Consider the following 55703-nt stretch of genomic DNA (forward strand, 5'->3'; position numbering starts at 1 on the left):
GCGGGCGGGCGGGGGGGGGGGGGGGGGGGGGGGGGGGGGGGGGGGGGGGGGGGGGGGGGGGGGCCGCCCGGGCCCGGCCGGGGGGGGGGCCCCCCCCCCCGCGGCCGGATCAAGCCCTCCCGACCGATCGCGGCGGCACGCGAGGGCACGGGGCCCGCCGGTTCCCCCCGAGGGGCCCGGCGGAGCCCCGCACGCGCCGCGACCCGCCTCACGGCGTGTTACGACGTCTTACGACCTCTTACGACGTCCCGCGAGGGCCGCGCGGGCTCAGCGCCGCGCCACACCCTCCGCCCGCGCCGCGGCGGCCACCGCGGCCGTCACCGCCGGGGCCACCCGCTCGTCGAACGGGGACGGGATCACATAGTCCGCCGACAGTTCGTCACCGACCACATCGGCCAGCGCGTTGGCCGCCGCGATCTTCATGCCCTCGGTGATGCGTGAGGCCCGCACCTGGAGCGCGCCCGCGAAGATCCCCGGGAACGCCAGCACGTTGTTGATCTGGTTCGGGTAGTCGCTGCGCCCCGTCGCCACCACCGACGCGTACTGGTGCGCGATGTCCGGGTGGACCTCCGGGTTCGGGTTGGCCATGGCGAAGACGAACGCCTGCGGCGCCATCGACGCGATCGCCGGCTCCGGGACCGTACCGCCGGACACGCCGATGAAGACGTCCGCGCCCGCGAGCGCCGCCTCCAGCGAGCCGGAGAGTCCCGCGCGGTTGGTGATCTCGGCCAGTTCGCGCTTGACGTCCGTCAGATCGTCGCGGTCGGGGCTGACGATGCCCTTGCGGTCGGCGACCGACACATCGCCGATCCCCGCCGCCAGCAGGAACTTCGCGATGGCGACCCCCGCCGCGCCCGCCCCGGAGATGACGGCGCGCAGGTCGCCGAGCGTGCGCCCGGTGAGCTGGGCGGCGTTGCGCAGGGCGGCGAGCGTCACGACGGCCGTGCCGTGCTGGTCGTCGTGGAAGACGGGGATGTCGAGCCGCTCCTGGAGCCTGCGCTCGATCTCGAAGCACCGGGGCGCCGAGATGTCCTCCAGGTTGATCCCGCCGAAGGACGGCGCGAGCCGCACGACGGTGTCGATGATCTCGTCGGTGTCGGTCGTGGCGAGCGCCAGCGGCACCGCGTCGACGCCGCCGAACTGCTTGAACAGGATCGCCTTGCCCTCCATGACGGGGAGCGAGGCCTCCGGTCCGATGTCGCCGAGTCCGAGGACCGCGGTCCCGTCCGTCACGACGGCGACGACCTGCGACTTCCAGGTGTAGTCGTGGACCAGTTCCGGGTTCTCGGCGATCGCCGTGCACACCTTGGCGACGCCGGGTGTGTAGGCGAGTGACAGGTCGTCCTTGTCCCGGACGGGCACGGTGGCCTGGATGGCCATCTTCCCGCCGCGATGCAGCGCGAACGCCGGATCGAAGGGCTCGTCGGTGTCGCTCTCGATGTCGCTCTCGCTGCGAGGATTCACGATCTCCGCTGCCATGTTCTTGACCCCTTAAGTCTCTTCATCGGTTGAGGGTGTCCACTCCTGGGTTACGGAGGGGTGGGCGGGCACCGCGTACATGTCCTGTTATCGGCGGTTGGAGCGCCGAACAGGAGGGGGTACGTACGCGCCGGGCGCGCCGCACACGCGCCCTGAGCCCCGGATGAGGGGTGTAGCTGTCCTTCATACCGGACGGGCCTCGTCGGCGGGACGTCCACGACTCCTTCTACAAGCGGTGACATGACTCATAGCGGAGTTTCAGGACACTTCCGCGGCACGACATGAAACCACTCACAAGGGCGGGACAGGCCGAAGATCGTCCGGCGGAATGAAGGTTCACCAGCAGATGGTCCGGTTGTGGTGGACCGGTCGGCCGGGACTCGGGGGTCACCCGTTATCCGATTTTGACATGACGAGCCCACTGAACGGTCCCGTCCGAATGGCAAGATGCCCTAATCAATCGCACACGGTCGCGACACTCGATGGCGCGTGCCCACCGCGTGGTAATTCCCTCGTCCGCCGGAGGATCCAAATCATGACCGCCAGCTCCACCAGTCGTACCACCGCCGGGAAGTCCCGGATCGCCGCGGTCGGCGCGATCGCGGTCGCCGGCGCGCTGCTGCTGACCGCCTGCGGCGACCAGACCGACAGCGGGAAGAAGGACTCCCCCGCGAGCACGAAGAGCGCCCCGCTGGCCGATCAGCTGCCGAAGGCGATCGCGGACAAGGGCGTCATCAAGGTGGGCTCCGACATCGCGTACCCGCCGGTCGAGTTCAAGGACGGGTCGGGCAAGACCGTCGGTATCGACCCCGACATCGCCGCCGCGCTCGGCAAGCAGCTCGGGGTGACGTTCGAGTTCGAGAACGGCACCTTCGACACGCTGCTCACGGGTCTGCGCTCCAAGCGCTACGACATAGCCATGTCGGCCATGACCGACACCAAGGACCGCCAGGAGGGTGTGGACTCCGAGACGGGCAAGAAGGTCGGCGAGGGCGTCGACTTCGTCGACTACTTCACCGCCGGTGTCTCGATCTACACCAAGAAGGGCGACGACAAGGGCATCGCCGCCTGGTCGGACCTGTGCGGCAAGAAGATGGTCGTCCAGCGCGGCACCGTCTCGCACGACCTGGCCAAGGCCGAGTCGACGAAGTGTACGGACGGCGGCAAGAAGGCCATCGCGATCGAGCCGTTCGACAACGACCAGCAGGCCCAGACGCGGCTGCGCGCCGGTGGCGCGGACGCCGGTTCGTCGGACTTCCCGGTCGCGGCGTACGCGGTCAAGACCTCGGGCGGCGGCAACGACTTCCAGCTCGTCGGCGAGCAGATCGAGGCCGCCCCGTACGGCATCGCGGTCGCCAAGGGCAACGACGAGCTGAGCAAGGCGCTCCAGGCCGCGCTCGACGCGATCATCAAGAACGGCGAGTACGACAAGATCATCGCGAAGTGGGGCGTCGACGCCGGCGCGGTCAAGGAAGCCACGATCAACGCCGGCACCTGATCCGCGCCCGGCTCCGAAAGGCAGCACCCGTGTCTGTTGACATAACGAAGTCGGACGGCCCCTCCGACGCACCACCACCGGGCCGCGCGGGGTGGACCGGATCTGCCGGACCGGAGGCAATCAAGGCCATCCCGGTCCGGCACTACGGGCGGTACGTGAGCGCGGTGGTCGCCCTCGCGCTGCTCGCGACGATCATCTACGCGTTCTCCCAGGGCAAGATCAACTGGGGCGCCGTACCGGACTACTTCTTCGACGACCGCATCCTCAAGGGCGTCGGCCAGACGATGATCCTGACCGTCCTGTCGATGGCCATCGGCGTGGTCGGCGGCATCGTCCTGGCGGTCATGCGGCTGTCGAAGAACCCGGTGATGTCGTCCATCGCCTGGTCGTACATCTGGTTCTTCCGCGGTACGCCGGTCCTCGTCCAGCTCATGGTCTGGTTCAACCTGGGCCTGGTCTTCGAGTACATCAACCTCGGTCCGATCTACAAGGACTACTGGGCCAGCTTCATGACGCCGTTCCTGACGGCGCTGCTCGGCCTCGGCCTCAACGAGGCCGCGTACATGGCGGAGATCTGCCGTGCCGGTCTGCTGTCGGTGGACGAGGGGCAGACGGAGGCGTCGCACGCGCTGGGCATGAGCCACGCCAAGACGCTGCGCCGCGTCGTGATCCCGCAGGCGATGCGGGTGATCGTGCCGCCGACCGGCAACGAAGTCATCAACATGTTGAAGACGACGTCGCTGGTGGCGACGGTGCAGTTCTACGAGTTGCTGAGATACGCGCAGGACATCGGGCAGACGTCCGGCGCCCCCGTCGAGATGCTGTTCCTCGCCGCCGCCTGGTATCTGCTCATGACGTCGGTGCTGAGCGTCGGCCAGTACTACCTGGAGCGGCACTACGCGCGTGGCTCGCTGCGCAGCCTGCCGCAGACCCCGATGCAGCGCGTCAAGGCCAATCTGTTCTCACTGGGCCGCCCGAAGGGAGGCGCCGCATGACCGCCATCGCGAAGACGACGCACGGCAGTGGCGCGATGGTGAAGGCCGAGGCCGTACACAAGTCGTTCGGCGCCGCGCACGTGCTCAAGGGCATCGACCTGGAGGTCGCGCCCCGTGAGGTCTTCTGTCTGATCGGGCCCTCCGGGTCCGGCAAGTCGACCTTCCTGCGCTGCATCAACCATCTGGAGCAGGTCACCGCCGGGCGGCTGTACGTCGACGGCGAGCTGGTCGGCTATCGCCAGAAGGGCGACAAGCTGTACGAGCTGCGCGACTCCGAAGTCGCCCTGAAGCGCCGGGACATCGGCATGGTCTTCCAGCGCTTCAATCTCTTCCCGCACATGACGGCCATCGAGAACATCATGGAGGCACCGATGCAGGTGCGCCGTGAGACGAAGGCCGTCGCCAGGGAACGGGCCGAGCGGCTGCTGGACCGGGTGGGGCTGGCGGACAAGGCCGACGGCTATCCGTCCCAGCTCTCCGGCGGCCAGCAGCAGCGGGTGGCCATCGCCCGCGCGCTGGCGATGGAGCCGAAGCTGATGCTCTTCGACGAGCCGACGTCGGCGCTCGACCCGGAGCTGGTGGGCGACGTCCTGGACGTGATGCGCGATCTCGCCGAGTCCGGCATGACGATGATCGTCGTGACGCACGAGATGGGCTTCGCCCGCGAGGTCGGCGACGCGCTGGTGTTCATGGACGACGGGGTGGTCGTGGAGTCGGGCCATCCGCGCGAGGTGCTGACGAATCCGCAGCACGAACGGACGAAGTCGTTCCTGTCGAAGGTGCTGTAGAAGCGGTGCGGGAGGGCGTGACGGACCTGACGGACCGTCACGCCCTCCCGTCTTCCGCCTACTTCAGGGCGAGCACGAGCGAGTCCGACGGTGATGACCAGACCGCGCGCGCCTCGCCGAAGCCCGCGCCGACCAGCGTCTTCGCGTGCCACTCGGCGGAGGGGGTGTCACCGTCCGCGTGCTCCCCGTAGATCGCGAACCGCTCGGCGGTGGGTCCCGCGAGCACCGGGTCCTTGGCGGCCAGGTCCCACCAGTCGGCCCAGTCCAGGGCGCCCTCGGCCTTGGCGCGGTCCATCTCCCGGTGCCGGTGGGCGCGTTCGGCCTCGTTGATACGGGGCGTGCCCGGGTCCTTCATGTGGTCGGCGTTCATGAAGACGCCGCCGGGCCTGACCAGGGTGGCGATCTGCCCGTACAGCGCGGCCAGCGGTTCGCTGTGCAGCCAGTGCAGGGCGGTGGCGGTGAGGACGGCGTCGTACGAGTCGTACGGCAGCTTCGCCGTCCAGTCGGGGTCCTTGAGGTCGGCCCGCACCAGCGTCAGCCGGGTGTCGCCGGCGAAGTAGCCGCCGGCGATGGCGAGCAGCGCCGGGTCGAGGTCGACGCCGGTGCTGGTGGCCGCCGGGAAGCGCTGGAACAGCCGGTCGGTGATGCTGCCCGTGCCGCACGCGAGGTCGAGCACCCGGGGCTCACGTCCCACCAGGGCCTCGACCATGTCGAGCATCACCCGGAAGCGCTCCTCGCGGTCGGGCATGTACCACTCCTGCTGGCGGTCCCAGCTGTCCTGCCAGGCCCGCCAGTCGGCCCGCCCGGACGCGGCCACCCCGCCCGCGTCCACGGCAGCCCCTGTCCCCGTGCCCGTGTCCACCATCGGAAACCTCCGCTCCGTAATACCCTGTAGGCAAGACCAGCCATTACGCCGACCATAGACCGCTGCCGTAAGGACTACAAGTGGAACTGGCCTCTTACTCGGACTACGCCGTACGCCTGGTCAACACCGAGGAACCGGCCCGCGGTACGGACACCCTGACCTCGGTCGAAGCCGTCCGGGCGCTCTTCGGTGAGTCCACGCAGGCGTCACGCCGCGCCACCGACGCGGACGTCACCCGCTTCCGCTCCGTACGCGGCCGGCTGCGCGCGATCTTCGCGGCGGCCGACGGGGACGAGGCGACGCACGCCGTCGACCTGCTGAACTCGCTGCTGCTGGAATTCCCGGTCAGCCCGCAGATCTCGGGCCACGACTTCCTCGACGACGAGGGCCACCCGCGCTGGCACATGCACCTGGCCGAGCACTCGTCGAACGCGACGGCCGGCTTCGCCGCCATCGCCGCGATGGGCCTGGCGTTCCATCTGACGGAGTACGGCGTGGACCGGCTCGGCCTGTGCCAGGCCGCGCCGTGCCGCAACGCCTACCTCGACACCTCGACCAACCGCTCCCGCCGCTACTGCTCCGACCGCTGCGCGACCCGCGCCAACGTGGCCGCCTACCGGGCCCGCAAACGCCTGGAGACGGAACGGTCCGACAGCACGGGCCGCAGCGCGGACAAGGCCCACGCGACCGTCCCGCCCACGGACCGCTGATCCTCGGGGCGCGGCCGGTAGCGGGCCCGGACCCGGCCGAGCACCAGCTCGCCGGGGACGGCGCCGAACACCCGGCTGTCCCCCTCGGCGCCGGGATTGTCCCCGAGCACCCACCAGCCGCCGTCCCGTCGCTCGACCAGCCGCTTCACGATGAGCAGATCCTGCTGGAGCGGATGTTTCAGTACGGCGATGTCACCGGCCTTCACCGGCGCGTGATAGTGCACCAGCAGCTGATCGCCCTGCTTGAGGGTGGGATACATGGACGGTCCCGACACCTCCGCGATCCCCAACAGCGCTCTCGGCTCGCGCCCGTGCTCGGCCATCCGGCACCTCCCGGTCCCACGGTACGTTCCGCCGCCAGTCCCATTCCGACCCCGGACTTTTGTCCTAAGCCCTAGGGGGCACTCGCGAAATCCGGCTTCTCACGGAGTAATGTCCCACCTGAGAAGACGATCACGAGGAAGGACAGCTCAATGCTCTCCCGCCTGTTTGCCGCCAAGGTGAAGGTCAGCGCCCACTGCGACCTCCCCTGCGGTGTGTACGACCCCGCCCAGGCCCGCATCGAAGCCGAGTCGGTCAAGGCCGTCCAGGAGAAGATGGCGGGCAACGACGACGCTCACTTCCAGGCCCGCGCCACGGTCATCAAGGAACAGCGTGCCGAGCTCGCCAAGCACCACGTCTCGGTGCTGTGGAGCGACTACTTCAAGCCCCCGCACTTCGAGAAGTACCCGGAGCTGCACCAGCTGGTCAACGACACCCTGAAGGCCCTGTCGGCCGCGAAGGGCTCGACGGACCCGGCGACGGGCCAGAAGGCCCTGGACCTCATCGCGGAGATCGACAGGATCTTCTGGGAGACCAAGAAGGCCTGACCTTCGCCCGGGCCGTCTGACCCGCGCTCCGTCGCGGGCCACATCGCCCACCCGACCGCACCCGGTCCGCGGGCCGCCGAGAGAGGCGGCCCTGGCGGACCGGGTGCGGTCTTTCGCGCTGCCGCTTGTGTCCCGACGTGCCGGACGGTTTCTCGTCGAAGTGACATGCTGGAAGTTCCACCGGCGAGAGGGAGTTGGGCTCATGCAGTGGACCGTCCATGGCGAGCGACAGATCTACGACAACCCATGGGTGAACCTCTGGCTCGTGGACGTACAGCAGCCGGACGGCCGCCGCTGGGAGCACCACGTCGTACGGATGCGGCACCTGGCCGTGGCTGCGGTGGTGGACGACCGGAGGCGGGTGCTGATGATGTGGCGCCACCGCTTCATCACCGACACCTGGGGCTGGGAGCTTCCGATGGGCCTCATCGAGGCCGACGAGACCCCCGAGCAGGCCGCCGCCCGCGAGGTCGAGGAAGAGACCGGCTGGCGGGTGGAGAGCGTCAAGCCGCTGGTCTACGCGCAGCCCGCGAACGGCATCACGGACTCCGAACACTTCGTGTTCCGGGCGAACGCCGCCTCGTACGCGGGCCCGCCGACCGAGATGAACGAGTCCGACCGGATCGAGTGGATTCCGATCTCCGAGATCCGGGGCATGATCGACCGCCGCGAAGTTGTCAGCAGCGGCAGCCTGGTCGGTCTGCTGTACCTGCTGCTGGACGAGGCGACCGGCGGCTCCTCGTAAGAGGTCAGCCGAGGACTTCACGCAGGCGTTGCTCAAAGGCGAGGACGGGGGCCTCGCGTGCGTAGGGCAGCATTCGGCGGTGAAGCTCCTGGACATGCCCACTCACTCGTGGCGAGTCGATGGCCGCGGCGAGGTCGAGGGCAAGGCCCGCGCTGTTACATGCCTCGTCCAGTCTGCCGAGCCGGAGCTGGGCGCTGGCCAGCCAGTAGGCGTGGAAGGCACGGCCTCGCCGTTGGTCGGCACTCTCTCGGCGTAGTCCCTCAGCGATGAGAGGTTCGGCGCGGGCTGGATCACCGAGGCGCGCGTAGGCGATGCCGGTGTCGACAAGGAGTTTCGTCTCGTCGAAGTACCGGACCCAGTCAGGCGCCTCGGCTTCGTGTCCACGCGAGCGTTCGTACCGGTCACGGGAGCGGTCCACGGCCTGGTGGCAAGCCTGGACGTCTCGAAGGGCGGCATGGGCGAACGCTTCACGCAAGTGCAGCATCGACATGACGAGGGACTGATCGCCCGCGGCACGGGCCGCGTCCTGGGCGCGACACGCAAGAGCCACGGCATCGTTCGGGTTGCCGTCGTAGGTGGCCAACAGGCTCATGCAGGACAGCACATTGGCCATGAAGAGGCTGTCGCCTTGCGTGTGGGAGAGCTTGAGCGCCTGGGTGAAGTAGGAGCGTGCGGTGCTGTACTGACGGGCGTCGAAGTGGGCCCAACCGGAAAGCCGTGCCAACTCGGCCGCGACTCCTTGAAGGTCGTGCCGTAAGCCAGTCTCCGCAGAATCGAGGAGACGACCGACATAGCGCAGATGCCCCACGACGGCCGGCCGCAGGGTCGCGCCGCCATGCGCGTTGTCCCGCCGCCAGTAGTCCTGGACCGATGAGCGCAGGGCCGTCAGGGTGGAGCGGGTGGCACGGCCGTCGACCAGGGCGAGAAGGTCGTCCAATTCCTCTGCCGGTTCGGTGCGCTGCGGTTCGCGCGGTACAGCGGAAAGAGGCTCGGGCGGCCTCTCCTCGGTGCGGGACGGGGCGGGAATCTCCCAGAGACGGTGGGCCAGGCCGAGCATCGCGCCGGGGATGCGCAGGCCGTCGGCGACGCGTTCGATCACGTCGATGTGTGCCAAGCCGCGCCGCCCCGCCATGATCTCGCCGACTCTGCTCGGCGTCATGCCGCACAGCGTGGCGATTCGTGACGGATGGATCCCGGCCTTGACTTTGACCAGTTGGAAGATGCGGGCGAAATCCCGAGCGCGACAAGCTTCCTGCCATGCCGCGCTGGCCAGCAGGTCGGCCGGCAGCGCAAGGTGAGCCCGCGAGTGTGCCATTCGTCCACCTCACTCACCCGTCCGGACGGGCTGACCGGAACCAACTGCTGTCGACGGTACCCACGTTGGGTAATCACTGTGACCTGATTCTGTGACCTCCGCAGCGGTGAACTTGTGTCCCACAGGCCGCCCGCACGAGGGGACGCGATGCACGCGATGACGACGCACGACCGACAGACCACCCCATTGCGGTGGCAGAGACAGTTCAGCCCGGTACACAAGTGCGTACCCCTGGCCCGCAGCCTTGTCTCAAAGACTCTCGCGAGCCGGGGATACGGCGAGGTCTCCGATGCCAGCCGCACCCCTACCCGCCCCACCAAGGCCGGGGAGAAGGACGAAGGCGGCCGGGGCCTGCTTCTCGTCGATTCGCTCTCTGGGGAGTCCGTATGCACGAGCTGATCGCCGCTCCCTACCTCGACCACCACCTCCTCGTACGGCCGGGCAGTCCGAAGGCAGCACGCCTTCCCGTCCACCGTTACGAAGAGCTGAACGCCACGCCGGACACCTCAGCAGCGCCCACCTGGCTGGCCGATCTCGCCCGCCGGGCTTGGGAGATCGAGCTGAGCGGCCGGCGCCTCGGTGGGACCGTGCTGGTCCGCACCCGCTCTCCCTATGGATACGGGCGCGCCTCGTACGAGCTGAACCTCGGATGCAACTACGACTGCGAGCACTGCTATCTCGGCCTGAAGCAATTCGCCGGCCTGGACTGGCCCCAGCGTGAGCGCCTGCTGCACACCGTCCGGGACTCCGGGGTGCTCTGGCTCCAGCTCACGGGCGGCGAGCCGATGATCGACAAACTGTTCCCCGAGACGTACCAACTGGCTCACGAGCTGGGCATGATGGTCGAGATCCTCACCAATGGCTCGCGCCTTGCCACACCGAGGAATCTCGCCCTGCTGACACGGCTGAGGCCGAACCGGATCACACTCAGCCTCTACGGGGCCACCGCAGAGTCCTACGACGGGCTGACCCGGCGCCGAGGCGCGTACCGCATGTTCGTCAAAGGGCTGGACGCAGCCCACGAAGTCGGGCTGCCCCTCGATCTTGCCTTGATCATCACCCGGCACAACGCCCATGAGGCTGACCTGATGCGCGCCTTCGCCGATCGCTACGAGCTGCCGTACCGCGAGTACACACACATGTCGCCGACCATCTACGGCGGCGCGGAAACCCTCGCCACCCAGGCCCCGGACCACCTCGCGGATCGCGATCCCTTCAACGGCTGCAACGCCGGCCACACCTTCTTCCACGTCGACCCGCACGGCATGGCTTCCATCTGCAAGGTCGGCCGCGACGAAGCGATCCCCCTCATGACCACGGGAGTCGAGGGCCTGAGCCGCCTCGGCGGCATCGCCGACTCCCTGATGCTTCGCACCGGTGGCTGCACCGGCTGTCAGCTCTCCGGCACATGCCGGGTCTGCCGACCGCTGGCCAAGGTCTACCAGGAGGCGAAGGCACCACTGGACAGGTACTGCCAACACGCGACAACAAGGAGCTGAACCATGACCGCCGTAGCAGTCGAGATCGCCCCCATCCGCCCGCCGTCCGAGCCTGATGTGGAGATCATCCTCATCGAAGACGTGGACGCCTTCGCCGCGGCCACCACTCCCGGCTGCGGGGACGACAACCCGTACAACTGACCACATCGGTAAGGGGCTTCCGGCGGCACCTCGCGCCGGAAGCCCCTGTCGGCGCGTAGATCTGGAAACCTGACGACCATGCCCGCCCCCTCCATCGCCTTCGACGGACTCCCGCCCGGCGCTCGCTCCGCCGTCGAGGCCGAAACCGGCCCGATCCTCAGGATCGAAAATGTCGATACCGGCCTCAACAGCTCCCTCTCCGCACGCGCACACACCACCGACGGAGTCGTCTTCCTCAAGGGCCTGCGCGCCGACCACCGCTGGGTCTGGACGCAGCAACGCGAGGCGGACATCAACCCGTACGTGACCCCGCTCGCCCCGCGTCTGCTCTTCCACGTCGTCGCCGACGGCTGGGACGTCCTCGGCTTCGAGACCGTCGACGGCCACCATGCGGACTACTCACCAGGCTCCGCCGACTTGCCCAAAGTCACCGAAGCCCTCCGCGAACTCGCCGCCCTCCCCTGCCCTCACATCGAACTCCGGCATGCCGAACAACGGTTGTCCAGCTACGTCGCCGACCCGGGGGACGCGGAAGCTTTCACAGGGGACGCGCTGCTCCACACCGACTGGAACAACCACAACGTCCTCATCACCCAGGACCGTGCTCACCTGGTCGACTGGGGCTGGGCCACCCGCGGGGCCGCCTGGTTGGATCCTGCCCACTGGGTCATCTGGCTCATCTCGGCCGGCCACACGCCGGAGGGCGCCGAGGAGCTGGCTGGGCGTCTGCCCGCCTGGGCGTCAGCACCACCACGCGCCGTGGACGCCTTCGCCCACGCCGGCGCGAAGCTCTGGGAAGAGATCGCGGGCTCAGCCCCGGACAACTGGACACAGACGTTGCGTGACGCCGCACGGGTCTGGCACCAGCACCGAGAGGTTCGCCGCTCCTGACAGCGCCTGACCGCGGCGCCGCCATTTATGCCAGATGTTCGATTACGACGGGGTACGGCGCCCGTCCGCCGTTCGGACAAGCACAGTGTTCGGACCAGATCGAGGGGCGCCGGTTGCCCAGGTCGTGGGGGCCGCGCAGGCTGGGGGTATGGGGTTTGGTGATTCGCTGGAGAGCGTGCGCGGCTGGGCCGTGGGGCGGCCGGGGGATGTCGGGGGCGGGTCGCTCGTTCGGGTGCGGCGGCGGGCTGGGGTGCCGGGGGGTGGGGAGCTGTTGGTGGAGGTGGAGGCGTGCGGCGTGTGCCGGACTGATCTGCATCTGGCCGAGGGTGATCTGCCGCCCCGGCGGGAGTCCACCATCCCCGGTCATGAGATCGTCGGCCGCGTCGTCGCCGTCGGCGACGGGGTGACCTCGTTCCGTGTCGGCGACCGCGCCGGCGGTGCCTGGCTGCGCGGTACCTGCGGCGAGTGCCGCTACTGCCTGGCCGGGCAGGAGAATCTCTGCCCCCGGTCCACCTACACGGGATGGGACGCGGACGGTGGCTTCGCCGAACTGGCGCTGATCCCGGCCGCCTTCGCCTATCCGCTGCCGGACGATCGCGACGCCGCCTCGCTCGCGCCCCTGCTGTGCGCCGGGATCATCGGCTACCGCGCGCTGCGCCGCAGCGCGCTGCCCGAGGGCGGGCGGCTCGGGATCTACGGCTTCGGTGCCTCGGCGCATCTGGCGGCGCAGGTCGCCATGGCCGAGGGTGCCACCGTGCATGTCCTGACCAGGTCGGCGCGGGCGCGTGAACTGGCGCTGAGCCTGGGTGCCGCGTCGGCCGGTGACGCGTACGACCGGCCGCCCGAACTCCTGGACTCGGCCGTCCTGTTCGCCCCGGTGGGCGAGCTGGTACCGGTGGCCCTGGAGGCGCTCGACCGCTCCGGCACGCTCGCGATCGCGGGCATCCACCTCTCCGACATCCCGTCGCTGAACTACCAGCGCCATCTCTTCCAGGAGCGGGACCTGCGCAGCGTCACCTCCAACACCCGGCAGGACGGCCGGGAGTTCCTGGCTCTCGCCGACCGGATCGGCGTCCGGGTCACGGTGAGTCCGTACCCCCTGAGCCGCGCGGACCAGGCGCTCGCCGATCTCGCGGGGGACCGGGTCGACGGGGCCGCCGTCCTCGTACCCGGCTGACGGCTCAGCGGTCCGCTCGGCGTGCGCGTCAACACCGTCTCGCCGGGGCCGGTGCGGACGGACATGTGGGAGAGCCCCGAGGGTTACGGTGCCGCGCCGGCCCGGTCGATGGGGGTGGAGCACGAGCAGCTCGTGGCCAGCACCACCGGGACGGACCGTCAGTGCGGTCCGACGTCAGAACAGCGCGGCCGGTGTCACAGGTCGCGGCGCGGCGCCGCGAACACCGCCACCGCCGCCGCCCCGAGCGCCCACAGCGCGAACACCGTCCATGCCCCGCCCACCGTCCACGGATACGGGACACCCATGACCGGGCCGTCGCGCGTGTCGATCAGACGCAGCCACGCGGAGCTGGGCAGGGCATGGTCCACCACGGCCGTCCAGTGCCGGTCGTCGGCGAAGACCAGTGGCACGACCAGCAGCACCACAACGACCGTGACGATCGTCGCCCCGCCGTGTCTCAGCAGCACCCCGATGGCCATACCGACGAGCCCGCACACCGGGGCCAGCAGCGCAGAGGCCACGACCAACCGCGCGGAGCCCGGGTCGGAGAGGGACACTCCCGCGTCGCGGCGGGCCAGGATCGCCTGGGACAGCCAGAACGAGAGGCCCGCGACGACCGCCCCGTACCCGGTCATGACCAGCGTGAGCACTCCCACCTTGGCCGCCATCACCGAGCGGCGGGCCGGGACGGCGGCGAACGTCGTACGGATCAGGCCGGTGCCGTACTCGCCGGTGATCGCGACGGCCCCGATGGCACCGGCGGCGAGCATCATGATCATGCCCGCGTTGCCGGTGTACGCGTACTGGTGGGCGATCCCGTCGGCGATGAAGTCGGCCCGGTCGGCCGCGTTGTGCGCCGTCCAGTAGCGGTAACGGTCGTACGTGGCCCCCACGTTGAACCCGACGACCACGAGGGTGCCGATCACATACGCCCAGACCGTCGAGCGCAGCGACCACAGCTTGAGCCATTCGGCGGCGAGGAGGTCGCGGAAGCGGGCGGCGGGTTCGGTGCCGGAGGCGGCCGAGGTCGCGGCCGTGGTCGAGGGCGAGGGCGAGGTCCTGGTCTTGGTCCTGATGGTCATCGGCCGTCTCCGTTTCCCTGTGCGGTCCGCGCCGCCCGTGCGCCGTACTCGACGCTGTCCGCGGTGAGTTCCATGAACGCCTCCTCCAGGGAGGACCGGCCGGTCGTCAACTCGTCCAGCAGAATGCGGTGTTCGAAGGCGAGTTCGGCGACGCGCGCACTGCTCAGACCGGTCACCGCGAACAGTTCGCCCGCCTCGTCGGCCGAGACCGGCCGTACGTCCGCGCCCCGCGCCGTCAGCAGTTCCGTCAGCGCGCCGCCCGCCCGGGTCCGTACGGTCACGCTCGACCGCGTCCCGCGCGCCGCGAACTCCGCCAGGCTCTCCGCCGCGATCAGCTCGCCCCGGCCGATGACGACCAACTCGTCCGCCGTGCTCTCCATCTCGGTCATCAGATGGCTGGAGACGAACACCGTGCGCCCCTCCCCGGCCAGCCGCCGGAACAGCCCGCGCACCCACTTCACCCCTTCCGGATCAAGGCCGTTGAGCGGTTCGTCGAACAGCAGCACCGGCGGGTCGCCGAGCAGCGTGCCCGCGATGCCGAGCCGCTGCTTCATCCCGAGCGAGAATCCGCCGATCCGGCGCCGGGCGGCGGCCGTGAGACCGACCTCCCGCAGCACCTCGTCCACCCGCGCACGCGGGATGCGGTTGCCGCGGGCCAGCGCCGCGAGGTGCGCGGCGGCGGTACGCCCGCCGTGCACATCGCTCGCGTCGAGCAGCGCGCCCACGTGCCGCAGGCCGCGCGGGCGGTCGCGGAACGGGCGGCCGTCGACGGTGACCGAGCCACCGGTGGGCTCGTTGAGGCCGAGGATCATCCGCAGGGTGGTGCTCTTGCCGGCTCCGTTGGGGCCGAGGAACCCGGTGACGAGTCCCGGCCGGACGGTGAAGCTGAGATTCTTGACGGCGGTGGTCGCGCCGTAGCGTTTGGTCAGTTCGTTGACTTCGATCACCCGGCCAACGGTGGCGGTGCGCTCCCCCGCACGTCGTCGGACCGTCGCCGACAATCCGGCCGCGGGGTGTCGACCAGGGGTGTACGACCTCGGTCCGACGACCGGACGGGTCCGCGTCATTACGATCGGCGTATGCACGCCATACCGGCCATGCCGCCCCTGCCGCCCATGCCGCTGCTCAAGCGCGTACCGCCGGGCGTCTGGGTCGCGCTCGCCTGGACGGCGGGCGCGGTGTTCACCTTCCTCATCCGCCTCAGGCTGCCCGGCGAGGAGGAGCCCACAGTGCCGGCCGGGGTCCTGATCTACCGCTGGGACGGCCTGATCATGCTGGCCGTCGCCACCTGCCTGGCGGCGGCGGGCGGGTCGCGGCTCCTGCGGAGTCCGCTGTTCGCCGTGGCCCTGCTGCTCGGCGCCTCCGTCCTCGCGACGACCCCGCTGAGCGTGGGAGAGATCCCGCTGGCGCAGTTCCTGGCGGTCGACGTCGCGCTGTTCTTCGTGGCGTCGGCCCAGCCGCGCCGGACCGGGCTCGTCGCCGCCGCGCTGGCCCTCGGCACCCTTGTCGGCTTCCTGGGCGTCCGGGTGCTGAACGGCTGGAACGTCGGTACGTCGGCGGAGATGGCCGTCGCCATGACCGTGGTCATCGCCTGGCTCATCGGCAACTCCACGCGCCAGGCACGGGAGTACGCCGAGAAGTCCCGCGTCCAGGCGGCGGCCCGTGCGGTCACCGCCGAACGGCTGCGGATCGCGCGCGAGATGCACGACACCGTCGCGCACAGCATCGGCATCATCGCCCTCCAGGCGGGCGCGGCGGCGCGTGTCATCGAGACGCAGCCGGTCGCCGCGCGGGAGGCGCTGAGCAGTATCGAGAACGCCGGGCGCGAGACGCTGGCGGGGCTGCGCCGCATGCTCGGCGCCCTGCGCCAGGACGAGCCCGAACGTCCTGGATACGCGGCGGAGTTGGCGCACGCCGCGCCGCTCGATCCCGCGCTCGGGCTCGCGGACGTCGACCGGCTGGCCGCGACGACGACGGCCGCCGGGGTCGATGTCGATGTGACGTGGCACGGCGAACCGCGCCCGCTGCCGCCGGAGATCGACATCTCGGCGTACCGCATCATCCAGGAGGCGGTCACCAACGTCGTACGGCACGCGGGCACCCGGTCCTGTCGCGTCACCGTGGACCGCCGCCGGACCGAGGAGCTGTCGATAGAGATCACCGACGACGGGCGGGGCGGGCGCCACGGCGGCGGGCGTCACGGCGGCGGAGGCGCCGGGTGGGGCCTGGTCGGGATGCGGGAGCGCGCGACGTTGCTGCACGGGGACTTCGCGGCCGGGCCGCGCCCCGAGGGCGGTTTCCGGGTGACGGTACGGCTGCCGGTGCCGGTGCCGGTGACCGTGGCGGCGGGGGCCCACGCGTGACCGCCCCCGTACGCGTCGTACTCGCCGACGACCAGCCCCTCGTCCGCGCCGCCCTGCGCATGGTCATCACCGACGCCCCGGACCTCGATGTCGTCGGCGAGGCCGGCACCGGCGCCGAGGCGGTCCGGCTGGTCGCCGAACTCGCCCCCGACGTCGTGGTGATGGACATCCGTATGCCCGGCACGGACGGCATCGGGGCGACGCGGCAGATCACCACCGGTCCCGGCGGCACGCATGTCATCGTCCTGACGACCTTCGACGAGGACGAGTACGTGTACGGCGCGCTGCGCGCGGGCGCCGCCGGCTTCCTCGTCAAGGACATGGCCCTGGACGACATCCTCACCGCGATCCGGGTGGTCGCGAGCGGCGACGGTCTGATCGCGCCGAGCGTCACCCGCCGGCTGATCAAGGAGTTCGCGGGCCGGCCCACGTCCGCCCCGGCCCGGCGGACGGTCACCGGCATCACCGACCGGGAGCGCGAGGTCCTGGTGCTGGTCGGCCGCGGGCTGTCCAACACCGAGATCGCGGCCGAGCTGTCCATCAGCGTGGCCACCGCCAAGACGTATCTGACCCGGCTGCTGGCCAAACTCGACGCCCGCGACCGGGTCCAGCTGGTGATCCTGGCGTACGAGGCGGGGCTGGTGGCCCCGCCCGGCTGAGCGGACCGATCGGACCGAGCGGACCCAGCGGGCCAAGCGGACCGAGCCGACCGAGCCGACCGAGCAGGCTGAGCGGGCCGAGCGGCACTCCGCGAAGCTCCCGCGCCCCGTTCCGTACGCTGGCCTGGTGCCAGGACCGGAGACAACAGACACACGGACAGCGGCGGGTACGGACACCGCGCCCGGCGTCACCGTGTGGCGCGCCATGAGACAGCCCCCGCACCGCTTCGTCCTGTCGAGCTGGCCCTGGCGCGTATGGGCGCATCTGCTGGGCGGAGCGGTCACCGGCCTCGCCTCCCTGCTGCTGCTCGCGGCCCTCGCCGTCTCCGGCCTGCTCCTGTCCGTCATCGGCGTGGACCTCGTACTGATGCTGGCCGCCACCTTCGGTGTCCCGGCCGCCGCGCTCGAACGGCGCCGGATGCGGCTGGTCGAACCGGTGCCGGTGCCCGACCCGCACCGTTCGCTGGTCGGAGCGGGCCGCCGGGGCCGGCTCCGCACCCGGCTGAGGGAGCGCGCGACCTGGCGCGAACTCGGTTACGTCGTCGTCTTCGCGCCCGTCCAGGTGCTGGCCGGCTTCGCACTCGCCATCGGGCTGACCTTCGCCGTCGTGCTGACGGCGGCGCCGGTCATCGTCTGGAACGCCGCCCCCGACACCGTGATGATCATCCCGGGGCGGCCGGTCGAGAGCCCGCTGCACGCCCTGCCCGCCACCGCCGCCGGGCTGCTCGCCCTCGCCCTGTGCGCGTACGCGGCCGGGCTGCTGGCCGGGGCGCAGGTCAAGACGGCGGTGTTCGTGCTGTCGCCGCGCGACGAGGAGCGCCAGGTCGTCGAGCTGACCCGGTCGCGCGCCCGGCTGGCCGACGCGTTCGAGGCCGAGCGGCGCCGTATCGAGCGTGATCTGCACGACGGCGCGCAGGCTCAACTGGTCGCCCTCACCATGACGTTGGGGCTGGCCGAGCTGGAGCTGCGGGAGAGCGGTTCGCCGGCCACGGAGCTGGTCTCGCGCGCCCGGGATGAGGCGCGGCTCGCGCTGACCCAACTGCGGGACCTGGTACGCGGCATCTACCCGCAGGTCCTGACCGACCACGGCCTGGACGCCGCCGTCGCGGAGATCGCGCTGCGCAGTCCGATCCCGGTCGACGTCGACATCGATCTGCCGCGCCGGCTGCCGGACCCGGTGGAGACGGTCGCGTACTTCACGGTCACCGAGGCGCTGACGAACGCGGCCAAGCACAGCGACGCCACGCGGCTGACGGTCGTCGGCCGGCTGAAGCGCGGCACGCTGACCCTGGTGATCACCGACAATGGCCGCGGCGGGGCGGTCCCCTCCGCCGGCGCGGGTCTGCAAGGTCTCGCGGACCGTACGGCGATCCTGAAAGGCAGACTCGTGGTGTCCAGTCCGGCGGGCGGCCCGACCCGGGTGAGCGTGGAGGTGCCGTGCTCCGCGTAGTGCTGGCGGAAGACTCCGTACTGCTGCGGGCGGGGCTCACCGAGCTGCTGACCCGTGGCGGCCATGAGGTGATCGCGGCCGTCGGTGACGCGCGGGCGCTGGCGCGCGCCGTGGACGACGCGCGTCCCGCCCTCCCCGATCTGGTGATCACCGATGTCCGGATGCCGCCGGGCCAGCACGACGAGGGGCTGCGGGCCGCCCTGGAGCTACGGGCCCGGCACGCCGGGCTGCCGGTGCTCGTACTGTCGCAGTACGTCGCGACGGCGTACGCCACCCAGCTCTTCGGCGGCAGCGGCGGGCCCGAAGCTGCCGGGCTCGGCTATCTGCTCAAGGACCGGGTGGGTGAGGTCTCCGAGTTCCTGGACGCGATGCGGCGGGTCGCCAGCGGGCAGACGGTCATCGACCCCGAGGTCGTACGGGTGCTGCTCGTCCAGCACGCGCGGAGCCGCCCGCTGCGCCGGCTCACGCCGCGTGAGCGGGAGGTCCTGGCGCTGATGGCGGAGGGTCTCAACAACCAGACGATCGCCCAGCGGTTGACGGTCACCGAGGCATCGGTGGTCAAGCACGCCGGGAACATCTTCATGAAGCTGGACCTCGACCCGACGGAGGGCAACCGGCGGGTGCTGGCGGTGCTGGCACATCTGCGCGGCGAGACGGCCTGACCCCACCACGGGACGGGCGCCCGTCCCCGGTCGTCGCCGCGTAGGGGAGCGAGCCGAGCCGGCCACCGCCGTGGCCCCACAGCTCGGTCCCGCAGCTCGGTCCCGCAGCTCCGTCCCGCAGCTCACCGTGAGCTTCTCGATGCCCAGCCCGTGGTCGGAGTCGAAGACCGTCGTCCTCATCGCGCGGCGGCCGTTCTCAGGGGCCGGGCCGGGGCGGGGGTCGGGGCCCGGTCGGGGGAGCTGGCAGGGTGCGCTCAGGGTGTTCTCGGAGCGTTCTCGGGGGTGAGCAGTCGCGTCAGCCGACGTGCCGAGGCCTCCCAGGACCACTCCTCCGTCACCCAGCGCCGCCCCGCCTCCCCCATGGCGCCCGCCCGCTCGGGTGCGAGCAGGAGCGCCGTCAGTTCCCGCGCCACCGACCGCACGTCCCTGCCGTCGACCACCCACCCCGTACGGCCGTCCAGCACGGCGTCCGGTGCTCCCCCGGAGTCGCCGGCGACCACGGGGAGCCCGCTCGCCGCCGCTTCCAGGAAGACGATGCCGAGTCCTTCAGCCTCCAGACCGCCCTTGCGGGTGCGGCAGGGCATCGCGAAGACGTCGGCCGCCGCGTAGTAACTCGCCGTCTCCGTATGGCTTCTGCCGCCCGCGAAGACGACGGCCCCGGGCGCGTGCCGTTGGGCGAGTGCGCGCAGACGCCGTTCGTCCGGCCCCTGACCGACGATCACCAGTACCGCTTCGGGCACGGACCGCCGGACGAGTGGCAGCGCCCGTACGAGGACGTCCTGGCCCTTGCGGGTGACGAGGCGCGAGACGCAGAGGACGATCTTCGCCCCCCGGATCCCGTGCCGGTCCCGGATCTCTCGCGCGCGGCCGGCGGCGCCGTCCGGCCGGAACGTCGCCGCGTCCACGCCCGGTACGAGGCGGCTCATCCGCGCACCGGGGCCGAGGGCGGGCGCGATACGCGAGCGGGTGTACTCACCGAGGTAGGTGACGACGTCCACGTGCGCGCCCACCCGCCGCAGGAGCTGCCGCGCGCCGGGGGTCCGGGCCCACCAGATCTCATGGCCGTGGGTGGTGGCGACCATGCGCCGTATCCCGTCCCGCCGCAACTCCGGCGCCATGTACGCGAGTGGGGCCGCCGCCCCGAACCAGACCCGGTCGCAGCCGTGGCTCCGCGCGATCTCACGCGCGGTCCGGGTGACGCGGCCGGTCGGCAGCAGGGTGCGGGCGCGGTCCCTGACGACGGGGAAGGGCAGGGTGGCGTCGTACGCGGCGGCGCCGGGCTCGCTCGATGTGTAGACGACGACGCGGTCGGCCGGCATCCGGGAGGTCAGCGCGTGCACGAAGGTCTCGATGCCGCCCTGCCGGGGCGGAAAGTCGTTGGTGATGACGAGAGTTGAGCTCATGAGCGTCGCCCCGCACCGGCCGTGACGGGCCGCGTGTCCGCGCCTGGGTCCGGGGGCGTCGATCCCGGACCCGTCGGCGCCGTATCCACCGGCGCCGTATCCACCGCCCCCGCACCCACCGACCGAGCCCACACCACCAGCAGCACGGGGAGCGCCAGATAGCCGAACCGCCCGGCGGGCGCCAGCAGGAACGCGATCGAGAGCCCGATCGCCAGCCGGTCGGCGGCGCCCACGGCGTCCCGTGGCGGTCGCAGGACCAGCGAGAGTCCGACGGCTGTCGCACCGCACAGGAGCAGCGTCACCGCCGCCGCCCACCCCATGGCGCCCTGTTCGGCGAGCAGTCGGCCGGGCAGCGGGCTGGTCGCCGGTGTCACCAACTCGCCCCGTCCGGTGGGAAAGGCGAGCACCTGCTCGACCATCGGACCGGGCGACAGCAGCGCGCTCGGCAGGACCAGCAGGGCCGTCCCGGCGACGGCCGTACCCGCGCACCGCAGCGCCGGGCGCGCGCCCTGTGCGCAGCCGAGCAGCGCCACGACGACCGGAATCGCAGGCCAGGCCGTCCACTTGAGCGAGCAGGCGGCGGCGAGCACCAGCCCGGCGGCCACCGGCCGCCCACGTACGGCGAAGGCGATGGCCAGCGCGCAGAGCCCCGCCATCGGCAGATCGACCCCGCTGACGCACAGGGGCAGCGCCACGACGGGTGAGGCGATCAGCACGGCCGACGCCCCGGCGAACCGGGCGTCCCCGCCCCGGAGTCGGGAGCCGGCGCCGGGCCGCCGGCCCCGTACGACCGCCCGGCTCGCCACCAGACAGGCCAGGAACACCGCCGCGCACCACACCCGCGCGTCGCCCAAGTACCGCGCCGGCCAGCCGTGTTCACCGAGCAGCGCGCGCGGTATCCCGAGGAGCGCCATCCCGGGCAGATACGGCGTGTACTCCTCGACCCGCAGGGGCGCGTCCAGATACGGCGTTCCCGTGGTGAGCAGCAGCCGGCCGGACCGCTCGATGACGTCGACCTCGGACTGCGCCTGCCCGGTGAGGACCAGGAGCAGCAACGGCAGTACGACCGCGCCCGCCAGGGCCAGCGCCGACGGGACCCGTACGGCGCGCGGGCGCGGCAGCACCCTCGCGGCGACGGCGGCGGCCGTGTATCCCACGGCCGCGCAGCCGCCCCACACCCGGTGCGTCCCCACGTCGGAGACGAGGGGGAAGGCCGCCGCCCATCCGGCGGCGAGCAGCCATCCCACGGGCCACCACCAGGAGGCCCCCCGGGCCGCCGACCTGCTGTTCTCGCGTTGGACTCGCCAAGTAATCACCCCGCCATTGCAGCCGTCGGGGGGCATCGCGGTCAGCACGGTCAGGTCGAGACCTGATGGTCGGGTTTCCCCTACCGTCCGGTCCCCTCAGCCACGGCCGGGACCGTCAATTCCCCAACACGTCGCGGGTGTTGGCCCGTACGACATCCTGGTCGCGGCGTACCGCCTCGTACGCCGCCCGGTGGCTCGCGACGTCGGCGGACTGGGCGCGCGCCTCGCCGGCCCACCACACCCCGACCGTGTTGTGCTCGCGGGCGCATTCGATGTCGGCGACGGCCGTGTCCCGTTCCCGTCGGGTACGGCGGGTGTTGCCGTCGTCGTCCCGGTGCCACGCCTCGTCGCGGAAGGCGTCCTCGCGGCCCGCGTACCGGGTGAAGCCCCGGTCCTCGACGCACGCCGCCCAGGTGCGCAGCGCCTCGCTCACCTCGGGGTCCTTCCGCACCTCCTTGGCCAGCGCCTGGGACCGGTTCGACGTGTAGGTGTACATACGGGTCGTGTCCAGGACGCCGTCGGTGAGCCGGGCGGCGGCCTGGCCGGAGCAGCCGTTCTCGGGGATCTCGCGGCCTTCGGCGGTACGGCCGGTGGAGCCGGTGCCGGTGGAGCCGGTCGGGCCGTCGGCGGAGCGGTCCGCGCGGTAGAGCACCTCGTACTCCGCTTCGGTCATCGCGCGGTCCTTCTTCGCCGACGCGCGCCCGGACGCCTTCGGGTCCCAGCCGTAGCCCCAGCGCCGGGCCTCGTCGAGGTCGAGTTCCCCGAAGGGGGTCGCCATCGCCACCGCCACCAACCGGCCCCCGACGGTGGTCATCGAGGCGGGCAGGGCGGGGTCGAGGGGGAAGTCCGCGAAGCCGAGGTCCACCATGCAGCGCTGTGCGAGGCGCGCCTGGGCCCGGGTCGTGCGCTCGGTGTCGCTGTCGCTGAACTCGTAGCGGGCGAGCGGCAGTTCGGGGATGTCCCACTCCTTCTCGACCTTCGGCACGCGGCTGCCGTCGGTGTACGCGGAGGTGTCGGGCGCCTCGTCGGCGGCGGAGCAGCCGGCGAGGGCTGCCAGGGCCAGCGCCCCGGCGGCGAAGGCGGCGGCTCTCACTCCCCCGTACTCGCGTCCGGCGCCGCGTCGACCTCGGCCACCGCCGTGATCTCCACCAACTGGCCCGTGTAGCCCAGGCACGCGACTCCGAGCAGCGTGGAGGTGTGCGGCCCCGTGGTGAGTCCGGACGCGTGGACGACGTCCCACACGCGGCTCAGGTCGGCGGGCTCCGACGCCACCACGTACACGTCGGTGGATATCACCCGGCTCAGATCGCTGCCGACGGCGTGCAGCGCCGTTTCCAGGTTGGCCAGGACCTGGGTGGCCTGCGCGGCGAAGTCGCCCGGTCCGACGAGCGTGCCGTCCTTGTCGAGCGGTACGGATCCGGCCATGAACACGAGACGGGTGCCGGTCTCGACCACGGCCGCGTGCGCGTAGCCGGGGGGCGGGAAGAGGCTGGGGACGGTCGTACGTCGCACCATGAGGTCGCTCCTTGCCAGTTGTGGGTCGTCGGGGGCAGCTCGAACGCTCGCGCGGTCATACCCGCGTGCCATTGTCGGCGCGACGGGGCGGCACGTCACCGGAGTTTCCACCGCCCCGCGCCGGCCCCGCCGCCCCCTCCGATCCGACCGACTTCGCCGCCCCCGCCGGTCCGGCCGACCGGTCCCGTACCACCGCCACCGCGATCAGCGCGACGGCGAGCCCGGCGGCGGTCTGCGGGCCGAAGGGCTCGCCGAACATGACCGCGCCCCACACCGCCGTGACCGGCGCCATCAGAAACATCAGGGTGTTCACGCGCAGCACCCCGGAGCGGCGCAGGACCAGCCAGTACAGGCCGTATCCGCCGAACGTCGCCAGCAGCACCAGCCAGCCGACCGCCAGCCAGAAGGACGTCTCGGCGGGCGGCACCGCCGCGCCCGAGGCGGCGGCGAGGACGGTGAAGACGACGGCGCTCGTGCCGCAGTGGATCGTCATGGCCACGGACGGCGCGACGGTCGTACGGGCGCGGCTCTCCAGGAAGGTGGCGGCGACCAGCGACAGCATGCCGAGGAACGGCACCGCGTACGCCCACGGCGCCACGCCCCGTACCGCCGCCGCGTCGGCGGATGTGACGACGAGCACGCCCGTCACACCGAGGCACAGCCCCAGCCACTGCCGCCGGGAGACATGGCTCCGCAGCAGTGGTCCGGCCAGCGCGCCCGCGACGAGCGGCTGCGTCCCGTCGATGAGGGCGGTCGTGCCGCTGGAGACGCCGAGCTGGATGGCGTAGTAGACCGTGAGGAGGTAGCCGCTCTGCGACAGCGCGCCGATCACGCACTGCCGCAGCAGATCGCGCGCGGTCAGCCCGCGCCAGGCGGCGCGGGCGCGCACGGCGGCGACCGCCCCGAGGACCAGCGCCAGCGGCAGGAAGCGCCACATCAGGATCGTGACGGCGTCGGCGCTGCCGGCGCCGAGCTTGGCGCCGATGAAGCCACTGCTCCAGCAGATGACGAACGCGACGGAGAGGAGGACGTTCATGGCAGGTCACCCCCGGTGACCGAGGAGACGGGTATACCGATCTGTTTACTCACCCTCTGCACTATACAGATCGGTATACTCTTTGCATGAGCACGAACAGCACCCCGAGACGGATCGTCATGACTCCCGGCGCCCGACGCGCCCTCGACGCCGCGTCGCGGCTCTTCTACGAGCACGGCATCCACGCCGTCGGCGTCGACCGCATCGCGGCCGAGGCCGGGGTCACCAAGAAGACGCTCTACGACCGGTTCGGCTCGAAGGAGCAGATCGTCGTCGAATATCTGGCCGCCCGCGACGAGCGCTGGCGCGCGCTGCTGGACGAACGGCTGGCGGCGGCTCCGTCGACACCCGCCGAGCATGTCCTCGCGGTCTTCGCCGCCTCGCGCGCCTGGGCGGAGGCGAACGGCTCACGGGGATGCAGCATGATCAACGCCCACGCCGAGATCGACGATCCCCGGCATCCGGCGTACGCGGTGATCACCGACCAGAAGGCCTGGATGCTGGAGCTGTTCACCAGCCTCGCCCGGGAGGTCCTGGCACCGGGCGAGGCGACCGCGTCCGAGACGGCCGACCGCCTCGCCCGTACGCTCATGCTGCTCCACGAGGGCGCGCTCGTCGCCCACGGCCTGGGCGTCTTCCCCGACGCCTTCGGGCTCGCCCGCGATCAGGCGCGGGAGGTGCTCGCCTCGTACCTCTGACCGTCGGTCTCGGGGCGGGGGCCCGGCGTTCCCCGTCGCCCCGGCAGCGTCCACGCCCGGTCCCCCAGCAGCGCGAGCGCCGCCGGCAGCAGTACGCCCCGGACGACCGTCGCGTCGATGAGGATCGCCACCGCCATCCCCGTGCCGAGCATCTTGTACTCGATCGCGGACAGCGTCGTGAAGACCGAGAACACCCCGACCATGATGGCGGCGGCGCTGGTCACGACACCCGCGCTGGCCGCGATGCCGCCGACGATCGCCCCACGGGCGCCGTCGGGACCGCCCGGCGAATCGGCCCACCGCTCCCGGATCCGGCTGAGGATGAAGATGTGGTAGTCCATGCTCAGCCCGAACAGAATGATGAACATGAACAGCGGCAGCCAACTCACCACTCCCCCATAGGCCTTGAAGTCCAGCACCGACTCCAGCCGGCCGCCCTGGAAGACCGCGACGAGCACCCCGTACGCCGCCCCGATCGACAGCAGGTTCAGCGCGATCGACACCAGCGGCAGGGCGAGCGAGCGGAAGGCGACCACCAGCAGGACGAAGGCCAGGACGAGGACGAAGGCGAAGACGACCGGCGTCCGCGCGTTCACCTGCCGGGTGAAGTCGTACGGCATGGCGGTACGGCCCGCGACCGCGACCTCGGTCCCCTCCACCGCCCCCACGGTCGCGGGCACCGCCCGCTCCCGCAGGAACTCCAGGGCCCGGGTCGACTCCGGATCCGTACCGGCCCCGGCCAGCGGCACCCGTACCACCAGTGCCTCGCCGACCGGCACCGTCGTGATCGGCTCGCGCAGCGCACCGTCGCTGCGCGCCGCCTGCTCGTGCAGCGCCTCCGCCGCCGCCCGCGCCCGGGGGCCGTTGTCCGACACCACCACACGCGCGGGCGTGGTCACCCCGGGGAACACCTGCTGCATCCGGGCGCCCGCGTCGGCCGCCGCCGAGACACCGCGCGGCAGGCTCTGGATCTGGGTGGCGTCCTGAAGACGCAGCCCGAACGCGGGCAGCGCCATGAGGGTGAGGAGCAGCGCCGCCGTACCGCCGGTGAGCAGCGGACGGCGTACGACCTTCCCGGCCACGGCCGTCCAGATCCGCGACCGGCCCGCAGCCGTACGCCGCCGTCCCAGCCAGGGGATACGGCCCCGATCGATCCGGTCGCCGAGCGCGGCCACCAGCGCGGGCAGCGCCGTCACCGAGCCGAGCACCGCCAGACCGACCACCAGGACGGTCCCGAGCGTGAGCCCCTTGAACACGTCGACGCCCGTGAACAGCAGCCCCGTCATGCACACCATCACCGTCAGACCGGACACCACGACCGCGTGGCCCGAGGTGCGCGACGCGATCCGCAGCGCCTCGCGCACCGGGTGCCCGGCGGCGCGCTCCTCACGGATACGGCGCAGATAGAACAGCGAGTAGTCGATGCCCACGGCCATGCCGATGAGCAGCACGATCGCGGAGGAGGCGCTGTTGAACGGCACCCACCGGCCGAGCGTGTCCAGCAGCCCGAACGCGGCGGCCACGGCGGTCGCCGACAGCAACAGCGGAATCCCGGCGGCGACGAGGGAGCCGAAGACGACGAGCAGGATGACGACGGTGAGCGGCAGCGAGGTGGTCTCGGCGCGCTTCATGTCGTCCTTGATGCCCTCGTCCACCGCCGAGGCGAGGCTGGAGTCCCCGGCCTGGTCGACACGCGCCCCGGGATGCTGCCGCGCCACCTTCTCGACGGCGGCGAAAGCGGTCTCCTTGTGGGCGCCGAACTCGGCGTCGGGACCGGCGATCTCGAACGTGACGAGGTCGGCCGTGCCGTCCTCGGAGACCCAGCGCCCGCCGTGCGCGCCGAGCGGTGACCCGACGTCCGTCACGGCGCCGGGTATCGCCCGCAACGCCGTGACCAGGTCCTTCGTGACGGTGCGGCGGGTCTCGGGGGCCTCGCCCGCCCCGGCCCGGATCATCACGTTCTCGCGTATCGAGTCACCGGCGTGCTGCGCGGAGACCATCCGCTGGCCCCGGCCGGCCTCGCCGGGGTCGGTGGCACGGGCCTCTTCGCCGGGGAGGAGGGAGCTGGACATGACGGCGACCACGACCAGGAGCAGCCACGCGGCGATGGCCGCCGTACGGTTGCGGGCGGACCAGCCGGCGACGGACTCGACCAGTCCGGCGGGTGGGCGTTCTGACTTGATTCGGGGCAGCATGAGCTGCTCTCCTTCACTCGGAGGGTCGTATCCGTGGGCTCGCCGCGAGGCGAGGTGGAGCGTCCTTCTGTGACCGGGCCGTCGAGTTGCCGCTCGGCGGCCCGGGGTTCGTCCTGCTGGGTCCTGCTGGGTTTTGCTGCGTCCTGCTGGGTCCTTCTTGGTCCCGCTGGGACCTGCTCGGTCCCGCCGGGCCGACGCGCTATTCGACGTCCTTGAGGATCCGTTCCAGCGATCCGGTACGGCTCTGGAGATCGGTGAGCTGCCGCCCGAGGTCGGCGAGTTGCCTCTCCGTACGCTGCTGGCCCTCCACCGCCTGGGCGGCGAGCCGGCGGTACTCGTTCCCCTCGGCCCTGGCCTCCCTGGCCCGGCGGCCCCCGGTGAAGTGCCACAGCGTCATCGACACCACGATCAGCAGGAGCGCGAACAGCCCTATCGCTCCGATGACTTCCTGCCACGCCTGTTCGTCGTCCATCAGGTGGCCCCCTTCTCGTCTCTCTCGTCCTTGTGACCGGTCGGTGTCAGCGTCTGTACGGCGGTGACGATGGACCGCGGCGTCAGACGGACCGCGAACGCGTTCACCTCGTAGAACTTCATGGCTCTTCCGTCTTCCGACAGCTCCAGGCGCGAGGTCACCAGACCGGCGGCTTCGAGCTTCTTGAGATGGACCTGGAGCAACGCCCTGCTGATGTCCAGTTCCCTGGCCAGTCGGCTGACGTAGTTGCGTCCCCCGGCGAGGGCCGCGACGACGCGCAGCCGGTGGGGGTTGGACAGCGTCGCCAGTACGCGCACCAGGTCGTCGCCCGTGGGCACGGGTGAGTTCATCGCAGCCTCCTGCACATGCAAAGAAAAGTTAGCAGGTGCCTACGCGGATTGCCTACGCGGATGACCAACCCATGTCCGAGGGGAGAGGGAAGCGCTGGTCGGGCGGGCGCCCCGGACCGGACGATCAGGCGGCGGGCGCGTGCAGCAGCGGGCTCTTGTTGCGCATCAGCCACTGCCGGTACACGACCGCCTGCAACGCCGCCTCGCGGTAGGCCGCCTCCAGGTCCGCGTACACCTCGGCGCCCCCGGGCCCGTCCCCGTCCGCGCCGGCGATGCCCGCGCCCTCGTACGCCCCCGGCCGCGAGAACAGCAGCAGCCGCACCCCCAACGGGTCGTCGCGCAGCGGCCGTACGACCATGTCCTCGCGCGGGACCGACGTCGGCTGGCAGGGCGCTATCGCCTCACCGACCGCGATCAGCGACGACGCGGTCAGGTAATCCCCGTGCAGGACGGGCGGGTCGAGCCCGGCCGCTCCCAACACCCGCCGCAGACCGTCCCATTCACCGTCCACGGTCGGGTCGATCATCCACCGGTCGGCCGCCAGGTCGGCCAGCTCCACGATCTGGCTGCCGGCCGCCGGATGGTCCCGGGCGAGCGAGATGAACTGCGGCTCGCGCTCGACCAGTACACGCCGGTCGAGCCCCGTCGGCACCCGCAGCGGACAGCCCTCCACCTCGTGCACGAACGCCACGTCGAGTCCGCCGCCCTCGACCTGGCGCAGCAGCGCGTTCGCCGAGACGTCCATCTGGAGCGAGATGTCCGTGCCCGGCAGCCGTTCGCGCAGTCTGCGCAGCCAGCCCGCCAGCGCGCGGCTCGCCGTGGAGCCGATCCGCAGCCGGGGCCCGGCGGACCGGTCGGCCGCCGCCCGCGCCTCGCTGACGAGGGCGGCCATCCCGGCGACCAGCGGACGTGCGCGGCTGAGCACGGTGTGACCGAGCAACGTGGGCCGGCAGCCGGTACGTTCACGGGAGAAGAGTTCGGCGCCGAGCGAGTTCTCGATCCGCCGCAGCTGCGTCGTCAGGGACGGCTGGCTCATGCCGAGCTGCCGGGCGGCTTTGTGCAGACTCCCGGCGTCGGCTATGGCGCACAGCGCGCGCAGATGCCTGACCTCCAGCTCCATGTACCGAAGAGTAGGCCTGCCTTTTGAGTCACGCCAGGGACCCAAAAGGCCGTAATTGGCTTTCATTCGAAGAAAATTGGGCGAGCGGACACCGGGGGGATGCTCTGGTGCTATCACCCTTCGGCATCATCCGCTGCGGTGGTGTGAAGCACGACACTCTCCCTACCGAATCCGTTCTCGGACGAGTAGTAGGAGCCCCCCACATGAGATACCCCAAGACGGCCGTCTCCGCGATCGCCGGCATCTCGCTCGCGTTCGCGACCGCCCTCACCGCCACTCCGGCCGCCGCCGCTGACCCCACCAGCGCCGCGCCCGCCACCACCTCGTACGCCCAGTACGAGGGTTCGTCGGAAGACACCGCCGCGACCAAGGCCTTCTACGAGGCCGTGCTGAAGTCGGTGGCCGAGAAGCGTGCCGCCAACCCCGGCGCGCTGGCCGTCACCGTCGTCTACGACGCGTCCGGCGCCCCGTCGTTCGCCGGCCAGATAGCCAGCAGCACCCAGATCTGGAACAGCTCGGTCGCCAACGTGCAGCTCCAGCAGGGCAGCAACGCCGACTTCACCTACGAGGAGGGCAACGACCCGCGTGGCTCGTACGCGAGCACCGACGGGCACGGCCGGGGCTACATCTTCCTGGACTACGCGCAGAACCAGCAGTACGACTCCCTGCGCGTGACCGCCCACGAGACCGGGCACGTCCTCGGCCTGCCGGACAACTACACGGCTCCGTGCAGCAAGCTGATGTCGGGTGGCGGCCCCGGCCCGTCCTGCACCAACTCGCAGCCGGACGCGGCCGAGCGCGGGCAGGTCGAGAACCTCTGGGCGAACGGCTTCGCCGCCGCACTGGCCAAGGCCTCCTGATCCGTCGCTGATCCGCCGCAGGCCGGCAGATCGGACCCCCCACCGGATCAGGCACCGACCGGGCGTGCCGGTACTCGCTGTCGAGTGCCGGCACGCCCGGAGTGCGTTTCCCCGCCGCCCCGACGAGCCGTCGGACCTTCGAGCTGTCGAGCTCTCGGGTCGTCTCCTCGTCAGCCCGTCGGGCCTCAGTTCGTCATGCTCGTTCGCACCATGGACATCAGCTCTTCCTCCGACATTCCCAACTCGCGCGCCTCGCCGACCAGTTCGCGCACCCGCTCCAGGATCTTGGCCCGGCCGGGCGAGACCGGTCCCGGTACGACGACGGCGCCCCGGCCCCTGCGCAGTTCGATCAGGCCCTCCTCGCGCAGCCGCTGGTAACCGCGCAGCACCGTATGGACGTTGACGCCGAGCGAGTCGGCGAGGGCCCGCGCCGCCGGGAGTCGGTCGCCGGGGCGCACCGTGCCGTCGGCGATGGCGCCGCGCACCGACCCCGCGATCTGGTCGCCGAGCGGCACGGAGGACGCCGGGTCCACCCGGAAGAGCACGTCAGATCCCCCTGTGCCGGTCGACGAGTGTGTTGAGCAGCGCGGCGGCCGTCGTGGAATCCGCCACCGTGACCGCGAACTCGCGGCCGTTGGTGCGGCGTACGACGATCGCCTCCCCGGAGCGCAGCAGGACGCCGGTGCGCCGGTGGCGGATGCGGTAGCCCCAGCCTCCGTAGTCTGCCACCGCGTTGATCTGCCGGCTGCTCGCGATGTCGATGCCGTCCAGCGGCACCCTTACCCGCGGCCAGGACAGCGCGCCCATGCGGACGGTGAGTCCGTGCCGGTCGACCGACACGCGCGCCGAGGCGAAGACCAGGGCCAGCAGGCCGATGACAAACACCGGTGGACCGTACCGCCAGCTGACGGCGACCGTGACGAACACCCCGGCGACCAGCGTCGTCAGAGCCACGGCGAGCAGCCGGCCGGAGCCCGTACGCCGGGACCAGCCGGCCAGTTCGCCCTCCGCCAGGTCGATCCGGCCCGTGCCGTCGTCGCCGACGGGCGCGTGGCCGGGGTCCGGTACGAAGCGGGTGAGCAGCAGACCCACGCCGGCCGCCGCGAGGGCCACGGCCGCGCCGACGCCGAGCTGCCACATCGGGAAGTGGACGGCGGAGCTGTCGGTCGCGTCGAGGTTGGCGAAGAGAGTCGCGGTGAGCGTGTAGCCGAGCAGGCCGCACAGTGCCCAGCCGCCCGCCGTCAGCCCCTTCACCCCGCGTGCGGTGAGCGGGCCGCCGAGCGCCGACGCGCCCCACAGCGCCCCGACTCCGGCGAAGAGCAGCAGGCCGGCGAGGAGCGCCGCGGTGCGGGACATCGGGTCACGGTCGGAGTCGCCGGCGAGGTCGAAGTGGGTGGCGAGCGAGTCGGGCACCCGGTCCCCGACGATCAGCAGAACGATCAGCTGGACACCGAGGGCCAGCACGAACGGCGCGACGGTGACGGTCGCGAGACGGATGCGAGCCTGATTCATAAAACCTCCCTTGTTCGCATACTACTAGAACAAGTATCGCGACACAAAGCAACCGCCCCGGCAGGTGACGTGCACCTGCCGGGGCGGTTCGCGCCTTCGGAGAGGGGGTGGTCGGAACGCTCGGGAGGACGGGGAAGGTCAGGCGTTCACCAGAATCCTGCCCTCGAACTCCGTGTCGTCCGGCAACTGCCGCTTGATCCGGTCGAGGGCGTCCCGGAACCCCGCCCCGACGATGCCCGACTCGTAGGCCGCGCCGCCGCAGCGCAGCGTCAGGCTCAGCTCGGCGCGCCCGGACGGCGCGCCCGACGCCCGCTCATGCAGCGTCAGCAGGCAGCTGAGCGTGGCCTGTTGGACCGTGCCGCCCGCGCTGACGGGCATGGGTATGTCCCACTCCAACACGCAGGACGACAACACCCCGCCCGCCTCCGTGGGCTCCAGCACGGAGAAATCGGCCCCCTCGTAAGCAACTCCCCTGATTCGGGTACGGACTTGCCGCCCGTCCGCGATGATCGCGATGGGTTCCGCACCGCGGCGGTCCCGGTACCAACCCGCCCATGACTCCGTCGACTCCGCTGTCATGGCGCGGACTGTAGCGGTACGGGACGTGCCGCCGCGCGCGTGGGTCACCGGTTGCGGCTGTACGTCCTGACGACCGCCCCGTTGCCGAAGGTGCGATTGGACTCCAGGGTGAACTCGGTCTGGGCGTACTCCGTACCGAACATGGGCATTCCGGAGCCGAGGATGAGCGGATACGTCTTGATGACCAGCTCGTCCACCTCGTCGAACAGCTCGGCGGCGAGATTCGCACCGCCGCAGAGGTAGATCCCGAGACCGTCTTCCTTCTTCAACTCCCTGACCAGGGCGGCGACATCCCCGGAGACGATCTCCACGGCCGGGTCGGGGCTGGTGAGGCTCCGCGAGGCGACGAGCTGGCGCATGTGCGCGTACGGACTGGTGACGCCGATGTCCAGGGCCACCTCGTAGGTGCGCCTGCCCTGGATGACCGTGTCGAACTGCTTGTTCTCCAGATGGTCGATGCCCAGCGGCTGACGGCCGGGCGTCGGCAGCGTCTCCGGATACTCCTCCTTGAGGAAGGCGAGGAACTCCTCGTCGACGAAGCGGGTGAAGAATCCCCCCTCGCCGGTGGGGTCGCCGATGTAACCGTCGATCGACACGGCGATGAAATAGCTGAGCTTGCGCAAGCCGGACCTCTTCCGCGATGGGCGACAGGAACGACCACGGCCGGCACCCTGGAGCGAATCCGGGGCGCGCGGCCATGACCACTGCACTCATAGTGCTTCACCTGTAGTGGTCAGCGCAAGCGTCTTTTCTCCCGCCCCGGCCCCGCCCGTCGGGGACGGCTCAGCGCGTACGGCGCGTGACGTACTCGGCCAGGGCCAGCAGATCACCCGCCTTCGCCAGATCCGGTACCGCCAGGGAGAGTTGGTGGACCGCCCGCGCCATCCGGTCGGCGGCCTGGACCTGCGCCCAGTCGCGCCCGCCGGCCCGTTCGACCGCCGACGCCGCCCGCACGACAGCCGCCTCGTCCATCGGCCGCCGATAGAGATCGGCCAACTCCTCGGCGGCCGGGTGCCCGGACACCAGCGCGGCGACGACCGGAAGCGACTTCTTGTGGGCCACCAGATCCGCGCCGGCCGGCTTGCCCGTACGGTCCGGATCGCCCCAGATCCCGATCAGATCGTCGATCAGCTGGAAGGCCAGCCCCGCCTCCCGCCCGAAGGCGTCGAGCGCCGCCACGGCCTCGTCGTCCGCGTCGGCGTAGAGCGCGCCCAGAGCGCATGAAGTGCCCAGCAGCGCACCGGTCTTGGCCATCGCCATCGTCAGACACTCGTCCAGCGACACGTCCTTCGGTCCGCGCCGCTCCAGCGCGCAGTCCGTCTGCTGTCCGGCGCACAGCTCGATGACGCATTCGGTGAGCCGTACGGCCGCCGGGGACGAGGCCGGATGACGGTCCTCGGCCAGCAGCTTCAGCGCCAGTGCCTGGAGGGCGTCGCCGACGATGATCGCGTCGGTGGTGCCGAACACCGTCCAGGCCGTGGGCCGGTGTCTTCGCGTCGGGTCCTCGTCGATGACGTCGTCGTGCAGCAGGGTGAAGTTGTGGGCCAGCTCCACGGCGACCGCGGCCGGGACGGCCCGGTGCGGCTCCCCGCCCAGGGCGCGTGCCGCCGCGAGGACCAGGGCGGGTCTGATCGCCTTCCCCCCGCCGCCCGTCGCAGGTGAGCCGTCGGCCTCCTGCCAGCCGAAGTGATATCTCGCGACGCGGCGCATGGCCGGGGGCAACGACTCGACCGCCGCGCGGAGTTCCGGTTGGACGACGCTACGCGAACGCTCCAGGAGCGCCACGGCCTCGTGGCCATCGGTGGCGGCATCCGTGCTGGTCATGGTCAGGTTCACTTCCTCTGCGGCGGACTGGGCGACTGCCGGGCGCGCCGGATGGGGCCCGGCCGTGGATACGGACGGACATGCGCCGGACCCCATCCGCGCGTACGGCCTCAGTGCCGGCTGCTCACTTCCACGTTCTCCAGGACGCCGAGAGCGTCGGGCACCAGGACCGCCGCCGAGTAGTAGGCGGTGACCAGGTAGGAGATGATCGCCTGCTCGTCGATGCCCATGAACCGGACCGACATGCTGGGCTCGATCTCGTCCGGGATGCCGCTCTGCTGGAGCCCCACGACCCCCTGCTCGGCCTCGCCCGTACGCATGCAGATGATCGAGGTCGTCCGGGCGTCCGAGATCGGGATCTTGTTGCAGGGGAAGATCGGCACACCGCGCCAGGCCTGCACATGGGTGCCCGCGACATCCACCGTGGTCGGATTGAGCCCCCGCCTGTTGCACTCGCGGCCGAAGGCGGCGATGGCCCGCGGATGTGCGAGGAACATCTTCGAGCCACGGCGGCGCGACAGCAGCTCGTCCATGTCGTCCGGGGTGGGCGCCCCGTCGAACGGCTGGAGCCGCTGCCCGTAGTCGCAGTTGTGGAGCAGGCCGAACTCGCGGTTGTTCACCAGCTCGTGCTCCTGGCGCTCGCGCAGCGCCTCGACCGTGAGCCGCAACTGCTGCTCGGTCTGGTTCATCGGCTGGTTGTAGAGGTCGGCGACCCTGCTGTGGACCTTCAGCACGGTCTGCGCGACGCTCAGCTCGTACTCCCGCGGCGACCCCTCGTAGTCCACGAACGTATGGGGCACCACGGCCTCGCCGACATGGCCGGCGGACAGGTCGATCGCGGCCTCGCCGTACTTGTTGGTCCGCTGCTCCGGGATGGCCGCGAGCGCGTCCAGATGCCCGCGCAGCGACCCCGCCCGCTCCGCGAGGTTCAGCACGTCCTGCCGGGTGAGCACCAGCACCGTGCAGGCCGTCGCCGCGCGTGCCGTGTACTGCCAGGTGGCCTCCCCGTCCACCAGCGCCTGATCGCCGAAGTACGCCCCGTCGGCGAGGACTTCGAGCACGGTCTCCGCCCCGTAGGGCCCCTCCCCCACCTTCTCCACCTTGCCGTGGGCCAGCAGGTACACCCGGTCCGCCGCGTCGCCGGAGGCGGCCACGGTCTCGCCCGCGCCGAACTCCCGCTGCTCGCAGCGGCCCGCCAGCTCGGCCAGGACCTCCTCGTCCTCGAAGCCGCGGAGAGCCGGCAGCTCGCCCAGCTCCGCCGGGATGACCGCCACCCGGTCGCCGGTCTGCACGAACGTCACACGCCCGTCGCCGACGGCATGGCTGAGCCGACGGTTCACCCGGTACGTACCACCCTGCACCTGGACCCAGGGCAGCATCCGCAGCAGCCACCGCGAGGTGATCTCCTGCATCTGCGGGGGTGTCTTCGTGGTGGTCGCCAGGTTCCGCGCGGCGGCCGTCCCCAGACTCTGCTGGGCAGGCTCTTCCACCGTACGGACCTCGTCACCAACCGACATGTGTCTCCCTCTCGATCATGGGCTGACCTGCGTCAAAAAGCCTCGCACCACGCCTGCTTGTCGCGCTATCACACAAATGAGTGGGACTGGATCACGGTGGTCGGGGCACATTCACGGCTTCTGTCATCCCCGTGCAGACTCACGGCTGAAAGTGACCGGATCGGCTCGTACAGCGTGCGAATTGATGGTCCACCCGGCCGTGTTGGGGGAATAAGCCAGCGAGACCAACCACCGGTACGGAGCGCTCCGTATCCACTTCCACCGGTCAAGGAGGCGACATGGCCACACCCATGTCCGCGAGCAGCTTCATCCGCGCGCTGAAGGACGAGGGTCTGACGGTCGTCGAGGTCGGCGACTGGCGTACGCACAACCGCAACCACGTGGGGCCCTGGGGCCCGGTCCACGGCGTGATGATGCACCACACGGTCACCAAGGGCACCGCGAACACCGTCCGCATCTGCCGTGACGGCTACTCGGGGCTGCCGGGGCCGCTGTGCCACGGCGTCATCGACAAGCGCGGCCGGGTGCACCTGGTCGGCTACGGCCGGGCCAACCACGCGGGCAGCGGCGACGACGACGTCCTGCGCGCCGTGATCGCCGAGCGGGCCCTGCCGGCGGACAACGAGGCGAACACCGACGGGAACAGGCACTTCTACGGCTTCGAGTGCGAGAACATGGGCGACGGCAAGGACCCGTGGCCCGCCGTCCAGGTCGAGGCGATGGAGGCCGCGGCGGCGGCCGTCTGCCGTGTCCACAACTGGAACGGCCCTTCGGTCATCGGCCATCTGGAGTGGCAGCCGGGCAAGATCGATCCCCGTGGCGTCTCCATGGCCGGTCTGCGCAGACGCGTCGACGAGCGGCTGAGCTGACGGGCGCCCCCGTCGGCGATCCCGCCCGGCGCGCGCCGGCGCGAGATTGCGGACAATGAACGGGTGAACCCGGAAGCGCTCGACCTCGCCGCCCTGCGGCCCCGGCTGCCGTCCCCCCTGCGGGCGGTCGAGGACGAGCGCTTCACCCGTCGCGGCCTCCGGCTGCTGCTGAAGCGGGATGATCTGATCCATCCCGCGCTGCCGGGCAACAAATGGCGGAAGCTCGAACCGAACCTGCGCGCCGCCGCCGACGAGGGGCGTCGCGTCCTGCTGACCTTCGGCGGCGCGTACTCCAACCATCTGCGCGCCACCGCCGCGGCGGGCCGGCTGCTGGGCTTCGCGACGGTCGGTGTCGTACGGGGCGACGAGCTGGCCGCCCGCCCGCTCAATCCGTCACTGGCCCGCTGTGTGGCCGACGGGATGCGGCTGCGCTTCGTCGACCGGGCGACCTACCGCCGCAAGACGGAGCCCTCCGTACTGAAGGCGCTGCTGACCGCCGCCGCCGACGGGCTCTCCGTGCCCCCTGAGCGGGTGTACGTGGTCCCCGAGGGCGGCAGCAACTCCCTTGCCGCGCGCGGCTGTACGGCCCTCGGGCGGGAGCTGCGCGGCGCGGCGGACGTGGTGGGGGTCGCGTGCGGCACGGGCGGCACCCTGGCGGGCCTGGCCGCCGGTCTGGCCCCCGGCCGGCGCGCGGTCGGCTTCCCCGTACTGAGGGGCGGCTTCCTGGCCGGCGAGGTCCGCGCCCTTCAGCTGGCGGCCTTCGGCGGGCCCCGGGGCGACTGGTGGCTCGACGAGCGCTTCCACGCCGGCGGTTACGCCCGTACGACGCCCGCGCTCGACGCCTTCGCCGCGGACTTCGAGGACCGGCACCGGCTGCCCGTCGAGCGCCTCTACGTGGCCAAGATGCTCCACGGGCTGACCACGCTGGCCGAGGAGGGCGCCTTCCCGCCGGGCAGCACGGTCGTCGCCGTCGTCACCGGCGCGCCCGATCCGGACGGCGGGCCTCAGTCGGACTCCTCCCGGTAGGCCGCCGCCTCCTCCAGGTCCAGCCTGCGCAGCAGTGTCCGCAGCATCTCGTCGTCGATCCGGCGCTCGTCGCGCAGTGTCACGAAGACCTCGCGTTCGGCGCCGATCATCTCCCTGGACAGCCGCTGATAGGTGCGGTCGGCGGACTCCCCGGTCAACTCGTTGACCGTGCCGAGCCGTTCCCACACCGAGTTCCGCCGGCGCTCCAGCACGGTCCGCAGCCGCTCCGCCAGCGGGTCCGCCAGGGCGTTGCGGTCGTCGGCGAGCAGTTCGTCGAGCCGCTGCTCCGCCGCCACCGACGCCCGGCTCTGCGCCTGCGCCTCGGCCAGCGTCTCGGCGTAGCTGTCGCGTCCGGGCAGTTTCAGCACTCTGATCAGCGTGGGCAGGGTGAGGCCCTGGACGACGAGGGTGCCGATGACGGTCGTGAACGTCAGGAAGAGGACGAGGTTGCGGGCCGGGAAGTCCTCGCCGTCGTGCAGGGTCAGCGGGATGGAGAAGGCGATGGCCAGCGACACCACGCCGCGCATGCCCGCCCAGCCGACGACGAGGGGCGCCTTCCAGGTCGTCTCCGGTTCCCGTTCCCTGATCCGTTTCGACAGGACGCGCGGTACGAAGGTGGCCGGAAAGACCCAGATGTAGCGGACCGCCACGACGGTCACGAACACCCCGACGGCGTAACCGGCGACCTCCATTCCACCGTAGGAACCGAGCCCCTTCAGTACATAGGGCAGCTGGAGCCCGATCAGCGCGAAGACGACGGACTCCAGGACGAAGGAGACCATCTTCCACACGGCGGCCTCCTGGAGCCGGGTCGCGAAGTCGACCTGCCAGGAACGGTGTCCGAGGTAGAGCCCGACCACGACGACGGCCAGCACACCCGACGCGCCCACCTGTTCGGCCGCCGCGTAGGCGACGAAGGGGATGAGCAGCGAGAGGGTGTTCTGGAGCAGGGCCTCCCTCAGATGCGTACGGAGCCAGTGGATCGGCACCATCAGTACGAGGCCGATGCCGATACCTCCCAAGGAGGCCAGCGCGAACTCGCCGATCCCGCCGGCCCAGCTCGCGCCCTCCCCGACGGCCGCCGCGAGGGCCACCTTGAACGCGGTGATCGCGGTCGCGTCGTTCACCAGCGACTCGCCCTGGAGGATGGTCGTGATCCGGCTCGGCAGCCCCAGTTTGCGGGCGATGGCGGTGGCGGCCACCGCGTCCGGCGGGGCGATGACGGCGCCGAGCACCAGCGCCGCGGTCAGCGGCAGATCGGGGATGAAGAGATACGCGAGATAGCCGACGACGACCGTCGCGAACAGGACGTAGCCCACGGAGAGCAGCCCGACGGCGCGCGCGTTCGCCCGCAGGTCCAGGTACGAGCTGTCCACGGCGGCCGTGTGCAGCAGGGGCGGCAGCAGCAGCGGCAGGACGATGTGCGGGTCGAGCACATAGCTCGGCACGCCCGGCACGTACCCGGCGACAAGTCCCGCCGTGACAAGGAGCAACGGCGCCGGCACGGGCGTTCTTCTGGCCGCCGCCGCGATCACGGCGCTTCCCGCCACCAGGGCGATCAGCTGCAACGGGTCCATGCCCCGGTCCTCCCCTAGCGTCGTAATCTGGCCATCATGAGTGAGTGCCAGCACGTTGCCGACCTCCCACGCCCCGAACCCGCCCCGCTGAGCGAGACCTGCCTGGAGTGTCTGGCGGCGGGCAGTCACCCCGTACAACTGCGGCTCTGTCTGGTCTGCGGTCATGTGGGGTGCTGCGACTCGTCACCGCACCAGCACGCCTCACAGCATTTCAGGGAAACCGGCCACCCCGTGATGCGTAGCTTCGAACCGGGTGAGACGTGGCGTTGGTGCTTTGTCGACGGTTCGATCGTCTGAGCCCTGGGTACGTCAACCATCCGCCCGTTCTTCGTAATTGGTTGCCGCACACCTCTAGCCACTGTCCGTGCCCATATGCCTACTATGAGTAACTGACAGCCCGGCTCTGGCCCGGGGGTCCCTGCGACACGGGACCATGGATCGCGATAGCGTCGCCAGTCCAGACCGGCTGCGTACCGACTACGTACCGCAAGGCTTCGGGAGTTTCCCTTCCCGGAGCCCTGAGAAGCTTGTGCCACCTTGGAGGTGAGGGTGTCCCAGATCGCAGGCGAGCCCGGGACCCAGGACTTCGTGGAAGTCCGGCTGCCCGCTGCGGGTGCCTACCTGTCCGTGCTGCGTACGGCCACGGCCGGCCTGGCAGCACGCTTGGACTTCACCCTCGACGAGATCGAGGACCTGCGCATCGCGGTCGACGAGGCCTGCGCGATCCTGCTGCAACAGGCCGTACCGGGCTCCGTCCTCAGCTGTGTGTTCCGGCTCATCGACGACTCGCTCGAAGTGACCGTCTCGGCGCCGACGACCGACGGGCGCGCGCCGGAGCGTGACACGTTCGCGTGGACGGTGCTCTCGGCGCTCGCGGGCAAGGTCGACGCGACGGTCGCCGACGACCGCACGGTCGCCATCAGCCTCTACAAACAGCGCGGCGCGGGACCCGGGCCGGCGTGAGGAACGGGGACGGTCCGGTGCGTGACGAGGAGCGGGTCCCGCAAGATCCGCGCGATGGGCATGAGGTTCCGGCGGATCCGGCGCTCGTGCCGTCGGGCATTCCGGAGCAGCAGGCCCGGCCCCATCCGGTGGACGGGCTTGACGGCCAGACGGCGGCGGAGCAGGAGCGGGCAGAGCGGGCGGCCACGATGAGCGAGCACAGGCAACACGATCCACATGACCGCAGCGGGGCGCGGGCGATGTTCATCGAGCTGCGCAAGCTGCCCGACGACTCGCCGGAGCGGGCCCTGCTGCGCAATCAGCTGGTGCGGATGCATCTGCCGCTCGTGGAGCATCTGGCCCGCCGGTTCCGCAATCGCGGAGAGCCGCTGGACGATCTGACGCAGGTCGCGACGATCGGCCTGATCAAGTCGGTGGACCGGTTCGATCCGGAGCGGGGTGTCGAGTTCTCGACGTACGCCACTCCGACGGTCGTCGGCGAGATCAAGCGGCACTTCCGGGACAAGGGCTGGGCGGTGCGGGTGCCGCGCCGCCTCCAGGAGCTGCGGCTGTCGTTGACGACGGCGACCGCCGAACTCTCCCAGCAGCACGGCCGGTCCCCGACGGTGCACGAGCTGGCGGAGCGCCTGGGCATCTCCGAGGAGGAGGTCCTCGAAGGGCTGGAGTCGGCCAACGCGTACAGCACGCTGTCGCTGGACGTGCCGGACACGGACGACGAGTCCCCGGCGGTGGCGGACACGCTCGGCTCGGAGGACGAGGCGCTGGAGAGCGTCGAGTACCGCGAGTCGTTGAAGCCTCTGCTGGAGGATCTGCCGCCGCGCGAGAAGCGGATCCTGCTGCTGCGTTTCTTCGGCAACATGACGCAGTCGCAGATCGCGCAGGAGGTCGGCATCTCGCAGATGCATGTGTCGCGGCTGCTGGCGCGGACGCTGGCACAGCTGCGCGAGAAGCTGCTCGTCGAGGAGTGAGACGACCCTCACACACCGGACCTCGTACGCCGGAGGGGCCGCACGCTGCCGCGTGCGGCCCCTCCGGCGTATGAAGGGTGGCCGGCACCTAGGGCGTGTCCGGGCGGCCGATGCCGAGCGCCTTCGTGGTCGCCGGATTGATCAGCAGGACCAGCGCCGTCACCGCGATCACCGCGAGCGCGATCCCGGCCGGGATCAGCGCGCCGCTGGAGTTCAGCAGCGTCCAGGCGACCGGCAGCGCCATGATCTGGGTGGCGACCGCCGGGCCCCGGCTCCAGCCGCGCCGCAGCAGCAGGCCACGGGCGGCGAGCAGCGGGATGAGGCCGAGCGCGACGAGGGTGAGACCGCCCGTCACGGACTGCTGAGGGTCGTCGGGCCGCCCGAGCAGACCCATCACGAGCAGATATCCGCCGCCGGCGACGAGCGCGAGGGCTTCGAGCCCGGCGCAGGCGGCCGACGCGGTCAGCCGGCCGGGACGGGGGCTCGGGTCGGGGGTGTTCTGGTCGCTGCTGCTCACCCCAGCAGGGTAGCGGCCCCCGTCCGGTGACCGGCCGGGCCCCGGAGGCGCGCGGTCCGCCCGGGCGCCGGGCGGGCGCCCATGGCCGGTAATGTCGTCCGTATGCGCGCACTCCTTGTGGTCAACCCGGCAGCAACCACCACCAGTGCCCGCACACGTGACGTACTCATCCACGCGCTGGCCAGCGAGATGAAGCTGGAGGCGGTGACGACCGAGTACCGGGGGCACGCCCGCGATCTGGGGCGGCGGGCGGCGGACTCCGACGACGTGGAGCTGGTGGTCGCCCTCGGCGGCGACGGCACGGTCAACGAGGTCGTCAACGGCCTTCTGCACGGCGGCCCGGACCCCGACCGGCTGCCGAGACTCGCGGTCGTGCCGGGCGGTTCGACGAATGTCTTCGCCCGGGCGCTGGGGCTGCCGAATGACGCCGTGGAGGCGACCGGCGCCATTTTGGACGCGCTGAGTAACCGGAGCGAACGCACTGTCGGTCTGGGACTGGCGGCCGGGACTCCGGGAACCGACGACGAATCAGTTCCCGCGCGCTGGTTCACTTTCTGCGCGGGATTGGGATTCGACGCGGGAGTGGTCGGCCGGGTCGAACAACAGCGGGAGCGCGGTAAGCGTTCGACGCACGCGCTCTATGTCCGCCAGGTCGTACGGCAGTTCCTCGACGAACCCCATCGCCGGCGCGGCATGATCACCCTCGACCGGCCCGGCGAGAAGCCGGTGACGGATCTTGTGCTGTCGATAGTCTGCAACACCGCCCCGTACTCCTACCTGGGCAATCGTCCGCTGTACGCGTCTCCGGGCGCGTCGTTCGACACCGCCCTGGATGTGCTCGGACTGAGCAAGTTGTCGACTCCCGCGGTGGCGCGTTATGCGACGCAGCTGCTCAATTCGACCCCCGATCGGGGCCCGCACGGCAGGCATGCGGTTTCCCTTCATGACCTGACGGACTTCACCTTGCAATCGAAGGTCCCACTGCCCTTCCAGATGGATGGCGACCACCTGGGACTGCGAACGAGCGTGACGTTCACAGGCGTACGCCGTGCACTGCGTGTGATTGTGTGAGTGGAAGTGGGGAAAGTCCTTTCACTCGAACGTTTAGGCTGGCATCCACCCCATGGAAGTACGGCTGTGACCGAGTCGACACCGAGGAATCAAAAAAAACTTTCCGGAAGGGGTTGTATCCGCCGCCGAGGTTTGCGAATCTCTACATGGCGCTCGGGACGGCCCGCAACACCGGCCTCCACTGAGCACCAGAACCCCCTCCTCAAGCCAGGACCACCCCAGTTCGTCTGGGCGTCGGCCCTTCCCTTGTCCGGGGATTCGTGAAAGCGTTCACATTCACAAGCAATCAGCACGTAACACCAAGAGAGGTAGCAGCCATGGACTGGCGTCACAACGCCGTTTGCCGCGAGGAAGACCCCGAGCTCTTCTTCCCCATCGGCAACACCGGTCCTGCGCTGCTGCAGATCGAGGAAGCCAAGGCCGTCTGCCGTCGCTGCCCCGTCATGGAGCAGTGCTTGCAGTGGGCACTTGAGTCCGGCCAGGACTCGGGTGTCTGGGGTGGCCTCAGCGAGGACGAGCGCCGCGCGATGAAGCGCCGTGCCGCTCGCAACCGGGCGCGTAACGCGACCGCCTGAGACACCGCACCCAGCTTGAGCACGGCGGCGCGTACAGCGTGTACGCATAACCCCGCCCCCGAACCGCAGCGCGCAGTACCCCCCGATGCGCAACGTCACAGAGCTCCAGGCCGAGCCCCGGACCGTCACCACGGTCCGGGGCTCGTCGCTGTGCACGGTACTCGTCGCCGCGAACGGCACTCGTCGCCCTGAACGGCCTTCAGCCGTCGGTCACTTGTGCGGTTCCACCGGGATGTCGAGGATCACACGGGTGCCCCGCTCCTGACCGGGGAGCATGTCGAACCCGCCGCCCAACTCCCCCTCCACCAGCGTCCGTACGATCTGAAGACCCAGATTTCCGGCCCGGCGCGGGTCGAAGCCCTCGGGCAGTCCGCGGCCGTCGTCCTGGACGGTGATGAGCAGCCGGGCGTCCGAACGGCCCACGTCGCCGGGGCGTTTGGGCCCGTTCCCGCCGCTGCGGACGGCGTGCACCTCGACCGTGCCGCGCTCCCCCGTACCGAACGCGTGCTCCAGCGCGTTCTGAAGGATCTCGGTGAGGACCATCGAGAGCGGCGTGGCGACCTCAGCGTCCAGAATCCCGAACCGGCCCGTCCGGCGTACCGTCTTGCCGGGCGAGATCTCCGACACCATCGCGAGCACCCGGTCGGCGATCTCGTCGAACTCGACGCGTTCGTCCAGATTCTGGGAGAGCGTCTCATGGACGATGGCGATGGAACCGACCCTGCGCACCGCCTCGTTGAGCGCCTCGCGGCCCTGCTCCGAGTCCATCCGGCGGGCCTGGAGCCTGAGCAGCGCGGCCACCGTCTGGAGGTTGTTCTTCACCCGGTGGTGGATCTCCCGGATCGTGGCGTCCTTCGTTATCAACTCACGCTCACGTCGCCGCAGTTCGGTGACGTCACGGAGCAGGATCAGCGAACCGACCCGGGTGCCCTTGGGCTTGAGCGGGATGGCGCGCAGCTGGATGACACCGCCGGCGCTCTCCACCTCGGTCTCGCGCGGGGCGTATCCGCTGGCCAGTTTGACCAGGGCCTCGTCCACCGGGCCGCGCACCGGGGCGAGTTCGTCGGTCGTCTGACCGAGGTGATGTCCCACCAGGTCGGACGCCAGTCCCAGCCGGTGATACGCGGACAGGGCGTTGGGGCTGGCGTACTGGACGACGCCGTCGACGTCGAGCCTGATCAGACCGTCGCCGACGCGTGGTGAGGCGTCCATGTCGACCTGCTGGCCGGGGAAGGGAAACGATCCGGCGGCGATCATCTGCGCGAGGTCGGAGGCGGACTGGAGATAGGTCAGCTCCAGCCGGCTGGGGGTGCGGACGGTGAGCAGGTTGGTGTTGCGGGCGATGACGCCGAGGACGCGGCCCTCGCGGCGTACGGGGATCGACTCGACCCGCACCGGGACCTCCTCGCGCCACTCCGGGTCGCCCTCGCGCACGATCCGCCCCTCGTCGAGCGCGGCGTCCAGGAGCGGCCGGCGGCCCCGGGGTACGAGATGGCCGACCATGTCGTCCTGGTAGGACGTGGGGCCGGTGTTGGGCCGCATCTGGGCCACGGAGACATAGCGGGCGCCGTCGCGGGTCGGGACCCACAGGACGAGGTCCGCGAAGGACAGGTCGGAGAGCAGCTGCCACTCCGAGACCAGCAGATGGAGCCATTCGAGGTCGGACTCGGTCAGGGCCGTGTGCTGGTGGACGAGGTCGTTCATGGAGGGCACAGAGGCGAGCGTACCCGTGGGGTGAACCGGGAGGGTCCGTGCGACGTGGTGGGAGGAGGGGGCCGGAAAATGCCCTCCCGGATCCATGGACAGATATGAATGGTCTAGTCCACAATGCTGAAGTAAAGCTTCCGCCCTCCCCGCACAGGAGGGTGGAACGGGGTAACCGGCGCTCTCTGCCCTGACTGCGTCGATACCTCATCCACGGCCTTCGTGGCCGTAGCAACTCCGGGCTGCGGTGCCGGACGGGCTGAGGGTCCCGTCCTGGCGCCGCGGCCCGTGGGTGTTCCGGGGCGGCCACGAGCGAGGCCGGGCGTCGGCGCGGTCAGTGGGTCTCGGTGACCTTGGCCAGCGCCCGCGGGACGTCCGGGTCCTGGCCGCGGGCCAGGGTGATCTCGTACGCCAGCCGCTGGAGCGGCAGGATCTCCAGGAGGGGCTGGACCTCCTCGGCGACGCCCTCCGTAGGAAGCGCGAACCCCGCCGACGCGGCGGCGACCTCGGCCGCCGGCCCGACGACGCACAGGTCCGCGCCCCGGCCGCGCAGCCGCTCCAGGACCGGCCGGAGCGCTTCGCCGCCCCTGCCGTCGGTGACCACGGCGATGACCGGCGAGATGTTGTCGACCATGGCGAGCGGCCCGTGCAGCAGGTCCGCGCCGGAGTAGGCGAGAGCCGGGATGTAGCTCGTCTCCATCAGTTTGAGGGCCGCCTCCTTGGCCGTCGGGTAGCCGTAGCCGCGCGAGGTGATGACCATCCGTTCGGCGAAGCGGTAGCGGGAGGCGAGGGTGGCCACCTCGTCGCCGCGGGACAGGATCCGGTCCGCGAGGTCCGGCAGGACGTTCGCGGCGGGCCCGTCGCCGCCACCCAGGCCCTCGGCGAAGAGGTAGAGCGACAGCAGGGACGCCGTGTACGTCTTCGTCGCCGGGAGGGCCTTCTCGGGGCCCGCGAGGATGTCGATGTGGAACTCGGAGACGGCGGCCAGGGACGAGTCGGGGTTGTTGGTGACGGCGAGGGTGATCGCGCCCGCCTCGCGCGCGGCGCGGGTGGACGCCACCAGGTCGGGTGAGCCGCCGGACTGGCTGACGGTGATCACCAGCACGTCCCGGAGGTCGGGCCGCGCGCCGAAGGCCGTCGTCGTGGACATGGAGGACAGCCCGCAGGGCATCCCCCGGCGGATCTCCAGCAGGTACTTGGCGTACAGCGCGGCGTGGTCGGAGGTGCCGCGCGCGGTGAGCAGGACGAAGCGCGGGGCACGGGCGGCGACGGCGGCGGCCACCGCACGGACGCGCGGCGCGCCCTCCTTGAGGATGCGGCGCAGCATCGCGGGCTGCTCGGCCATCTCGGCGGCCATCATCCGGCCCGGCGGATCGATCCGCGCCGGCCGGGCGGCCTCCTGGGAAGGGTGCGTCGGGGACATTCCGGGTGCCTCCACTTGACTGAGGACGACCGGGGGACGGCGCCCACGGGGCCCGCACAAGTCGACCACGGGAACGTGTTCCCCCGCCAGCGGAGAGGGCCCCAACACGGCCGGACACTCTGCTAGATTGGTCTATACCACAATACTCAGCGGACCCTTTACCAGATCGGCAGGCGCAGCGTGGAAGTTGTCATCGTCCAGGACGCCGAGGCGGGCGGCGAACTCATAGCGGAGACCATCGCCAACCTGCTGCGCCGCAAGCACGACGCGCTGCTCGGGGTGGCCACGGGATCCACCCCGCTGCCCATCTACCAGGCGCTGACCGCCAAGGTCCGGGCCGGCGCGCTGGACGCCTCGGGCGCCCGGATCGCGCAGCTCGACGAGTACGTCGGCCTGCCGGCCGGACACCCGGAGTCGTACCGCTCGGTGGTCCTGCGCGAGGTGGTGGAGCCGCTCGGGCTCACCGAGGACGCGTTCATGGGACCGGACGGCGCCGCCGAGGACGTACAGGCGGCGTGCGAGGCGTACGACCTGGCCCTCACCCAGGCCGGCGGGGTGGACCTCCAACTGCTGGGCATCGGCACCGACGGGCACATCGGCTTCAACGAGCCGTGCTCGTCGCTGGCCTCGCGCACCCGCATCAAGACGCTGACGCGGCAGACCCGGGAGGACAACGCCCGCTTCTTCGACAGCCTGGACGAGGTCCCGCACCACGTCATCACCCAGGGCATCGGCACGATCCTGGAGGCCCGGCACCTGGTGCTGCTGGCCACGGGCGAGGGCAAGGCGGAGGCGGTGGCGCAGACCGTGGAGGGACCGGTGGCCGCCGTCGTACCGGCGTCGGCGCTGCAACTGCACCCGCACGCGACGGTGGTAGTCGACGAGGCCGCCGCGTCCAAGCTGAAGCTCGCGGACTACTTCCGCGCCACCTACGCCTCCAAGCCGGACTGGCAGGGCATCTAGGCCCTGCCCGGCGGACGCGCCCTAGGTGCCGGAGGGGGCCCTGAGGGTGCAGCCCTCGCGGGACAGGTCCAGTGCGGATCCCTCGGCCAGGCAGGCCGCGATCATATGGACCTGCTGGCCGTAGGTCCGGCCCTTGGTGGAGGTCACTTCCCCGTCCGCGCCCACCTCACAGGGGTTGTTGTCGGTGCATTGCCGACCGTCGTCGTTGTGGGTGTTGTGGATTCCCACGATCGTGGAGCCGTCCGGGCCCAGCAGCGCCGAGCCGGAGTCGCCGTGCCAGGGAGTGCAGTCCTCGCTCGTCGCGTAGCGGATGGAGTTGTCCAGTTGGTAGCCGCCCTCCCGCAGATGGGGCACCACGGCCTCGGCGGCGCAGTCGTGGCGGACGCCGCTGGACGCCACGGTCAACGGGTCGCCCGCGCGTACGGGAGTGGTGGTGAGCCGGAAGACCTTCGCGCCGTCCGCCTTCAACCGCGCGTAGGTCTTGTCCAGGCGGTAGAGCGCGATGTCGGTGCCGGTGATCGTCGCGTACACCAGCCGTTTCGTACGGGCGGTGGTGCGGGGATAGCCCTGGCGGTCGGCGACGGGCACCTCGCGGTCGGCCGGCCGGTCGACGAGCGCGGTTCCGGGTGCGGGCCACTGCCCTTGCACGCAGTGGCCGTTGGTCAGCAACAGCGCCGGGTCCCGCGGCCGGGAGTCGGGGGTCCGGACCACTGAGCCGACGCAGCCGTTCAGATCCACCGAACCTTCCACGTTCGGGATCGGATCATCGGGCGGCACATCGGTGCCCGAGATGATGCCGTTGATCCAGTCGGCGTGTTCGGTGACATCGGTGTACAGCGTCTTGCCGCTCTCGTCGGGGCCGCTGACCACACCGGCCACCGCCCACCGGTCACCCTCGCGGACGAGCGCGGGCCCGCCGGAATCCATGTTGGACGCGGTGACACTGCCGTCGGCGCTGCCGACGCACAACTCACCGGGCCCGCCCGACGGACACGTCGCGATCGGCTGCACCACGGTGTCGGCCTCCCGCAGCCGCGTCGGGAAACACGCCACGTCGCCGAAGTCGTCGCAGGTCATGCCCCAGCCCATGATGCGGACGGGCGTGTTGTCCGGCGGCGTGGTCGAGGCGATCCGCACCGGCTTGGCCCGAACCGGGGTCCGCAGGTGCAGCAACGCGAGGTCGCGGCCCCAGAATCCCCCCTCGTCGCGACTGGTCGCCAGCCGGTAGTAGTGGTCGACCTCGGCGACCTCGCCCCCGGACGCGGTGTTCAGTGACCCGACCCGCACTTTCCAGCCACGCGGTACACCCGACTTGGCGTTGGTCGGGTTCCGGCCGGCGCAGTGGCTGGCGGTCAGGACCCACTGCGGCGCTAGGACCTCCACCCCGCAGCCGTGCTTGTCCGGTCGCGGCGGGGCGGGATAGGACGGCTGGAAGGAGCCCATGAACGAGTAGGCGCGGGTGGATTCGGTGCCGCCCACGACGGCCCGCGCCGGCAGGGCGGGCAGAAGGGCCGCGGCCAGCGCGATTCCCGCCGTCAGGGCGACGGCGGCTGCCCTTCCGCCTGTCAACGTGTGCATGAGTGGTTCCCCTCGCGTCTGCCGCCGGGGCCATCGCTCCGGCGGGCTGGTGCCCGGGACGGCGGTCGGCCGTCCCGTCGGGCATGGATCCCGGGCTCGATGGATCCTGGGCCCGGCGGGCCTCCGGAGGGTCTCTCCCGCGTATCGGGCGGGGCGCGGCAACCTCTCGGTCGCGTATCAACGCGCCCGGGACCGGCGGAAGCTCATGACCTGGACGCGTCCCCACCCGTCCCAACCGACCCCGGCGTCCCCACGAAACGGGAAACGCCGTACGGGCTCCGCGGCTGCGGAGCCCGTACGGCGTCGCGTTCGGTCGGGGTCGTCCGTGACGCTCAGGCGCCCCGGCCCGTGAGGACCTCCGCCGCCGCCCGGCCGCAGACGGGCGCGGCGCCGTAGGTGGCGATGTGCGGGCTTCCCACGGGCTGGGCGTGGTTGACACCCATCTCCACGACGACCGTGTCCGGACGGGCCGCGAGAATGCCGTCCAGGACGGCCGCCATCCACGGGTGCCGGTGCGTGTCACGTACGACGGCGACGATCCTGCGCTCCCCGGCGGCGGCCAGCACCTCGGCCGCCTCGTTCCCGCTGCCGTAGGTGTCGGCCTCGGTGCCCGGCAGCAGCGCCGCGAGTTCGGCGGCGACGCCCCAGGGGGTCTCGTCGCCGACGGCGATGTTCGCGACGGGCGCGAAGGAGGCGACGTACGGCGCCTCCTGAAGAGGTTCGACCGGGCCGGTCACCCGCACGGCGCGGCGGGCCGCGATCAGGCCGACGTCCGGTCCGCCGACGCCCCGTCCGCCGGCGGCGGAGGTGCCGGCGCCGGGCGCGGTCCCCTCCTGTACGGCCGCGCCCGGCCCCGAAGCACCCCTCACCCCGCGCGCCCAGTCGGCGAGGGCGCGTACCCGCGCCGCCGCGTCGGCCAGCCGCTCCTCGGGCAGTTCGCCTTCCCGTACCGCGTCGACCAACGCGTCGCGCAGCCGCAGGACGGTCCCCTCGTCGGCCAGGCCGCCGCCGACACAGATCGCGTCGACGCCGGCGGCTATCGCGAGGACGGAGCCGCGCTCGATGCCGTACGTCGACGCGATGGCCTGCATCTCGATGCCGTCGGTGACGATCAGGCCGTCGAAGCCCAGCTCCGTACGGAGCAGACCCGTGAGGATCCGCGGGCTGAGCGTCGCGGGGCGGTCCGGGTCGAGTGCGGAAAGCAGGATATGCGCGCTCATCACCGATTTGGAACCCGCGGTGATCGCCGACCGGAAGGGGGCCAGCTCACGGGCGTGGAGCGTGTCGACGTCCACGGCGATGCGGGGCAGCGCGTGGTGCGAGTCGACGGCCGTGTCGCCGTGGCCGGGGAAGTGCTTGGTGCAGGCGGCCACCCCGGCGGACTGGAGTCCTTCCACATAGGCGGCCGTGTGCCGGGCGACGAGCGCCGGGTCGGCGCCGAAGGAGCGCACCCCGATGACGGGGTTGTCGACGTCGGAGTTGACGTCGGCGGACGGCGCCCAGTTGAGGTTCACGCCGCACGCGGCGAGCCGGCTGCCCAGCTCGCGCGCGACGGCCCGGGTCAGCTCCACGTCGTCGACGGAGCCGAGCGCGTAGTTGCCCGGGAAGGACGAGCCTTCGCGTACTTCGAGGCGGGTGACGTCGCCGCCCTCCTCGTCGATGGCGACGAGGATGTCGTCCCGCTCGGCCCTCAGCTGCGCGGTGAGCGCGGCCAGTTGGGCGGGCGTGTGGATGTTGCGGCCGAAGAGGCCGACGGAGGTGAGACCTTCACCGATGCGCCGCAGCAGCCAGTCCGGCGCCGTGGTGCCGTGGAAGCCGGGCTGGAGGACGGCGAGGGCGTCGCGGGTCAGCGTGTCGGAGCGGTGAGTGAGAGTGGTCATACAGCGCTATCCCTTTACTGCGCCGGAGGTCAGACCGGTCGCCATCTTCTTCTGAATGATCATGAAGAACACCACCACGGGCAGCGCGATCAGGGTCGAGGACGCCATCAGCGCCCCGTAGTCGGTGCCGCGCTCGGTGGTGAAGGTCATCAGCCACACGTTGAGCGTGTACTTGGAGTTGTCGTTGATCAGGATGTACGCGAAGAGGTACTCGTTCCACGCGTTGACCAGCGCGAAGATCGACGCCGCCGCGAGGCCCGGGGCCAGCAGCGGGAAGATCACCCGCCGGAAGGCGCCCATCCGCGTACAGCCGTCGACCATGGCCGACTCCTCCAGCTCCACCGGGATGTTCACGACGAAGCCGCGGATCATGATGATCGCGAACGGCAGGGTCGACACCAGGTAGACGATGATCAGGCCCCAGTACTCGTCCAGGCCGCCGATCGCGTTCAGCTGCGCGTAGATCGGGATGAGCATCGCCGTCGGCGGCAGCATCTGTACGAGGATCAGCACCATCAGCAGCGCGCGGCGGCCGAAGAATCTGAACCGGCCGATGGCGAGCGCGGCGAGCGTCGCGATGATCATGCCGCCGACGACGGCGGTGACCGAGACGATCAGGCTGGACTGGACGGCGGTGCCGAAGTTCGGCTGGTCGACCGCGCGGGCGAAGTTGTCGAAGGTGAGCGACGACGGCCACAGCGTCTGGTCGTAGGAGCGGATCTCGTGGTTGGGCCGCAGGGCGCTGATGACCAGCCAGTACACCGGGAACGCCATGACGACGGCGAAGAGAAGGCCCAGCACGTCGTAGAGGCCGCGGCTCTTCTTGCGGTCCGGTCGCAGCTTCTGACCGGCGACGGCCGGCGGCGGGGGCGGAACGGGCGCGGGCGCGGTGGAGGTTGAGGTGCTCATTCGACCTCTCCTGTCTTCATCAGCTGACGCAGGTAGAACACGGCCACGCCGGAGAGCAGCAGGACGGTGATCAGCGCGATCGCGGTGCCCTGGCTGAAGGAGGTGGACTCGAAGGCTTTGGAGAAGGAGTAGAGGCCGAGGGTCTCGTACTCCGGTTCGGGCTTGTTGCCGCGCAGCAGCCAGATCTGGCCGAACACGTTGAAGTCCCAGATCACCGAGAGCGTGGTGACCATGACGAAGACCGGGCGGATGACGGGCCAGGTCACGAAGCGGAAGATACCGCGCACGTTGGCGCCGTCGAGGGCCGCCGCCTCCTCCAGTTCCCGGGGGACCTGGGTGAGGGCCGCGTACAGCGTGATCACGACGAACGGGATGGCGCCCCAGACGACCAGCAGCGTGATGATCGCGAAGCCCTGCCAGGGGTCGAGGAACCAGTTGTGGCCGAGGAAGTCCTCGCCGACGACCTTGGCTATCAGGGTGTTCAGCAGGCCGTAGTCGGAGTCCGACAGCCAGCGGAAGATCGAGGCGGCGACCATCAGGGGCATCGACCAGGCGGCGATCAGCGCCGCGGTCAGGGTCAGCCGTACCCAGGTGGACAGCCGGGTCATCATCATGGCGACCAGCAGACCGATGGCCATGGTGAGGACGACGCAGACGACCATGAACAGGACGGTGCGGCCGGTGACGTACCAGAACTCGCTGTCACCGAGGATGTTGGTGAACTGCTCGAAGCCGACCCAGGGCGGCGACTCCCCCGTCCACAGCTCCCGCCGGCCCATGTCCTGGAAGGACATGATCACGGTCTTGGTGAGCGGGAACGCGTAGACGGCGGCGATGGCGAGGATCGCCGGAAGGATCAGGAGGAACGGAAGGAGTTCGCCCTTCTTGCGGCGTCTCTTCCCGAGGGGGTTGGCCGTCCCCTTCTCCGGGCCCGGCCGGCCGTCTGTCCCTTTCGGGTCACGCGGTACCGGGGGCGCCGGGGGTCCGGCGGCCTCCTGCGTGTCGGCAGCAGTCACGTGACTGACCTTCCGTTTCATTCTCTGCACCGAATCCGCGCCCTGAAGGGCGGGAGCGGGGGCCCGGTGGCGACCGGACCCCCGCCCCCGCCGCCCCGCCGAAGGGCCTCCGGGGGCGGGGGCGCCGGAGGCCCTGGACTTGACGGCCCGTGGCCCTGGGGTCAAGACCCGCAGGGCCGGGGCCCGGGGTCAGGACTCTTCGTTGATCAGTTCGTTGATCTTCGCGTCGGCCGCCTTGGTGGCGTCGGCCACGGAGTCACCCTTGAGGATCGACAGCAGCATGTTCTTCAGGACCTCCTCCTTCTCGATGGAGGTCCAGCCGGGCGCGATCGGCGTGAACCACGCGTCGGGCACCGCGTTGGCGATCGCGGCCGTCTCCGGCTTCGCCTTCAGCGGCTCCAGCTGCTTCTCGTTGTTCGGGAGGATGTTCTTGCTCGCCAGCACCTCCATGGACTTCTCGCTGGTGAACATCGAGACCCAGTCCTCGGCCAGGTCCTGGACCTTGGACTTGCTCGTGATGGCCAGGTCGGAGCCGCCGATGAAGGAGGGCAGCGCCTTGCCGTTCGGGCCGGGCATTCCGGCGGTGAGGATCTTGCCCTCAAGCTTCGGGTTGCCGTTGTTCTTCCCGTCGATGACGGAGCCCGACTCCCAGCCGTTGCCGTAGATGAGGGCCGCCTTCTCGTTGGCCATCACATTGGCGTGGTCCTGCTCGTCCTTCGTCAGGTCCGCCTTGTTGTACTTCTTGACGAGGTCGATGAAGTGCTGGATGCCCTTCTGCGCCTCGGGCGAGGAGAGCGAGCCCTTCCACTCCTTCGCGCCGTCGTCGTACTCGGCGATCTTGCCGCCGTACGCGGCGACGTAGGACATCGCGGCGTACCAGTAACGGCCCGGCAGGTAGAGGCTGGAGAAGCGCTTGTCCTTCTTGCCCTGCTCCGCCGCGACCTTGTCCATCGCCGCGAGCATCTCGTCCTCGGTCTCCGGCAGCGTGTCGAGGCCGGCGCCCTTCTTGAGCATGTCCGTGTTGTAGATCGCCACGCGCGCACCGGCGTAGTACGGCACGCAGTACTGCTTGCCCTCGAAGGTGCAGGTGTCCTTCAGGCCCTGGATCCAGGTGTCCGAGTTGTCGTACTTCTTGGGATCGACCTCGGCGACCGCGCCGTTGAGGATGTACTGCATCGTCTCGGTGTTGCCGAGCTCGACGACATCCGGGAACTTGTCGCCACCGAGGGCGGTGTCGAGCTTCTTGGCCTTGTCCGCCCACTGCTGGTACTGGACATTGACCTTGACGTTCGGGTACTTCTCCTTGAACTGCGCGTTGACGTCCTTGACCAGTTCCGGCCAGGTGCTCTGCGCGTCCACCATCAGCCAGACGGTGACTGTGTCCTTGCGGTCCTTCGGGTCCTTCGCAGAATTGCTGTCGTCGGATCCGCACGCCGCGACCGAGAACATCATGCCCGCGACGCCGATCGCCGCGATGAGCTTGCGCTTCACGCCACCCTCCTCAGGGATTCCTGCAACCCCCTCCCCACCGCGAAGACTTACGACGAGTACCACCGGGGCTGGGACCTGGTCTTTAATGGTTTAGACCAGTACGGGGAGCTTGGCCTAGACCTTTAGGGGTGTCAAGGGTGTATAAGAGGGCTGTCGTGTCCGTTATCGGACCGACACCTGGATCGGGGAGACGACCCGCGACCGGACCGTGCCACCATGTGAGCCGCAACAGACGGAGGAGCCGGTGACGGCAGCAGCGCAGGAGTCGGGAAGGCAGACCATGGCCACGGACGGGGGCGGCAGCGAGACCGAGAACGGGGCAGCCACCCGTACCGCACGCGTACCCAAGTACTACCGGCTGAAGCGTCACTTGCTCGACATGACGGAGACGCTGCCGCCGGGCACGCCCGTACCGCCGGAGCGCACCCTGGCGGCCGAATTCGACACCTCGCGCACCACCGTGCGCCAGGCGCTCCAGGAGCTGGTCGTCGAGGGCCGGCTGGAACGCATCCAGGGCAAGGGCACGTTCGTGGCCAAGCCCAAGGTCTCGCAGGCGCTCCAGCTCACCTCGTACACCGAGGACATGCGCGCGCAGGGCCTGGAGCCGACCTCGCAACTGCTCGACATCGGGTACGTCACCGCCGACGACACGCTCGCCGGGCTGCTCGACATCACCACGGGCGGGCGCGTGCTGCGCATCGAGCGGCTGCGGCTGGCGAGCGGCGAGCCGATGGCGATCGAGACCACCCACCTTTCGGCCAAACGCTTCCCCGCGCTGCGCCGTTCGCTCGTCAAGTACACGTCCCTCTACACGGCGTTGGCCGAGGTGTACGGCGTGCATCTGGCGGAGGCCGAGGAGACCATCGAGACGTCGCTGGCGACGCCGCGCGAGGCGGGGCTGCTGGGCACCGACGTTGGCCTGCCGATGCTGATGCTGTCGCGGCACTCGATCGACACCGCCGGCGAGCCGGTGGAGTGGGTGCGGTCGGTGTACCGGGGCGACCGGTACAAGTTCGTGGCGCGGCTGCGCAGGCCGACCGACTGAGCCGGCCCCGTCGAGGGCCCACACCGACAAAACCCCACGCCACAGGGCATGTTCAGGACCCGACGCGGGAGTACGGCACGCACACCGTTGCCGTACCGATATGCGGACGGGGGGTGACGCATGCCGAGACGTTCCCTTAGATTTCCTGCGAGTTTCAGCAGGTGACCAGTGAGGGGACGACTCGCCATGCCAGAGCCGGCACCAGCAAGGTCCACGCAGGACACAGAGGGATCGTCCGGGCGTCTGACGCCCAGATCGATCGCGATCTGGGCGCTCGTCGCCCTGGTGGGCGCGGTCGGCTGGGGCGTCCTCGCGCTGTCGCGCGGTGAGGAGATCTCCGCCGCCTGGATGCTCGCGGCGGCACTCGGTTCGTACGCGATCGCCTATCGCTTCTACGCGCGCTTCATCGCGCGGCGGGTGCTGAAGGTCGACAAGACGCGGGCCACGCCCGCCGAACGCCTCGACAACGGTGTCGACTTCCACCCCACCGACCGGCGTGTGCTCTTCGGCCACCACTTCGCGGCCGTCGCGGGCGCGGGACCGCTCGTCGGG

Annotated in this window: 56 protein-coding genes (1 of these 56 running past the window's edge); 26 read left to right on the top strand and 30 right to left on the bottom strand. The window is 70.7% G+C overall.

The features are described from left to right. Positions 1–267: 267 nt before the first annotated feature. Positions 268–1479: an NADP-dependent malic enzyme gene (locus ACFYNU_RS31485; protein ID WP_356586398.1), complete on the bottom strand. Its 1212-nt coding sequence runs from the start codon at positions 1477–1479 to the stop codon at positions 268–270. Positions 1480–2014: 535 nt separating this feature from the next. On the opposite strand from ACFYNU_RS31485, the gene ACFYNU_RS31490 reads away from it, so the two are divergent. The 3 genes from ACFYNU_RS31490 to ACFYNU_RS31500 are packed head-to-tail and all read left to right on the top strand — an operon-like array spanning position 2015 to position 4760. Then, positions 2015–2977: an ABC transporter substrate-binding protein gene (locus ACFYNU_RS31490; RefSeq protein WP_356586396.1), complete on the top strand. Its 963-nt coding sequence runs from the start codon at positions 2015–2017 to the stop codon at positions 2975–2977. 29 nt (positions 2978–3006) lie between these two features. Then, complete coding sequence (locus tag ACFYNU_RS31495) at positions 3007–3972, top strand: amino acid ABC transporter permease (protein ID WP_356586394.1); 966 nt, start codon at positions 3007–3009, stop codon at positions 3970–3972. A gap of 35 nt (positions 3973–4007) precedes the next feature. Beyond that, positions 4008–4760 (top strand): amino acid ABC transporter ATP-binding protein, encoded by a 753-nt coding sequence (locus ACFYNU_RS31500; RefSeq protein ID WP_388768023.1) that lies wholly within the window; start codon positions 4008–4010, stop codon positions 4758–4760. 58 nt (positions 4761–4818) lie between these two features. On the opposite strand, the gene ACFYNU_RS31505 is transcribed toward ACFYNU_RS31500, so the two are convergent. After that, entirely contained in the window at positions 4819–5625 is an 807-nt protein-coding gene (locus tag ACFYNU_RS31505; protein WP_356586390.1) for a class I SAM-dependent methyltransferase, read from the bottom strand. A gap of 80 nt (positions 5626–5705) precedes the next feature. Between ACFYNU_RS31505 and ACFYNU_RS31510 the strand changes: the two genes are divergently transcribed. Next, entirely contained in the window at positions 5706–6335 is a 630-nt protein-coding gene (locus ACFYNU_RS31510) for a CGNR zinc finger domain-containing protein (RefSeq protein ID WP_356586388.1), read from the top strand. Here the strand turns inward: ACFYNU_RS31510 and sodX are convergent. Next, positions 6239–6658 (bottom strand): nickel-type superoxide dismutase maturation protease, encoded by a 420-nt coding sequence (sodX, locus tag ACFYNU_RS31515; RefSeq protein WP_356586386.1) that lies wholly within the window; start codon positions 6656–6658, stop codon positions 6239–6241. The genes ACFYNU_RS31510 and sodX overlap by 97 nt on opposite strands. Positions 6659–6808: 150 nt before the next feature. Between sodX and sodN the strand changes: the two genes are divergently transcribed. Then, a complete protein-coding gene (gene sodN, locus ACFYNU_RS31520; RefSeq protein ID WP_356586384.1) occupies positions 6809–7204 on the top strand; it encodes a superoxide dismutase, Ni in 396 nt (131 codons plus the stop codon). 202 nt (positions 7205–7406) lie between these two features. Then, a complete protein-coding gene (locus ACFYNU_RS31525; protein WP_356586382.1) occupies positions 7407–7949 on the top strand; it encodes an NUDIX hydrolase in 543 nt (180 codons plus the stop codon). Between the two features lie 4 nt (positions 7950–7953). On the opposite strand, the gene ACFYNU_RS31530 is transcribed toward ACFYNU_RS31525, so the two are convergent. After that, a complete protein-coding gene (locus ACFYNU_RS31530; RefSeq protein ID WP_356586380.1) occupies positions 7954–9264 on the bottom strand; it encodes a helix-turn-helix domain-containing protein in 1311 nt (436 codons plus the stop codon). Between the two features lie 386 nt (positions 9265–9650). On the opposite strand from ACFYNU_RS31530, the gene ACFYNU_RS31535 reads away from it, so the two are divergent. From ACFYNU_RS31535 to ACFYNU_RS31550, 4 genes are all read left to right on the top strand, one after another. Continuing rightward, complete coding sequence (locus tag ACFYNU_RS31535; protein WP_356586378.1) at positions 9651–10763, top strand: radical SAM protein; 1113 nt, start codon at positions 9651–9653, stop codon at positions 10761–10763. 3 nt (positions 10764–10766) lie between these two features. After that, positions 10767–10904: a hypothetical protein gene (locus ACFYNU_RS31540; RefSeq protein ID WP_356586376.1), complete on the top strand. Its 138-nt coding sequence runs from the start codon at positions 10767–10769 to the stop codon at positions 10902–10904. Between the two features lie 78 nt (positions 10905–10982). Next, positions 10983–11795, top strand: coding sequence for an aminoglycoside phosphotransferase (locus tag ACFYNU_RS31545; RefSeq protein WP_356586374.1), 813 nt, complete (start codon positions 10983–10985; stop codon positions 11793–11795). A gap of 148 nt (positions 11796–11943) precedes the next feature. Further along, positions 11944–12972, top strand: a complete 1029-nt coding sequence (locus ACFYNU_RS31550) for a zinc-dependent alcohol dehydrogenase family protein (RefSeq protein ID WP_356586372.1) — start codon at positions 11944–11946, stop codon at positions 12970–12972. 194 nt (positions 12973–13166) lie between these two features. Here ACFYNU_RS31550 and ACFYNU_RS31555 read toward each other — a convergent pair whose 3' ends face one another. Together ACFYNU_RS31555 and ACFYNU_RS31560 are read right to left on the bottom strand one after the other, a co-directional pair. Beyond that, a complete protein-coding gene (locus ACFYNU_RS31555; RefSeq protein WP_356586370.1) occupies positions 13167–14054 on the bottom strand; it encodes an ABC transporter permease in 888 nt (295 codons plus the stop codon). Then, the gene (locus ACFYNU_RS31560; RefSeq protein ID WP_356586368.1) at positions 14051–15001 is read right to left on the bottom strand and encodes an ATP-binding cassette domain-containing protein; all 951 of its coding nucleotides are present in this window, start codon (positions 14999–15001) and stop codon (positions 14051–14053) included. The genes ACFYNU_RS31555 and ACFYNU_RS31560 overlap by 4 nt, the downstream gene beginning before the upstream one ends. Positions 15002–15133: 132 nt before the next feature. Between ACFYNU_RS31560 and ACFYNU_RS31565 the strand changes: the two genes are divergently transcribed. From ACFYNU_RS31565 to ACFYNU_RS31580, 4 genes are all read left to right on the top strand, one after another. Continuing rightward, entirely contained in the window at positions 15134–16417 is a 1284-nt protein-coding gene (locus ACFYNU_RS31565; protein WP_356586366.1) for a histidine kinase, read from the top strand. Next, complete coding sequence (locus tag ACFYNU_RS31570; RefSeq protein WP_356586364.1) at positions 16414–17076, top strand: response regulator transcription factor; 663 nt, start codon at positions 16414–16416, stop codon at positions 17074–17076. The genes ACFYNU_RS31565 and ACFYNU_RS31570 overlap by 4 nt, the downstream gene beginning before the upstream one ends. Before the next feature lie 205 nt (positions 17077–17281). After that, positions 17282–18526: a sensor domain-containing protein gene (locus tag ACFYNU_RS31575; RefSeq protein ID WP_356586362.1), complete on the top strand. Its 1245-nt coding sequence runs from the start codon at positions 17282–17284 to the stop codon at positions 18524–18526. Further along, the gene (locus ACFYNU_RS31580) at positions 18514–19188 is read left to right on the top strand and encodes a response regulator transcription factor (RefSeq protein WP_356586360.1); all 675 of its coding nucleotides are present in this window, start codon (positions 18514–18516) and stop codon (positions 19186–19188) included. Before ACFYNU_RS31575 ends, ACFYNU_RS31580 begins: the two co-directional genes overlap by 13 nt. Positions 19189–19442: 254 nt before the next feature. Here ACFYNU_RS31580 and ACFYNU_RS31585 read toward each other — a convergent pair whose 3' ends face one another. The 5 genes from ACFYNU_RS31585 to ACFYNU_RS31605 form a co-directional block, all read right to left on the bottom strand. Continuing rightward, positions 19443–20591 (bottom strand): glycosyltransferase family 4 protein, encoded by a 1149-nt coding sequence (locus ACFYNU_RS31585; RefSeq protein ID WP_356586358.1) that lies wholly within the window; start codon positions 20589–20591, stop codon positions 19443–19445. Continuing rightward, positions 20588–21838 carry a glycosyltransferase 87 family protein gene (locus tag ACFYNU_RS31590; RefSeq protein ID WP_356586356.1) on the bottom strand — a complete coding sequence of 417 codons (1251 nt, stop codon included), beginning with the start codon at positions 21836–21838 and terminating at the stop codon, positions 20588–20590. Before ACFYNU_RS31590 ends, ACFYNU_RS31585 begins: the two co-directional genes overlap by 4 nt. Before the next feature lie 175 nt (positions 21839–22013). Beyond that, entirely contained in the window at positions 22014–22991 is a 978-nt protein-coding gene (locus tag ACFYNU_RS31595) for a hypothetical protein (protein WP_356586354.1), read from the bottom strand. Then, on the bottom strand, positions 22988–23413 hold the full coding sequence (locus tag ACFYNU_RS31600; RefSeq protein WP_356586352.1) for a RidA family protein: 426 nt from the start codon (positions 23411–23413) through the stop codon (positions 22988–22990). Before ACFYNU_RS31600 ends, ACFYNU_RS31595 begins: the two co-directional genes overlap by 4 nt. Positions 23414–23468: 55 nt before the next feature. Continuing rightward, the gene (locus ACFYNU_RS31605; RefSeq protein ID WP_356586350.1) at positions 23469–24449 is read right to left on the bottom strand and encodes a DMT family transporter; all 981 of its coding nucleotides are present in this window, start codon (positions 24447–24449) and stop codon (positions 23469–23471) included. Positions 24450–24535: 86 nt separating this feature from the next. Between ACFYNU_RS31605 and ACFYNU_RS31610 the strand changes: the two genes are divergently transcribed. Next, on the top strand, positions 24536–25147 hold the full coding sequence (locus ACFYNU_RS31610; RefSeq protein WP_356586348.1) for a TetR/AcrR family transcriptional regulator: 612 nt from the start codon (positions 24536–24538) through the stop codon (positions 25145–25147). On the opposite strand, the gene ACFYNU_RS31615 is transcribed toward ACFYNU_RS31610, so the two are convergent. The 4 genes from ACFYNU_RS31615 to ACFYNU_RS31630 all read right to left on the bottom strand — a co-directional run bounded on the left by ACFYNU_RS31615 (position 25114) and on the right by ACFYNU_RS31630 (position 29284). Further along, positions 25114–27342: an MMPL family transporter gene (locus tag ACFYNU_RS31615; RefSeq protein ID WP_356586346.1), complete on the bottom strand. Its 2229-nt coding sequence runs from the start codon at positions 27340–27342 to the stop codon at positions 25114–25116. The two genes, ACFYNU_RS31610 and ACFYNU_RS31615, sit on opposite strands and share 34 nt — an antisense overlap. 199 nt (positions 27343–27541) lie before the next feature. Then, positions 27542–27814: a hypothetical protein gene (locus ACFYNU_RS31620; RefSeq protein WP_356586344.1), complete on the bottom strand. Its 273-nt coding sequence runs from the start codon at positions 27812–27814 to the stop codon at positions 27542–27544. Further along, on the bottom strand, positions 27814–28164 hold the full coding sequence (locus ACFYNU_RS31625; protein WP_356586342.1) for a helix-turn-helix domain-containing protein: 351 nt from the start codon (positions 28162–28164) through the stop codon (positions 27814–27816). Before ACFYNU_RS31625 ends, ACFYNU_RS31620 begins: the two co-directional genes overlap by 1 nt. A 124-nt stretch (positions 28165–28288) precedes the next feature. Next, positions 28289–29284: a LysR family transcriptional regulator gene (locus ACFYNU_RS31630; RefSeq protein WP_356586340.1), complete on the bottom strand. Its 996-nt coding sequence runs from the start codon at positions 29282–29284 to the stop codon at positions 28289–28291. A 203-nt stretch (positions 29285–29487) separates the two neighbouring features. Between ACFYNU_RS31630 and snpA the strand changes: the two genes are divergently transcribed. Continuing rightward, positions 29488–30144, top strand: a complete 657-nt coding sequence (snpA, locus tag ACFYNU_RS31635) for a snapalysin (RefSeq protein ID WP_356586338.1) — start codon at positions 29488–29490, stop codon at positions 30142–30144. A gap of 185 nt (positions 30145–30329) precedes the next feature. Here snpA and ACFYNU_RS31640 read toward each other — a convergent pair whose 3' ends face one another. From ACFYNU_RS31640 to ACFYNU_RS31665, 6 genes are all read right to left on the bottom strand, one after another. Further along, positions 30330–30689: a GntR family transcriptional regulator gene (locus ACFYNU_RS31640; protein ID WP_356586336.1), complete on the bottom strand. Its 360-nt coding sequence runs from the start codon at positions 30687–30689 to the stop codon at positions 30330–30332. Position 30690: 1 nt separating this feature from the next. Beyond that, positions 30691–31656 (bottom strand): DUF1648 domain-containing protein, encoded by a 966-nt coding sequence (locus ACFYNU_RS31645; RefSeq protein WP_356586334.1) that lies wholly within the window; start codon positions 31654–31656, stop codon positions 30691–30693. Between the two features lie 138 nt (positions 31657–31794). Further along, on the bottom strand, positions 31795–32235 hold the full coding sequence (locus ACFYNU_RS31650) for a DUF6304 family protein (RefSeq protein WP_356586332.1): 441 nt from the start codon (positions 32233–32235) through the stop codon (positions 31795–31797). A 44-nt stretch (positions 32236–32279) separates the two neighbouring features. Next, a complete protein-coding gene (locus ACFYNU_RS31655; RefSeq protein WP_356586330.1) occupies positions 32280–32858 on the bottom strand; it encodes a dihydrofolate reductase family protein in 579 nt (192 codons plus the stop codon). 160 nt (positions 32859–33018) lie between these two features. Beyond that, a complete protein-coding gene (locus ACFYNU_RS31660; RefSeq protein WP_356586328.1) occupies positions 33019–34059 on the bottom strand; it encodes a family 2 encapsulin nanocompartment cargo protein polyprenyl transferase in 1041 nt (346 codons plus the stop codon). Between the two features lie 110 nt (positions 34060–34169). Beyond that, positions 34170–35576, bottom strand: coding sequence for a family 2B encapsulin nanocompartment shell protein (locus ACFYNU_RS31665; RefSeq protein ID WP_356586326.1), 1407 nt, complete (start codon positions 35574–35576; stop codon positions 34170–34172). Positions 35577–35854: 278 nt separating this feature from the next. On the opposite strand from ACFYNU_RS31665, the gene ACFYNU_RS31670 reads away from it, so the two are divergent. Together ACFYNU_RS31670 and ACFYNU_RS31675 are read left to right on the top strand one after the other, a co-directional pair. Continuing rightward, positions 35855–36445, top strand: coding sequence for an N-acetylmuramoyl-L-alanine amidase (locus ACFYNU_RS31670; RefSeq protein WP_356586324.1), 591 nt, complete (start codon positions 35855–35857; stop codon positions 36443–36445). Between the two features lie 63 nt (positions 36446–36508). Next, positions 36509–37471 carry a pyridoxal-phosphate dependent enzyme gene (locus tag ACFYNU_RS31675; RefSeq protein ID WP_356586322.1) on the top strand — a complete coding sequence of 321 codons (963 nt, stop codon included), beginning with the start codon at positions 36509–36511 and terminating at the stop codon, positions 37469–37471. Here ACFYNU_RS31675 and ACFYNU_RS31680 read toward each other — a convergent pair. Further along, on the bottom strand, positions 37450–39048 hold the full coding sequence (locus tag ACFYNU_RS31680; protein WP_356586320.1) for a Na+/H+ antiporter: 1599 nt from the start codon (positions 39046–39048) through the stop codon (positions 37450–37452). The genes ACFYNU_RS31675 and ACFYNU_RS31680 overlap by 22 nt on opposite strands. A 36-nt stretch (positions 39049–39084) precedes the next feature. Here ACFYNU_RS31680 and ACFYNU_RS31685 point away from each other — a divergent pair, with 36 nt between their 5' ends. The 3 genes from ACFYNU_RS31685 to ACFYNU_RS31695 all read left to right on the top strand — a co-directional run bounded on the left by ACFYNU_RS31685 (position 39085) and on the right by ACFYNU_RS31695 (position 40979). Beyond that, complete coding sequence (locus ACFYNU_RS31685; protein ID WP_356586318.1) at positions 39085–39345, top strand: UBP-type zinc finger domain-containing protein; 261 nt, start codon at positions 39085–39087, stop codon at positions 39343–39345. Positions 39346–39597: 252 nt separating this feature from the next. After that, positions 39598–40011: an anti-sigma regulatory factor gene (locus ACFYNU_RS31690; RefSeq protein ID WP_023538758.1), complete on the top strand. Its 414-nt coding sequence runs from the start codon at positions 39598–39600 to the stop codon at positions 40009–40011. Further along, positions 40008–40979, top strand: coding sequence for an RNA polymerase sigma factor SigF (locus ACFYNU_RS31695; protein WP_388767952.1), 972 nt, complete (start codon positions 40008–40010; stop codon positions 40977–40979). Before ACFYNU_RS31690 ends, ACFYNU_RS31695 begins: the two co-directional genes overlap by 4 nt. 88 nt (positions 40980–41067) lie before the next feature. Here ACFYNU_RS31695 and ACFYNU_RS31700 read toward each other — a convergent pair whose 3' ends face one another. Then, the gene (locus ACFYNU_RS31700; protein WP_356586314.1) at positions 41068–41496 is read right to left on the bottom strand and encodes a hypothetical protein; all 429 of its coding nucleotides are present in this window, start codon (positions 41494–41496) and stop codon (positions 41068–41070) included. 102 nt (positions 41497–41598) lie between these two features. On the opposite strand from ACFYNU_RS31700, the gene ACFYNU_RS31705 reads away from it, so the two are divergent. Together ACFYNU_RS31705 and ACFYNU_RS31710 are read left to right on the top strand one after the other, a co-directional pair. After that, the gene (locus ACFYNU_RS31705; RefSeq protein WP_356586312.1) at positions 41599–42567 is read left to right on the top strand and encodes a diacylglycerol kinase family protein; all 969 of its coding nucleotides are present in this window, start codon (positions 41599–41601) and stop codon (positions 42565–42567) included. A 317-nt stretch (positions 42568–42884) separates the two neighbouring features. After that, positions 42885–43142: a WhiB family transcriptional regulator gene (locus ACFYNU_RS31710; protein ID WP_004937597.1), complete on the top strand. Its 258-nt coding sequence runs from the start codon at positions 42885–42887 to the stop codon at positions 43140–43142. Between the two features lie 210 nt (positions 43143–43352). Here ACFYNU_RS31710 and ACFYNU_RS31715 read toward each other — a convergent pair whose 3' ends face one another. Both ACFYNU_RS31715 and ACFYNU_RS31720 read right to left on the bottom strand, forming a co-directional pair. Then, complete coding sequence (locus ACFYNU_RS31715) at positions 43353–44846, bottom strand: histidine kinase N-terminal domain-containing protein (RefSeq protein ID WP_356586590.1); 1494 nt, start codon at positions 44844–44846, stop codon at positions 43353–43355. A gap of 334 nt (positions 44847–45180) precedes the next feature. Further along, positions 45181–46269: an SIS domain-containing protein gene (locus ACFYNU_RS31720; protein ID WP_356586310.1), complete on the bottom strand. Its 1089-nt coding sequence runs from the start codon at positions 46267–46269 to the stop codon at positions 45181–45183. Positions 46270–46449: 180 nt separating this feature from the next. Here ACFYNU_RS31720 and nagB point away from each other — a divergent pair, with 180 nt between their 5' ends. Then, a complete protein-coding gene (gene nagB, locus ACFYNU_RS31725; RefSeq protein ID WP_356586308.1) occupies positions 46450–47232 on the top strand; it encodes a glucosamine-6-phosphate deaminase in 783 nt (260 codons plus the stop codon). 21 nt (positions 47233–47253) lie between these two features. Here the strand turns inward: nagB and ACFYNU_RS31730 are convergent, their stop codons facing one another. The 5 genes from ACFYNU_RS31730 to ACFYNU_RS31750 form a co-directional block, all read right to left on the bottom strand. Further along, positions 47254–48810, bottom strand: coding sequence for a trypsin-like serine protease (locus ACFYNU_RS31730; RefSeq protein ID WP_356586306.1), 1557 nt, complete (start codon positions 48808–48810; stop codon positions 47254–47256). A gap of 332 nt (positions 48811–49142) precedes the next feature. Continuing rightward, positions 49143–50690, bottom strand: coding sequence for a glycoside hydrolase family 3 protein (locus ACFYNU_RS31735; RefSeq protein ID WP_356586304.1), 1548 nt, complete (start codon positions 50688–50690; stop codon positions 49143–49145). Between the two features lie 6 nt (positions 50691–50696). Then, on the bottom strand, positions 50697–51599 hold the full coding sequence (locus ACFYNU_RS31740) for a carbohydrate ABC transporter permease (RefSeq protein ID WP_356586302.1): 903 nt from the start codon (positions 51597–51599) through the stop codon (positions 50697–50699). Further along, positions 51596–52615 (bottom strand): sugar ABC transporter permease, encoded by a 1020-nt coding sequence (locus tag ACFYNU_RS31745; RefSeq protein WP_356586300.1) that lies wholly within the window; start codon positions 52613–52615, stop codon positions 51596–51598. Before ACFYNU_RS31745 ends, ACFYNU_RS31740 begins: the two co-directional genes overlap by 4 nt. 189 nt (positions 52616–52804) lie before the next feature. Further along, entirely contained in the window at positions 52805–54106 is a 1302-nt protein-coding gene (locus ACFYNU_RS31750; protein WP_356586298.1) for a sugar ABC transporter substrate-binding protein, read from the bottom strand. Positions 54107–54386: 280 nt separating this feature from the next. Here ACFYNU_RS31750 and ACFYNU_RS31755 point away from each other — a divergent pair, with 280 nt between their 5' ends. Beyond that, positions 54387–55151, top strand: coding sequence for a GntR family transcriptional regulator (locus ACFYNU_RS31755; protein WP_023538768.1), 765 nt, complete (start codon positions 54387–54389; stop codon positions 55149–55151). Positions 55152–55337: 186 nt separating this feature from the next. Beyond that, positions 55338–55703, top strand: partial view of a carbon starvation CstA family protein gene (locus tag ACFYNU_RS31760; protein WP_356586296.1) — the start only. The gene runs 1836 nt beyond the window's last position; only the first 366 of its 2202 coding nucleotides appear in the window; the start codon lies at positions 55338–55340; the stop codon falls past the right edge of the window.

Origin of the sequence: Streptomyces sp. NPDC006643 (assembly GCF_042870175.1) — a bacterium.
Lineage (GTDB): Bacteria > Actinomycetota > Actinomycetes > Streptomycetales > Streptomycetaceae > Streptomyces.

Bases quoted from the DNA above. Each gene is read 5' to 3' on its own strand.
- ACFYNU_RS31485 (WP_356586398.1), bottom strand. From the start codon at position 1,479: ATGGCAGCGGAGATCGTGAATCCTCGCAGCGAGAGCGACATCGAGAGC.
- ACFYNU_RS31490 (WP_356586396.1), top strand. From the start codon at position 2,015: ATGACCGCCAGCTCCACCAGTCGTACCACCGCCGGGAAGTCCCGGATC.
- ACFYNU_RS31500 (WP_388768023.1), top strand. From the start codon at position 4,008: ATGGTGAAGGCCGAGGCCGTACACAAGTCGTTCGGCGCCGCGCACGTG.
- ACFYNU_RS31505 (WP_356586390.1), bottom strand. From the start codon at position 5,625: ATGGTGGACACGGGCACGGGGACAGGGGCTGCCGTGGACGCGGGCGGG.
- sodX (WP_356586386.1), bottom strand. From the start codon at position 6,658: ATGGCCGAGCACGGGCGCGAGCCGAGAGCGCTGTTGGGGATCGCGGAG.
- sodN (WP_356586384.1), top strand. From the start codon at position 6,809: ATGCTCTCCCGCCTGTTTGCCGCCAAGGTGAAGGTCAGCGCCCACTGC.
- ACFYNU_RS31525 (WP_356586382.1), top strand. From the start codon at position 7,407: ATGCAGTGGACCGTCCATGGCGAGCGACAGATCTACGACAACCCATGG.
- ACFYNU_RS31530 (WP_356586380.1), bottom strand. From the start codon at position 9,264: ATGGCACACTCGCGGGCTCACCTTGCGCTGCCGGCCGACCTGCTGGCC.
- ACFYNU_RS31535 (WP_356586378.1), top strand. From the start codon at position 9,651: ATGCACGAGCTGATCGCCGCTCCCTACCTCGACCACCACCTCCTCGTA.
- ACFYNU_RS31540 (WP_356586376.1), top strand. From the start codon at position 10,767: ATGACCGCCGTAGCAGTCGAGATCGCCCCCATCCGCCCGCCGTCCGAG.
- ACFYNU_RS31545 (WP_356586374.1), top strand. From the start codon at position 10,983: ATGCCCGCCCCCTCCATCGCCTTCGACGGACTCCCGCCCGGCGCTCGC.
- ACFYNU_RS31550 (WP_356586372.1), top strand. From the start codon at position 11,944: ATGGGGTTTGGTGATTCGCTGGAGAGCGTGCGCGGCTGGGCCGTGGGG.
- ACFYNU_RS31555 (WP_356586370.1), bottom strand. From the start codon at position 14,054: ATGACCATCAGGACCAAGACCAGGACCTCGCCCTCGCCCTCGACCACG.
- ACFYNU_RS31565 (WP_356586366.1), top strand. From the start codon at position 15,134: ATGCACGCCATACCGGCCATGCCGCCCCTGCCGCCCATGCCGCTGCTC.
- ACFYNU_RS31575 (WP_356586362.1), top strand. From the start codon at position 17,282: ATGAGACAGCCCCCGCACCGCTTCGTCCTGTCGAGCTGGCCCTGGCGC.
- ACFYNU_RS31585 (WP_356586358.1), bottom strand. From the start codon at position 20,591: ATGAGCTCAACTCTCGTCATCACCAACGACTTTCCGCCCCGGCAGGGC.
- ACFYNU_RS31600 (WP_356586352.1), bottom strand. From the start codon at position 23,413: ATGGTGCGACGTACGACCGTCCCCAGCCTCTTCCCGCCCCCCGGCTAC.
- ACFYNU_RS31605 (WP_356586350.1), bottom strand. From the start codon at position 24,449: ATGAACGTCCTCCTCTCCGTCGCGTTCGTCATCTGCTGGAGCAGTGGC.
- ACFYNU_RS31610 (WP_356586348.1), top strand. From the start codon at position 24,536: ATGAGCACGAACAGCACCCCGAGACGGATCGTCATGACTCCCGGCGCC.
- ACFYNU_RS31615 (WP_356586346.1), bottom strand. From the start codon at position 27,342: ATGCTGCCCCGAATCAAGTCAGAACGCCCACCCGCCGGACTGGTCGAG.
- ACFYNU_RS31620 (WP_356586344.1), bottom strand. From the start codon at position 27,814: ATGGACGACGAACAGGCGTGGCAGGAAGTCATCGGAGCGATAGGGCTG.
- ACFYNU_RS31625 (WP_356586342.1), bottom strand. From the start codon at position 28,164: ATGAACTCACCCGTGCCCACGGGCGACGACCTGGTGCGCGTACTGGCG.
- ACFYNU_RS31630 (WP_356586340.1), bottom strand. From the start codon at position 29,284: ATGGAGCTGGAGGTCAGGCATCTGCGCGCGCTGTGCGCCATAGCCGAC.
- snpA (WP_356586338.1), top strand. From the start codon at position 29,488: ATGAGATACCCCAAGACGGCCGTCTCCGCGATCGCCGGCATCTCGCTC.
- ACFYNU_RS31645 (WP_356586334.1), bottom strand. From the start codon at position 31,656: ATGAATCAGGCTCGCATCCGTCTCGCGACCGTCACCGTCGCGCCGTTC.
- ACFYNU_RS31650 (WP_356586332.1), bottom strand. From the start codon at position 32,235: ATGACAGCGGAGTCGACGGAGTCATGGGCGGGTTGGTACCGGGACCGC.
- ACFYNU_RS31660 (WP_356586328.1), bottom strand. From the start codon at position 34,059: ATGACCAGCACGGATGCCGCCACCGATGGCCACGAGGCCGTGGCGCTC.
- ACFYNU_RS31665 (WP_356586326.1), bottom strand. From the start codon at position 35,576: ATGTCGGTTGGTGACGAGGTCCGTACGGTGGAAGAGCCTGCCCAGCAG.
- ACFYNU_RS31670 (WP_356586324.1), top strand. From the start codon at position 35,855: ATGGCCACACCCATGTCCGCGAGCAGCTTCATCCGCGCGCTGAAGGAC.
- ACFYNU_RS31680 (WP_356586320.1), bottom strand. From the start codon at position 39,048: ATGGACCCGTTGCAGCTGATCGCCCTGGTGGCGGGAAGCGCCGTGATC.
- ACFYNU_RS31685 (WP_356586318.1), top strand. From the start codon at position 39,085: ATGAGTGAGTGCCAGCACGTTGCCGACCTCCCACGCCCCGAACCCGCC.
- ACFYNU_RS31705 (WP_356586312.1), top strand. From the start codon at position 41,599: ATGCGCGCACTCCTTGTGGTCAACCCGGCAGCAACCACCACCAGTGCC.
- ACFYNU_RS31710 (WP_004937597.1), top strand. From the start codon at position 42,885: ATGGACTGGCGTCACAACGCCGTTTGCCGCGAGGAAGACCCCGAGCTC.
- ACFYNU_RS31715 (WP_356586590.1), bottom strand. From the start codon at position 44,846: ATGAACGACCTCGTCCACCAGCACACGGCCCTGACCGAGTCCGACCTC.
- ACFYNU_RS31720 (WP_356586310.1), bottom strand. From the start codon at position 46,269: ATGTCCCCGACGCACCCTTCCCAGGAGGCCGCCCGGCCGGCGCGGATC.
- ACFYNU_RS31730 (WP_356586306.1), bottom strand. From the start codon at position 48,810: ATGCACACGTTGACAGGCGGAAGGGCAGCCGCCGTCGCCCTGACGGCG.
- ACFYNU_RS31735 (WP_356586304.1), bottom strand. From the start codon at position 50,690: ATGACCACTCTCACTCACCGCTCCGACACGCTGACCCGCGACGCCCTC.
- ACFYNU_RS31740 (WP_356586302.1), bottom strand. From the start codon at position 51,599: ATGAGCACCTCAACCTCCACCGCGCCCGCGCCCGTTCCGCCCCCGCCG.
- ACFYNU_RS31755 (WP_023538768.1), top strand. From the start codon at position 54,387: ATGGCCACGGACGGGGGCGGCAGCGAGACCGAGAACGGGGCAGCCACC.